Annotated in this window: 54 protein-coding genes and 2 tRNA genes (1 of these 56 running past the window's edge); 30 read left to right on the top strand and 26 right to left on the bottom strand. The window is 70.7% G+C overall.

Features of this window, described 5'->3' with window-relative positions; all coding sequences use genetic code 11:
* Both MFF04_RS05210 and MFF04_RS05205 read left to right on the top strand, forming a co-directional pair.
* On the top strand, positions 1–557 hold the final stretch of the coding sequence (locus MFF04_RS05210; RefSeq protein WP_238274385.1) for a sarcosine oxidase subunit alpha family protein. Its footprint begins 2,479 nt before the window's first position; only the last 557 of its 3,036 coding nucleotides appear in the window; the start codon falls outside the window, past its left edge; the stop codon is at positions 555–557.
* Positions 550–1,170, top strand: coding sequence for a sarcosine oxidase subunit gamma (locus MFF04_RS05205; protein ID WP_238274384.1), 621 nt, complete (start codon positions 550–552; stop codon positions 1,168–1,170). Before MFF04_RS05210 ends, MFF04_RS05205 begins: the two co-directional genes overlap by 8 nt.
* Positions 1,171–1,201: 31 nt before the next feature.
* Here the strand turns inward: MFF04_RS05205 and MFF04_RS05200 are convergent, their stop codons facing one another.
* The 7 genes from MFF04_RS05200 to MFF04_RS05170 form a co-directional block, all read right to left on the bottom strand.
* The gene (locus MFF04_RS05200; RefSeq protein ID WP_238274383.1) at positions 1,202–1,747 is read right to left on the bottom strand and encodes a PAS domain-containing protein; all 546 of its coding nucleotides are present in this window, start codon (positions 1,745–1,747) and stop codon (positions 1,202–1,204) included.
* A 121-nt stretch (positions 1,748–1,868) separates the two neighbouring features.
* Positions 1,869–2,417, bottom strand: a complete 549-nt coding sequence (locus MFF04_RS05195; protein WP_238274382.1) for a formaldehyde-activating enzyme — start codon at positions 2,415–2,417, stop codon at positions 1,869–1,871.
* Positions 2,418–2,672: 255 nt separating this feature from the next.
* Positions 2,673–3,971: a type III glutamate--ammonia ligase gene (gene glnT / locus MFF04_RS05190; RefSeq protein WP_238274381.1), complete on the bottom strand. Its 1,299-nt coding sequence runs from the start codon at positions 3,969–3,971 to the stop codon at positions 2,673–2,675.
* 88 nt (positions 3,972–4,059) lie between these two features.
* Complete coding sequence (locus tag MFF04_RS05185) at positions 4,060–5,406, bottom strand: FMN-binding glutamate synthase family protein (protein WP_238274380.1); 1,347 nt, start codon at positions 5,404–5,406, stop codon at positions 4,060–4,062.
* Complete coding sequence (locus MFF04_RS05180; RefSeq protein WP_238274379.1) at positions 5,406–6,095, bottom strand: GltB/FmdC/FwdC-like GXGXG domain-containing protein; 690 nt, start codon at positions 6,093–6,095, stop codon at positions 5,406–5,408. Before MFF04_RS05180 ends, MFF04_RS05185 begins: the two co-directional genes overlap by 1 nt.
* Complete coding sequence (locus MFF04_RS05175; RefSeq protein WP_238274378.1) at positions 6,095–7,027, bottom strand: class II glutamine amidotransferase; 933 nt, start codon at positions 7,025–7,027, stop codon at positions 6,095–6,097. Before MFF04_RS05175 ends, MFF04_RS05180 begins: the two co-directional genes overlap by 1 nt.
* Positions 7,028–7,138: 111 nt before the next feature.
* Positions 7,139–7,615 carry a MarR family winged helix-turn-helix transcriptional regulator gene (locus MFF04_RS05170; protein WP_238274377.1) on the bottom strand — a complete coding sequence of 159 codons (477 nt, stop codon included), beginning with the start codon at positions 7,613–7,615 and terminating at the stop codon, positions 7,139–7,141.
* A 180-nt stretch (positions 7,616–7,795) separates the two neighbouring features.
* Here MFF04_RS05170 and MFF04_RS05165 point away from each other — a divergent pair, with 180 nt between their 5' ends.
* A complete protein-coding gene (locus MFF04_RS05165) occupies positions 7,796–8,575 on the top strand; it encodes a DUF1499 domain-containing protein (RefSeq protein ID WP_238274376.1) in 780 nt (259 codons plus the stop codon).
* Between the two features lie 4 nt (positions 8,576–8,579).
* On the opposite strand, the gene MFF04_RS05160 is transcribed toward MFF04_RS05165, so the two are convergent.
* Both MFF04_RS05160 and MFF04_RS05155 read right to left on the bottom strand, forming a co-directional pair.
* A complete protein-coding gene (locus tag MFF04_RS05160; RefSeq protein ID WP_238274375.1) occupies positions 8,580–9,509 on the bottom strand; it encodes an MBL fold metallo-hydrolase in 930 nt (309 codons plus the stop codon).
* An 83-nt stretch (positions 9,510–9,592) separates the two neighbouring features.
* Positions 9,593–9,739, bottom strand: a complete 147-nt coding sequence (locus MFF04_RS05155; protein ID WP_238274374.1) for a hypothetical protein — start codon at positions 9,737–9,739, stop codon at positions 9,593–9,595.
* Positions 9,740–9,996: 257 nt separating this feature from the next.
* On the opposite strand from MFF04_RS05155, the gene MFF04_RS05150 reads away from it, so the two are divergent.
* Positions 9,997–10,170 (top strand): DUF1328 domain-containing protein, encoded by a 174-nt coding sequence (locus MFF04_RS05150; RefSeq protein WP_238274373.1) that lies wholly within the window; start codon positions 9,997–9,999, stop codon positions 10,168–10,170.
* A gap of 114 nt (positions 10,171–10,284) precedes the next feature.
* Here MFF04_RS05150 and MFF04_RS05145 read toward each other — a convergent pair whose 3' ends face one another.
* The gene (locus MFF04_RS05145; protein ID WP_238274372.1) at positions 10,285–10,590 is read right to left on the bottom strand and encodes a NepR family anti-sigma factor; all 306 of its coding nucleotides are present in this window, start codon (positions 10,588–10,590) and stop codon (positions 10,285–10,287) included.
* 113 nt (positions 10,591–10,703) lie between these two features.
* Between MFF04_RS05145 and MFF04_RS05140 the strand changes: the two genes are divergently transcribed.
* Together MFF04_RS05140 and MFF04_RS05135 are read left to right on the top strand one after the other, a co-directional pair.
* Positions 10,704–11,507, top strand: coding sequence for a response regulator (locus tag MFF04_RS05140; RefSeq protein ID WP_238274371.1), 804 nt, complete (start codon positions 10,704–10,706; stop codon positions 11,505–11,507).
* A gap of 265 nt (positions 11,508–11,772) precedes the next feature.
* The gene (locus MFF04_RS05135) at positions 11,773–12,279 is read left to right on the top strand and encodes a hypothetical protein (RefSeq protein ID WP_238274370.1); all 507 of its coding nucleotides are present in this window, start codon (positions 11,773–11,775) and stop codon (positions 12,277–12,279) included.
* A gap of 157 nt (positions 12,280–12,436) precedes the next feature.
* Here the strand turns inward: MFF04_RS05135 and MFF04_RS05130 are convergent, their stop codons facing one another.
* Positions 12,437–12,631, bottom strand: a complete 195-nt coding sequence (locus tag MFF04_RS05130) for a con-10 family general stress protein (RefSeq protein WP_283206347.1) — start codon at positions 12,629–12,631, stop codon at positions 12,437–12,439.
* A 184-nt stretch (positions 12,632–12,815) separates the two neighbouring features.
* Here MFF04_RS05130 and MFF04_RS05125 point away from each other — a divergent pair, with 184 nt between their 5' ends.
* Together MFF04_RS05125 and MFF04_RS05120 are read left to right on the top strand one after the other, a co-directional pair.
* Positions 12,816–13,022, top strand: a complete 207-nt coding sequence (locus MFF04_RS05125) for a hypothetical protein (RefSeq protein WP_238274368.1) — start codon at positions 12,816–12,818, stop codon at positions 13,020–13,022.
* A 120-nt stretch (positions 13,023–13,142) separates the two neighbouring features.
* Positions 13,143–13,586 (top strand): cyclic nucleotide-binding domain-containing protein, encoded by a 444-nt coding sequence (locus MFF04_RS05120; protein WP_238274367.1) that lies wholly within the window; start codon positions 13,143–13,145, stop codon positions 13,584–13,586.
* Positions 13,587–13,602: 16 nt separating this feature from the next.
* Here the strand turns inward: MFF04_RS05120 and MFF04_RS05115 are convergent, their stop codons facing one another.
* Positions 13,603–13,845 carry a hypothetical protein gene (locus tag MFF04_RS05115; RefSeq protein ID WP_238274366.1) on the bottom strand — a complete coding sequence of 81 codons (243 nt, stop codon included), beginning with the start codon at positions 13,843–13,845 and terminating at the stop codon, positions 13,603–13,605.
* A gap of 88 nt (positions 13,846–13,933) precedes the next feature.
* Positions 13,934–14,389: a VOC family protein gene (locus MFF04_RS05110; RefSeq protein ID WP_238274411.1), complete on the bottom strand. Its 456-nt coding sequence runs from the start codon at positions 14,387–14,389 to the stop codon at positions 13,934–13,936.
* Between the two features lie 179 nt (positions 14,390–14,568).
* On the opposite strand from MFF04_RS05110, the gene MFF04_RS05105 reads away from it, so the two are divergent.
* Together MFF04_RS05105 and ppdK are read left to right on the top strand one after the other, a co-directional pair.
* On the top strand, positions 14,569–15,210 hold the full coding sequence (locus MFF04_RS05105) for a L,D-transpeptidase (RefSeq protein WP_238274365.1): 642 nt from the start codon (positions 14,569–14,571) through the stop codon (positions 15,208–15,210).
* Between the two features lie 237 nt (positions 15,211–15,447).
* Positions 15,448–18,144: a pyruvate, phosphate dikinase gene (gene ppdK, locus MFF04_RS05100; RefSeq protein WP_238274364.1), complete on the top strand. Its 2,697-nt coding sequence runs from the start codon at positions 15,448–15,450 to the stop codon at positions 18,142–18,144.
* 170 nt (positions 18,145–18,314) lie between these two features.
* Here the strand turns inward: ppdK and MFF04_RS05095 are convergent, their stop codons facing one another.
* The 3 genes from MFF04_RS05095 to MFF04_RS05085 all read right to left on the bottom strand — a co-directional run bounded on the left by MFF04_RS05095 (position 18,315) and on the right by MFF04_RS05085 (position 23,689).
* A complete protein-coding gene (locus tag MFF04_RS05095) occupies positions 18,315–19,865 on the bottom strand; it encodes a peptidoglycan L,D-endopeptidase MepK (protein ID WP_441338604.1) in 1,551 nt (516 codons plus the stop codon).
* 187 nt (positions 19,866–20,052) lie between these two features.
* Entirely contained in the window at positions 20,053–22,077 is a 2,025-nt protein-coding gene (locus MFF04_RS05090; RefSeq protein WP_238274363.1) for a L,D-transpeptidase family protein, read from the bottom strand.
* 121 nt (positions 22,078–22,198) lie between these two features.
* Positions 22,199–23,689, bottom strand: coding sequence for a sigma-54-dependent transcriptional regulator (locus MFF04_RS05085; RefSeq protein ID WP_238274362.1), 1,491 nt, complete (start codon positions 23,687–23,689; stop codon positions 22,199–22,201).
* A 270-nt stretch (positions 23,690–23,959) separates the two neighbouring features.
* Between MFF04_RS05085 and MFF04_RS05080 the strand changes: the two genes are divergently transcribed.
* The 7 genes from MFF04_RS05080 (at position 23,960) to MFF04_RS05050 (ending at position 31,563) form a co-directional block, all read left to right on the top strand.
* Positions 23,960–25,840 carry a M3 family oligoendopeptidase gene (locus MFF04_RS05080; RefSeq protein ID WP_238274361.1) on the top strand — a complete coding sequence of 627 codons (1,881 nt, stop codon included), beginning with the start codon at positions 23,960–23,962 and terminating at the stop codon, positions 25,838–25,840.
* Between the two features lie 66 nt (positions 25,841–25,906).
* A complete protein-coding gene (locus MFF04_RS05075; protein WP_238274360.1) occupies positions 25,907–27,064 on the top strand; it encodes a hypothetical protein in 1,158 nt (385 codons plus the stop codon).
* 104 nt (positions 27,065–27,168) lie between these two features.
* Positions 27,169–28,530, top strand: coding sequence for an ABC1 kinase family protein (locus MFF04_RS05070; protein ID WP_238274359.1), 1,362 nt, complete (start codon positions 27,169–27,171; stop codon positions 28,528–28,530).
* A gap of 200 nt (positions 28,531–28,730) precedes the next feature.
* Entirely contained in the window at positions 28,731–29,024 is a 294-nt protein-coding gene (locus MFF04_RS05065; protein WP_238274358.1) for an aa3-type cytochrome c oxidase subunit IV, read from the top strand.
* A gap of 301 nt (positions 29,025–29,325) precedes the next feature.
* Entirely contained in the window at positions 29,326–31,188 is a 1,863-nt protein-coding gene (gene recJ, locus MFF04_RS05060) for a single-stranded-DNA-specific exonuclease RecJ (RefSeq protein ID WP_373319958.1), read from the top strand.
* A 142-nt stretch (positions 31,189–31,330) separates the two neighbouring features.
* Positions 31,331–31,414 (top strand) — tRNA-Tyr (locus MFF04_RS05055).
* A 75-nt stretch (positions 31,415–31,489) separates the two neighbouring features.
* Positions 31,490–31,563: transfer RNA gene (locus tag MFF04_RS05050), tRNA-Gly, on the top strand.
* A 462-nt stretch (positions 31,564–32,025) separates the two neighbouring features.
* Here the strand turns inward: MFF04_RS05050 and MFF04_RS05045 are convergent.
* Complete coding sequence (locus MFF04_RS05045; RefSeq protein ID WP_238231244.1) at positions 32,026–32,295, bottom strand: hypothetical protein; 270 nt, start codon at positions 32,293–32,295, stop codon at positions 32,026–32,028.
* A gap of 88 nt (positions 32,296–32,383) precedes the next feature.
* Between MFF04_RS05045 and MFF04_RS05040 the strand changes: the two genes are divergently transcribed.
* Together MFF04_RS05040 and MFF04_RS05035 are read left to right on the top strand one after the other, a co-directional pair.
* Complete coding sequence (locus MFF04_RS05040) at positions 32,384–33,733, top strand: hypothetical protein (RefSeq protein WP_238231242.1); 1,350 nt, start codon at positions 32,384–32,386, stop codon at positions 33,731–33,733.
* 24 nt (positions 33,734–33,757) lie between these two features.
* Positions 33,758–33,991, top strand: coding sequence for a primosomal replication protein (locus tag MFF04_RS05035; protein ID WP_238231241.1), 234 nt, complete (start codon positions 33,758–33,760; stop codon positions 33,989–33,991).
* Positions 33,992–33,993: 2 nt separating this feature from the next.
* On the opposite strand, the gene MFF04_RS05030 is transcribed toward MFF04_RS05035, so the two are convergent.
* Together MFF04_RS05030 and MFF04_RS05025 are read right to left on the bottom strand one after the other, a co-directional pair.
* On the bottom strand, positions 33,994–34,464 hold the full coding sequence (locus MFF04_RS05030) for a hypothetical protein (RefSeq protein ID WP_238274357.1): 471 nt from the start codon (positions 34,462–34,464) through the stop codon (positions 33,994–33,996).
* Between the two features lie 2 nt (positions 34,465–34,466).
* Complete coding sequence (locus MFF04_RS05025; protein ID WP_238231237.1) at positions 34,467–34,865, bottom strand: hypothetical protein; 399 nt, start codon at positions 34,863–34,865, stop codon at positions 34,467–34,469.
* A 448-nt stretch (positions 34,866–35,313) separates the two neighbouring features.
* On the opposite strand from MFF04_RS05025, the gene MFF04_RS05020 reads away from it, so the two are divergent.
* The 7 genes from MFF04_RS05020 (at position 35,314) to MFF04_RS04990 (ending at position 40,512) form a co-directional block, all read left to right on the top strand.
* Positions 35,314–35,847, top strand: a complete 534-nt coding sequence (locus MFF04_RS05020) for a hypothetical protein (RefSeq protein WP_238231236.1) — start codon at positions 35,314–35,316, stop codon at positions 35,845–35,847.
* A gap of 85 nt (positions 35,848–35,932) precedes the next feature.
* Positions 35,933–38,512, top strand: a complete 2,580-nt coding sequence (locus MFF04_RS05015; protein WP_238231234.1) for an AAA family ATPase — start codon at positions 35,933–35,935, stop codon at positions 38,510–38,512.
* 13 nt (positions 38,513–38,525) lie between these two features.
* Positions 38,526–38,768: a hypothetical protein gene (locus tag MFF04_RS05010; RefSeq protein ID WP_238231232.1), complete on the top strand. Its 243-nt coding sequence runs from the start codon at positions 38,526–38,528 to the stop codon at positions 38,766–38,768.
* A 30-nt stretch (positions 38,769–38,798) separates the two neighbouring features.
* Positions 38,799–39,173: a hypothetical protein gene (locus MFF04_RS05005; protein ID WP_238231230.1), complete on the top strand. Its 375-nt coding sequence runs from the start codon at positions 38,799–38,801 to the stop codon at positions 39,171–39,173.
* A gap of 138 nt (positions 39,174–39,311) precedes the next feature.
* Positions 39,312–39,686 carry a L5-gp82 domain-containing phage-derived protein gene (locus MFF04_RS05000; protein ID WP_441338609.1) on the top strand — a complete coding sequence of 125 codons (375 nt, stop codon included), beginning with the start codon at positions 39,312–39,314 and terminating at the stop codon, positions 39,684–39,686.
* Entirely contained in the window at positions 39,683–40,126 is a 444-nt protein-coding gene (locus MFF04_RS04995) for a hypothetical protein (RefSeq protein WP_238231227.1), read from the top strand. Before MFF04_RS05000 ends, MFF04_RS04995 begins: the two co-directional genes overlap by 4 nt.
* A 38-nt stretch (positions 40,127–40,164) precedes the next feature.
* A complete protein-coding gene (locus tag MFF04_RS04990) occupies positions 40,165–40,512 on the top strand; it encodes a helix-turn-helix domain-containing protein (RefSeq protein WP_238231225.1) in 348 nt (115 codons plus the stop codon).
* Here the strand turns inward: MFF04_RS04990 and MFF04_RS22025 are convergent.
* From MFF04_RS22025 to MFF04_RS04965, 5 genes are all read right to left on the bottom strand, one after another.
* Entirely contained in the window at positions 40,430–41,176 is a 747-nt protein-coding gene (locus tag MFF04_RS22025; RefSeq protein ID WP_353744879.1) for a nucleoside/nucleotide kinase family protein, read from the bottom strand. The two genes, MFF04_RS04990 and MFF04_RS22025, sit on opposite strands and share 83 nt — an antisense overlap.
* 239 nt (positions 41,177–41,415) lie before the next feature.
* Positions 41,416–41,631, bottom strand: a complete 216-nt coding sequence (locus MFF04_RS04980) for a DUF7220 family protein (protein WP_238231222.1) — start codon at positions 41,629–41,631, stop codon at positions 41,416–41,418.
* Positions 41,632–41,870: 239 nt separating this feature from the next.
* A protein-coding gene (locus tag MFF04_RS04975) for an IS3 family transposase (protein ID WP_238231220.1) occupies positions 41,871–43,084 on the bottom strand; the annotation gives its coding sequence in 2 pieces (ribosomal slippage) (positions 41,871–42,805 and positions 42,805–43,084; 1,215 coding nt in all).
* 386 nt (positions 43,085–43,470) lie between these two features.
* Complete coding sequence (locus MFF04_RS04970) at positions 43,471–43,791, bottom strand: hypothetical protein (RefSeq protein ID WP_238231218.1); 321 nt, start codon at positions 43,789–43,791, stop codon at positions 43,471–43,473.
* A 75-nt stretch (positions 43,792–43,866) separates the two neighbouring features.
* On the bottom strand, positions 43,867–44,082 hold the full coding sequence (locus tag MFF04_RS04965; RefSeq protein ID WP_238231217.1) for a hypothetical protein: 216 nt from the start codon (positions 44,080–44,082) through the stop codon (positions 43,867–43,869).
* A gap of 460 nt (positions 44,083–44,542) precedes the next feature.
* On the opposite strand from MFF04_RS04965, the gene MFF04_RS04960 reads away from it, so the two are divergent.
* The 3 genes from MFF04_RS04960 to MFF04_RS04950 all read left to right on the top strand — a co-directional run bounded on the left by MFF04_RS04960 (position 44,543) and on the right by MFF04_RS04950 (position 50,557).
* Positions 44,543–45,715: a TRM11 family methyltransferase gene (locus MFF04_RS04960; RefSeq protein WP_238231215.1), complete on the top strand. Its 1,173-nt coding sequence runs from the start codon at positions 44,543–44,545 to the stop codon at positions 45,713–45,715.
* Positions 45,716–45,792: 77 nt separating this feature from the next.
* Positions 45,793–48,372, top strand: a complete 2,580-nt coding sequence (locus MFF04_RS04955) for a sensor histidine kinase (RefSeq protein ID WP_238274355.1) — start codon at positions 45,793–45,795, stop codon at positions 48,370–48,372.
* A 16-nt stretch (positions 48,373–48,388) separates the two neighbouring features.
* Positions 48,389–50,557 (top strand): hypothetical protein, encoded by a 2,169-nt coding sequence (locus tag MFF04_RS04950; protein ID WP_238274354.1) that lies wholly within the window; start codon positions 48,389–48,391, stop codon positions 50,555–50,557.
* A 578-nt stretch (positions 50,558–51,135) separates the two neighbouring features.
* Here MFF04_RS04950 and MFF04_RS04945 read toward each other — a convergent pair.
* Positions 51,136–51,633 carry a hypothetical protein gene (locus MFF04_RS04945; RefSeq protein WP_238231209.1) on the bottom strand — a complete coding sequence of 166 codons (498 nt, stop codon included), beginning with the start codon at positions 51,631–51,633 and terminating at the stop codon, positions 51,136–51,138.
* Positions 51,630–53,402 carry a hypothetical protein gene (locus MFF04_RS04940; RefSeq protein WP_238231208.1) on the bottom strand — a complete coding sequence of 591 codons (1,773 nt, stop codon included), beginning with the start codon at positions 53,400–53,402 and terminating at the stop codon, positions 51,630–51,632. Before MFF04_RS04940 ends, MFF04_RS04945 begins: the two co-directional genes overlap by 4 nt.
* 501 nt (positions 53,403–53,903) lie before the next feature.
* Between MFF04_RS04940 and MFF04_RS04935 the strand changes: the two genes are divergently transcribed.
* Positions 53,904–54,341, top strand: coding sequence for a hypothetical protein (locus MFF04_RS04935; RefSeq protein WP_238231205.1), 438 nt, complete (start codon positions 53,904–53,906; stop codon positions 54,339–54,341).
* Positions 54,342–54,722 lie beyond the last annotated feature (381 nt).

Below are 54,722 nucleotides of genomic sequence, written 5' to 3'. Positions count from 1 at the left end.
AGCTCGCCTACGAGATCGCGGTGCCGGCCGCCTACGGCGACGCCGCCTGGCGGGCGATCATGGCGGCGGGCACGCCCTACGGCATCACCGCCTACGGCTCCGAGGCGCTCTCGGTGATGCGCATCGAGAAGGGCCACGCCGCCGGCGCCGAGATCAACGGCCAGACCACCGCCCGAGACATCGGCCTCGGCGGGATGCTCGCCAAGAAGAAGGACTATGTCGGCCGCCTGATGAAGGAGCGCGCCGCGCTAACCGACCCACAGCGGCCGATCCTCGTCGGCTTCAAGCCCGTGGATGCGAGCCAGCGCCTGCGGGCGGGCTCGCACTTCCTCGGAGTCGGCGAGACGCCGAGCCTGGCCGCCGACCAGGGCTACCTGACCTCGGTCGCCTACTCGCCGAGCCTCAAGTCCTGGATCGGCATCGGCCTGATCCGCGGCGGCACCGAGCGCCACGGGGAGCGGGTGCGCGCCTACGACCCCGTGCGCGGGGGCGATGTCGAGGTCGAGATCTGCTCGCCCGTGTTCGTGGACCCGAAGGAGGAGAAGCTGCGTGTCTGAGATCGCGACGACATCCTCCTGGCGGCCCCGCAGCGCCTGGGCCGGCTTCGCCAAGCCCGGCCGGCAGGGCCGGGCCGGGGCTGAGCCCGGCGTCATCCTGGACCTGCGCGAGGGGATCGGGCTCGCCACGATCATCCTGGCCGACGGGCAGGACGAGGCGCTTGCCCGCGCGCTCTCCGAACGCTTCGGCTTCGCGCCGCCGGCGCCGGGAGCCGCCGCCTTCGCGAGCGGGCGCGGGCTCGTCTGGGCGGGCCCCGGCCAGTGGCTCGCCGTAGCACCCTCGCGGGCGGACCTCGCGGGCTTCGGCGAGGCGCTGGCGGGGCTCGCCGCCGTCACCGACCAGAGTGATTCCCGCGCCGTGGTCCGCGTCTCGGGGCCTCAGGCCCGCACGGCCCTCTCGAAGGGCGTCGGCGTCGACCTGCACCCGCGGGCCTTCCGCGCCGGCAGCGCCGCCGGCACCGGCATCAGCCACATCGTCGCGCAGATCTGGCAGCTCGACGATGCGCCCACCTACGAGCTCGCGGTGCCGCGGAGCTTCGCCGGCAGCTTCTGGGGCTGGCTCACGGAATCCGCCGCCGAGTACGGCTGCGAGGTGCGGGGCCTGCCGCGGTAGCTTTCCGGCCGCGCCGGGCACGTCGGCCGGATCAGTGCGGCGGCGGCATCGTCCGCATCCTCGCGGCGAGCGCGAAGCCGACCTCGGCGAGAGCCTGCTTCAGCGCCGGCAGCGCCGACCGGACCCCGTCCGTGTCGATGAGCGAGTGCGCGATGATGAGATGATCGGCGATCCGGTCGAGCTTGTCGTCCGCCGACGCGGAGCGATGGGTCGGCGGCGGCACGAACCGGCGGACGTTGGCATAGGCCTCGAGGCCCGGCGCCGCCGTCTCGGTCAGCTCGGTGAGCGATCCGAGATAGCCGATGAAGGCATTGTCCGGCGGACCGTGGGAGGGGATTCCCCCGGCGACCACCCAGAGCTCCCGCCCGTCCGGCCGCAGGACGCGGAAGCGGATGCTGAACTCGGAGGCTGTCGAGAAGGCGCGCGCCAGGGCGTCCATGACGATCCGGCGGTCGTCCGCGTGGACGCGGTCGAGCCAGCCCCGGCCGAGCGAGTCAGGGATGCTCTGCCCGGTCAGGGCCGTCCATTCGCCGCTGGCGTAGATGCGGTGGCACGCGGCGTCCGTCACGAAGATCATGTCGCCCTCGTCCTGGGGACATGCACAAGCCTAGGGCGGCGGCCAAGTCTGGCAATGGACCGCCTCGACAGGCCTCGGGACGATGCGCGAGCGGGCGGGGCCGCGGACGCGGCGACGGTGCCTAGATCTTCCCGTCGAGACCCATCTGGTAGTACTTGTGGGTGATCTTGTCCTGGTTCTCGAGGAGCCAGTCGATCGAGGGCTCGTTGGTCATCGCCTTGCGGATCGCTTCCGTCATGCCCCGGCGCTGGATGTCGAACAGCGCCTTGTGGTCGATGCTCTCGGCCTCGATCACCCCGGGGCTTAGCCAGACCGAGCAGATGATGCCGAGATCGTTGGCCTTGTCCTTCGGGATGTAGCCCGCCCGCACCGCGTCGAGTACGCCGTTGGCGATGGCGAACTGCACCGTCCCCATCAGGATCGAGGTGTAGCGGCTCTCCGTCACGCTGACCTTCGAGACGCACAGCGTCACCGGCCGCACCATGATGTCGGTGTTGAGCAGCGCGAAGACGCGGGAATGCCCGACGACCTGGTCGCCCGTCAGCGTCGCCAGCGCCGTGCCCACCGGGCCGTCGAGCTCCCCGATAATCACCTCGGGCTCGGAGGCCGTGTTCGGCGGCCCTCCCGCCACCAAAGCCTCGCCCGCACGAAGGATGATGCGATCGCTCATGATGTTTCCGGCCTGTTCGAGGATGCGGTTCGACGCCCGTCGCGCAGGGCGAGGGCGTCGCGCAGGGTAGGGCAGGACAGGGGGGCCTGCGCAAGCCGGCCGGCGGACGCTCGGCAGTTCAGAGGCGCCGGCCAGGGGTAGAGGACGAGGAGGCCCGGCCCGGCGACGGTCCCGTAGGTGGCGCCGCAGGCCGGGCATCGGCCGGAGGAGAAGCGCAGGTCCATCTCCACCGGCCTTTTCCCGGCGTCGCGGGGCTCAGCAGTCGAGGGTGGTGTCCCGCTCCCACTGGGTGAGGTGGCGGCAGTAGTCGTTCCACTCCTGGGTCTTGAGCTTGAGATAGCTCGGCACGAAGCCGCCCAGCGCCTCGTGGAGGACGCTCGACTGCTCCAGCGCGCGCAGCGCATCGAGCATGTTGAGCGGCAGCCGCTTCACGCCCTCGACCGTGTGGCCGTCGGTGTACATGTTGATGTCGAGGCGCTTGCCCGGATCGCGGCGGTTGCGGATGCCGTCGAGGCCCGCCGCCAGGATCGCGGCCTGGAGCAGGTAGGGGTTGGCCGCGCCGTCCGCGAGGCGGAACTCAAAGCGGCCGCCGTCCGGCACCCGGATCATGTGGGTGCGGTTGTTGCCGGTGTAGGTGACGGTGTTGGGCGCCCAGGTCGCCCCCGAGGTGGTGCGCGGCGCGTTGATGCGCTTGTAGGAGTTCACCGTCGGGTTGGTCAGCGCGGCCAGCGCGTCGGCCGAGTGGATGAGGCCGCCGATGAAGTGGTAGCCGGTCTGGGAGAGGCCGATCTCGTCCGAGCCGTCGGCGAAGACGTTGCGCCCGTCCTGCCAGAGGGAGACGTGGGCGTGGCAGCCCGAGCCCGTCAGGTCCATGAAGGGCTTGGGCATGAAGGTCGCCCGCAGCCCGTGCTTCTCGGCGATCGAGCGGGTCATGTACTTGAAGAAGGCGTGCCGGTCGGCGGTGACCAGCGCGTCGTCGTAGTCCCAGTTCATCTCGAACTGGCCGTTCGCGTCCTCGTGGTCGTTCTGGTAGGGCTTCCAGCCGAGCTGCAGCATGCCGTCGCAGATCTCGGTGATGACCTCGTAGCGGCGCATCAGGGCCGACTGGTCGTAGCAGGGCTTCGTCTGCTTGTCGGCGGTGTCGGCCGGCTCCGAGCCGCAGGGCGTGATCAGGAAGAACTCGCACTCGACGCCGGTCTTCATCTGGAGACCCTCGCGGGCGGCCTCCGCGATCAGGCGCTTGAGGATGTTGCGCGGGCCCTGGTCGACGGCCTTGCCGTTCATGACGAGGTCGGCGGGCAGCCAGCCGACCTCGGGCTTCCAGGGGAGCTGGATGAGGCCGTCGGCGTCGGGCATGGCGAGGAGGTCGGCATCGGCCGGGCTCATGTCGAGCCAGGTCGCGAAGCCGGCGAAGCCCGCGCCGTTCTTGCAGGTCGAGCGGATCGCGGCGGCCGGCACGAGCTTGGCGCGCTGGTTGCCGAACAGGTCCGTGTAGGACACGAGAAAGTACTTGATGCCGCGCTCCTTGGCGGCGGCTTCGAGATCGAGCGTCATCACAAAACCTCCCGTGGGGCCGGTTCGGCCTGCTCATTCAAGAAAAGGGCCGCCTCGCCCCGTCGGCGAGACGGCCCTGGAAGCTGCCTCAGAACTTGGCCCCCTGGCCGGGGATCCAGCCGGTGCCGGCCAGCGGCACCTGCGCCATGGCCGCGGCCTCGATGGTCAGCGCCACGAGGTCCTCGGGCTCGAGGTTGTGCAGGTGGCTCTTGCCGCAGGCGCGGGCGATGGTCTGAGCCTCCAGCGTCATCACGGCGAGGTAGTTGGCCAGCCGCCGTCCCGCGAGCTCGGGGTCGAGACGCTTGGCGAGCTCCGGGTCCTGCGTGGTGATGCCGGCCGGATCCTTGCCCTCGTGCCAGTCGTCGTAGGCGCCGGCCACGGTGCCGAGCTTCTCGTACTCGGCCTCCCAGCGGGGATCGTTGTCGCCGAGCGCGATCAGCGCGGCGGTGCCGATCGCCACCGCGTCGGCGCCGAGCGCGAGCGCCTTGGCCATGTCGGCGCCGGAGCGGATGCCGCCGGAGACGATGAGCTGCACCTTGCGGTGCATGCCGAGATCCTGGAGCGCCTGCACGGCGGGACGGATCGCGGCGAGCGTCGGGATGCCGACATGCTCGATGAACACGTCCTGCGTCGCCGCGGTGCCGCCCTGCATGCCGTCGAGCACCACCACGTCGGCGCCCGACTTCACCGCCAGCGCGGTGTCGTAGTAGGGCCGCGAGGCGCCGACCTTCACGTAGATCGGCTTCTCGCCGTCGGTGATCTCGCGCAGCTCCTCGATCTTGATCTCGAGGTCGTCCGGGCCGGTCCAGTCCGGATGGCGGCAGGCGGAGCGCTGGTCGACGCCGGGCGGCAGGCAGCGCATGCCGGCGACCCGCTCGGTGATCTTCTGGCCGAGCAGCATGCCGCCGCCGCCGGGCTTGGCGCCCTGGCCGATGACGATCTCGATGGCGTCGGCCTTGCGCAGGTCGTCGGGGTTCATGCCGTAGCGGGAGGGCAGGTACTGGTAGACGAGGGTCTTCGAGTGCCCGCGCTCCTCCTGCGTCATGCCGCCGTCGCCGGTGGTGGTGGAGGTGCCCGCCATGCTGGCGCCGCGGCCGAGCGCCTCCTTGGCGTTGGCCGAGAGCGAGCCGAAGCTCATGCCGGCGATGGTCACCGGGGTCTTGAGGTGGATCGGCTTCGAGGCGAAGCGGGAGCCGAGCACCACCTCGGTGCCGCAGCGCTCGCGGTAGCCCTCGAGCGGGTAGCGGCTGATCGAGGCACCGAGGAAGAGCAGGTCGTCGAAGTGGGGCAGGGCCCGCTTCGCGCCGGCGCCGCGGATGTCGTAGATGCCGGTCGCCGCCGCACGGCGGATCTCGCTCATCACGTCGGGGGTGAAGGTCGCCGAGAAGCGGGGCTTGGTGCGCGGCGCCTGCGGCTTTCCGTTCTGATCGGCCATCAGTAGGCTCCAGCGTTGTCGACGTGGAAGTGGTAGAGCCGGCGGGCCGACCCGTAGCGCTTGAACTCGGCGGGATCGACCTCGCCCGCGAGGCCGGCGGCCTTGAGCTTCGCGTAGAGCAGCTCCCGGTGCTCGTCGCGCATCTCCTTCTCGATGCAGTCGGCCCCGAGGCTCTTGACCGAGCCGCGGATGAAGAGGCGGGCTTCGTAGAGGGAGTCGCCCAGCGCCTCGCCGGCATCGCCGAGCACGGTGAGGGTGCCGGCCTGGGCCATGAAGGCCGACATGTGGCCGATCGAGCCCTTCACGACGATGTCGACGCCCTTCATCGAGATGCCGCAGCGGGCGCCCGCGTTGCCGTCGACGACGAGGAGGCCGCCATGGGCGGTGGCGCCGGCCGACTGGCTGGCGTCGCCCCGGACGTGCACGAAGCCCGAGATCATGTTCTCGGCGACGCCCACCCCGGCATTGCCGTTGATGAGCACGCTCGCCTGCTTGTTCATGCCGGCGCAGTAGTAGCCGACGTTGCCCTCGATCTCGACGGTGACCGGTGCGTCGAGCCCGGCGGCGATGGCGTGCTGCCCCTCCGGGTTCGAGACCGTCCACTGGGTCTCGTTGGTGTCCTGGCGAAGGGCGTGGAGCGCCCGGTTGAGCTCGCGGCGGGGCGAGCGGCTGAGATCGAAGCTCGGCATCACGGGCGCTCCGCAGTCTGGCTGGTCCCGGCGTTACGCTCCCAGGCGTAGACGCGGGCGGGCTCGGGCTCGAACACCCGCGCCTTGTCGATCCCCGGAAGCCCGACGAGGGCGCGGTACTCGGAGCCGAAGGCGACGTAGTCGTCGGTCTCGGCCATCACCGCCGGCTTGCAGGCGATCGGGTCGCGCACCACGGCGAAGCCCGACTCGGTGCCGACGACGAAGGTGAAGAAGCCGTCGAGGTCGGTGAGGCTCGATTCCAGCGCCTCCTTGAGCGACGCGCCCTCGCGCATCCGCCAGCTCAGGTAGCCGGCGGCGACCTCGGTATCGTTCTTGGTGGCGAAGCTCAGGCCCTCGCGCTCCAGGCGGCGGCGCATGTCGTTGTGGTTCGACAGCGAGCCGTTATGGACGAGGCACTCGTCGGCGCCCGTGGAGAAGGGGTGGGCGCCGTTCGTGGTCACGGCGCTCTCGGTGGCCATGCGGGTGTGGCCGATGCCGTGGCTGCCGGTCATGCCGGCGAGGTCGAAGCGCTCGGCGACGGAGGCGGGCAGGCCGACCTCCTTGTAGATCTCCATACGGCGGCCGGCGCTGACCACGTCGACCCGCGGCGCGTTGGCGGTGAGCCAGGCGCGCACCCGCTGCTCGTCCTTGGCCGGCACCGCGACGACGCTGTGCGTGTCGCGGGCGAGCGCCGAGAGCGACAGGCCGAGATCGCTCTCGAGGCCCGAGACGGCCTTCGAGAGGGTCCCGGCGTCGGGGCCGCGCAAGGTGAGCTTGACGCTCCCGTCCTCGGCGTCGCCGGCACCGTAGATCGCGAAGCCCGCGCTGTCGGGCCCGCGCCCGGTCATGGTCTCCAGCATGCCCGACAGCAGCGTGCCGAGTTGCGGCTCCAGCGCCGGATTCTTCAAGAACAGCCCGACAATCCCGCACATCGCGATCGCTCCTCCCTGGCGGCCTCGCGATACTGCTCGCACGGCGTCCCGGGTTCGTCAACCGATGGGCACTAAAATTTCTTCATAGGAAATAGCGAGGGTGAAGCCGGCTCAGCCTTCGGTCGCTTGCTCGCGGGCGGCGTCGCGCCAGATCAGCACCAGCCGCTCGAACTCGGCGAGGTCGGCAGGAGGCAGGCTGCCGAGAGTGCGGCCGACATAGGCGGTCTGCGCAGCGATGCCGGCGCGGGCGAGGCGCGTGCCCTCGGACGTCAGGTGAAGCGCGTGCGAGCGCCGGTCGCCGGGGATGGGATGCCGCTCGACGAGCCCGGCCTCCACGAGCCGGTCGATGAGGCCGGAGACGTTGCCCTTGGTCACGTAGAGCCGCGCGGCCAATTCTTGCTGCGTCAGCCCCTCCCGCTCGGTCAGGGTCGAGAGCACGTCGAACTGCGGGATCGAGAGGCCGAGCCGTCGCAGCTCGGCCCCGACCGCCGCAGAGACGCGCCGGTGCAGGCGAACGAAGCGGAACCAGACCCGCAAGGGATCGATGGCCGCGGCAGTCTCGGCGTCGGACGGGGAGGGGGACTTCATCGTTGCCGACGGTATAGCAGGGTCGGGCGCCCGGCGGCAGGGCGCGTCCACAGGGAAGGACCGGGCCCGCCGATCCGGCCGGGGATGCGGGGCTTGCGGCTGGCGCGACCGGCCAGGGGCCGGTAAACCGGGGCCGTCCCGCCGCCCTCGCCGGCGGCCTTCCGAGATCAGCCCGACCCCATGCGCCGCCTGCTCGCCGAGGAGCCCGTCACCCGCGCCGGCCCGCTCTCGCGACGGGTCGCGCTGTTCGCCCTGGCGGCCACGCTGATCGCGCTGCTGCTGGTGCGCGACCAGCGGGCCGACGGCCCGGCCGCGCTCGCCGCCCTCGGGGCGGGGCTCGCCGCAGCGCTGCTCGCCGCCCTGCTCGCGCTGTTCGCCTTCGTCCGGATCTGGCGGGAGGGCGCGCGCGGCCTCGGCGGGGCGCTCGCAGGCCTGTTCGTGGCCGGCCTCGTCCTCGCCTATCCGGCCTACGCCTCGCTCCGGGGCCTTCGCCTGCCGGCCATCGCCGACGTCAGCACCGACACCGAGAACCCGCCGGCCTTCTCGCGCTCCCGCGCCGCCTTCGCCGCCCGCGACGGGCGCTACCCGCCTGACCCCGGCCCGGCGGCCCGCGAGGCGCAGCGCAAGGCCTACCCGCAGGTCGCCTCCCTCAGCCTCGACATCGACGCGGACATGGCGTTCGAGCTGGCCCGCAAGGCCGCCGTCAACCGGCGCTGGCAGATCGTGGAGGCGATCCGCCCCGGCGGCCGGGTCGGCAACGGCCGCATCGAGGCGGTGGCGCGCGGCCTCATCCTGAACCGTCCCGACGACGTGACCGTGCGGGTCCGCCCCCGCGCCGACGGCACCCGCATCGACGTGCGCTCCGCCTCGCGGATCGGCGCCCGCGACCTCGGCGCCAACGCCGACCGGGTGCGGGCCTATCTCGACGAGGTCGCCAACCTGGCGCTGGCGGTGAAGTGAGCGGTCAGCCGGCCGGCCGGTAGCGCCCGTCGATCAGCACCGGCCCCTCCGCCGCCGCGAGGCCCCGCTCCACGAGATCCTCGAGATGGGCGAAGACCGAGAGCGCCGCCGCCCCGCGCAGGCGCGGATCGAGCCCCTGGTAGATGGACGCGACGATCGTGCCGATGTCGCGGTCGCCGGCCGACAGCCGCGCCCGGATCGCCGATTCCCGCTGGCGGCGATGCGCCGCGAGCGCCCGCACGAAGCGGCCCGGATCGCGCACGGGCCCGCCATGGCCCGGCCAGTAGATCGTCTCGTCCCGCTCGCGCAGACGGTCGAGGGAGGCGAGATAGGCCCGCATCGAGCCGTCCGGCGGCGCCACCACGCTCGTCGCCCAGGCCATGACGTGATCGCCGGAGAACAGCGTGCCCGCCTCGGGGAGGCTGAAGGCGAGATGGTTCATGGTGTGGCCCGGCGTCTCGACGGCCCGCAGCGTCCAGCCGGGACCGGAGACCTCGTCGCCCTCGGACATCTCCCGGTCGGGCCGGTGCGCGCGGTCGGCGCTGGCATCGAGCAGGGGCAGTTCCCCCGGCAGCCGGTGGCGGGCGGCCCGGTGCGGACCGCAGCCGAGGATCGGCGCCCCGGTCCGCGCCTTCAGAAGCCGGGCGCCCGGGGAGTGGTCCTTGTGGGTATGCGTGACGAGGATGGCGGCGATGGTCTCGCCGGCGAGATCGCCGAGGAGCGCCTCGATGTGGGCCGCATCCTCTGGGCCCGGGTCGATGACCGCGACGGAGCCGCGGCCGATCACATAGGTGCAGGTGCCGGTGGCGGTGAAGGCGCTCGGGTTGTTCGCGACCCTCCGGCGGATCAGCGGATGCACCGTCTCGCTCGACCCGGTTGCGGCGGACGGGGGTTCGAAGGCCGGGGGGGCCTCGCCGTGACGCTCGCCGCTCATTCCGCCAACCCGTGCCGCTCCCGAGGATGCCGGGCCCTACGCCATCCCGGCGCGGCGGACAAACGGGCGTCCGCGTGGACGTCCTAGCGGCGCCGCTCGTTGCGCACCCGCACGGGCACGGGCTTGGGCTGCGGAGCCGGAGCCACGGTGTCTGCGAGAGCGGCCAGGGCCTCCGCGAGCCGCGCCGATGCCTCGCCGGCCCAGGTCTTCGCTCGGGAAATCACGCTCATCGGCGCTCTCGTCTCCGGTTGCGGCCCGAATCGAGCCTTCGAAGTTTCGGGGTTCGGATGTCCAAACGCCCGGTCCGATCCCATCGTTCCGGTTCCGCCTCCGCCTTGCAAGGGCGCGATCGCACGCCGAGTCACCATGCCGCGCAAGACTTGACCGAGCGCAGCGAGGACTGAGGAACCGGGGCGAAAACTTGACGTTATCAGCTCAGAAGGCGCCGGCCGAGGCCGCGCAGCCGTATCGTTGAAGGACTACTCACATGCTCGGTTGGGCCGTCACCTTCCTTGTCGTCGCCCTGGTCGCCGCTCTGCTCGGCTTCGGCGGCATCGCCGGCACCGCCATGGAGGCCGCGAAGCTGGTCTTCTTCGTGGCGATCGTGCTCTTCGCCATCTCGGCCGTCATGGGCCTGATGCGAGGCCGTTCGACCCTCTAGGGCCGAAATGAAGAAGGTCCGCGACACCCGTCGCGGACCTTCTTGTTCTGAGCAGGATCTTGGCGGCAGCGGCATCCAGGGTCGAAGAAGAAGCGGGCCCGTGCCGCGGTCCTGTCAGCCTTTCGTCTCGTCGAGCCGCTCGATGAGCGCGCGAAACTTCTCCGGCACCGGCTGGCTCATCATGGACTCGTACATCGATCGGAGATGCGCGCCGATCCTGCGCTGCGCCTGATCGCTCAGCCTGATCTCATGAGCGTCCGAGGCGTCGGATCCCGTGCCGGTCTCGGGGACGGCGGAGGCATTCTGTCTGCCCGACGCGCCGGCTCCGGCTTCGTACTCGTATGGCATACACAAGGTCCCCTCGGCCGCCGTACGGCGCCGCGCATGGCCACGATTGTTTTGCGGCTCGACATGGTCCATGGCTCCCCGGCAACGCAGCCGCTGGGGATCGGTTCCGCTTCCTCCGGAACGGACACGGTTGATCGGCGTTGGGCGGGAGCGACGGAAACGTCCAAGGGGCCGCAGAGGATCGTATGTCCACATCACAGCTCGTTGTTCAGCACCTGCCCTACCTGCGCCGCTACGCACGCGCGCTCACGGGCAGCCAAGTGGCGGGCGACGCCTACGTGGCCGCGACCCTCGAGACGCTCGTCAACGAGCCCGACACCCTGGGCCGCAGCCAGAACGTCAAGGCCGACCTCTTCCGGGTCTTTACCCGCATCTGGAACTCGCTCTCGGTGAACGGCCAGAGCGATCAGGTTCAGCGCGACCTGCCCGCGGAGGTCCGCCTCGGGCAGATCACGCCGCTGCCGCGCCAGGCCTTCCTGCTCTCCTGTCTGGAGGGCTTCTCCGAGGAGGACGCGGCGATCATCCTCGACGTCGACGTCACCGAGGTGCGCGACCTCGTCGACGAGGCCGGCCGCGAGCTCGCGGCCGACATGGCTACCGAGATCCTGATCATCGAGGACGAGCCGCTCATCGCCATGGACCTCGAGGCCCTGGTCGAAGGCCTCGGCCACAACGTCATCGGCGTCGCCCGCACCCGCACCGAGGCGCTCAAGCTCGCGGGCGACGACGGCCGCCGGCCGGGCCTGATCCTCGCCGACATCCAGCTCGCCGACGGCTCGTCGGGCCTCGACGCCGTCAACGACCTCCTGAAGACCTTCGAGGTGCCGGTGATCTTCATCACCGCCTATCCGGAGCGCTTCCTGACCGGCGAGCGGCCGGAGCCGGCCTTCCTCATCGCGAAGCCGTTCCAGCCCGCCAACGTGTCGGCGGTCATCAGCCAGGCGCTGTTCTTCCAGCAGACCGCCCGCCGCCGCGAAGCGCGAAGCTGAACCTCCGCACCGTTCGGACGACCGGAAAGGCCCCGCGGCGACGCGGGGCCTTTTTCGTGGGCGGCAACGACCGGGAGACGAGAAAAAACGGGCCGGACTTCGCGTCCGACCCGTCGGGAAGGTTCCGGCCGATGCACAAGGGGAATGCGGGGAGGACCAGTTGGCCGGGTGATCCGGTAACGGGGCGGGCGAGGGGAGGTTCCGCCGGAGAGCGAATTTCGCATCTCGTGCTTTTTCTGCCACATCCGGCCCTGTGGACGGCTGCGTGCAAAACCGCACCGACGCGTCGGGAAGAGAGCGCGAATACTCGGCGATATCGAAACGGGACAGTCTTCGGAACCAACCTTCGCAGGAGGCGTTCTCAAGACAACCTGTCAAGCTCTCGCTGGAGATCACGTCGATGCTTCGGTCTCGCTCCTTCCTCGGCGTCAGCGGGCTTGCAGCCGTTCTCTCGATCGCGATCCTGCCGCTGGCGCGCCAGACCGCCGACGCGCTGACCGGGCCGTCCTTGCCGGTGGCCATCTCGACGCCCGCCGTCCTGCCGGCGCCGCTGCCGGGTATGCGCCCCGTCTCGCTGGCGATCAGCCCGACCCATGTCGCCGATCTCGGCAACGGTCCGGCCCGCACTCCTCACCTGAACCGCGACGGCGAGGAGAAGGCTCAGCTCGCTCCGAAGCCTCGTCGCCTCGTCAAGGAAGGTTGCGAGACGCCGGTAAGCGGCCTCGCTGGCCCCGAAGCGAGGCGGATGGTCCCCGGCCGCTGCCTCACCTGATCGACCGCAGCCACAGCGCCTGCGCACCGAAGCCGCCTTCCAGAGATGGACAGGCGGCTTTTTCCTGCGCGTTCACGTGATCGCGCCCGATCGACACCGCCAAAGAAAAACCCCCGGCGGAGCGCCGAGGGCCTTTCTGAACGCAACCAGGGGAAAGCTACTCCGCGCCGCCCCGACCCGTGCCGGTGGACTGGCCGCCCTTGCGTCCGGCGGACGAAGCAAGCTCGCGATCCTGCGAGAAGGACCGCTTCTCGGCCGGCACGCTGCGGCCGCCCTTGCTCGCTATTTCCCGCTGCTTCTCCAGATTCATGGAAGCGAACCCTCGCTTCGAGGTCGAGTTTCCGGATGCCATAAGCGCCTCCTCGGTGATCGTTTGCAGAAGGACAACCTTCGCCGCTCGGCGATGGTTCCTGTGTCAAACCCGCATCAGGCAAGTGGAAACTGACACGATCGGGCAGCGTTTTCCATGAGATTCCACACATGATGAAACCTCGCGGACGCACGCGCAGGTTTCATCGAAGCGTACGGAGACGGACGTGACGAACGCCAACATGGTCTCGCCCAAGGCCTCGGGATTGCCCACGGAGCCCAACCGCACGCCCCAGCCGTCGGTGCCCGCTCCCGAGGACAGCCCGGTGCCCGCCACGACGGAAGACCCCATCGACTCGCCGCAGCCCAACGAGAGCGGCCAGCGCGCGGCGCCGGACGAACGCCATTCGGGCCTCTCCACGGATCGGCGCTAGAAGGCTCCTCGCCGAAGAGGAGGCCGGTTCGACGAAGCGCACCGCTGGACAGCGGCGCGCGAAACGGCAAGTTGCGACGGCAGCGCCCGAGCCCTGGCGCGGCGCCGCGGGAGCCCATGCATGACCCTCGATACCGAGGTCCTGTCGCTGAAGCAGGTCCCGCTCTTCCGGGAGGTCGAGCCGTCCCGGCTCAAGCTCCTCGCCTTCACCAGCGAGCGCGTCCATTTCGAGCCGGGCCAGCGGCTGTTCGCGCAAGGGGACGCGGCGGACGCCGCCTACCTGATCCTCGAAGGGGGCGCGGAGGTCTCGATCACCGGGCCGACCGGCCCGTTTCGCCTCGCCACGCTCGGCGCCAACGCCCTGGTCGGCGAGATGGGCATCCTCGCCGACCAGCCGCGCTCCGCCACGGTGACGGCGGAGGGGCAGACCCTGGCGCTGCGCATCGACCGGGACGTGTTTCTCGAGCTTCTCGCCCAGTTCCCCCGTCTCGGCCTCGCCGTGATGCGCGAGCTGGCGCTGCGCCTCGAGCAGACGAATCAGGCGCTCGCGCGCAGCGGCGCCTGATCCGACCTCGCCCGGGTCAGCGGGCCTTCCAGCCCCACTCGCCGTAGATCGGGTAGCCCCGGCGATAGGCCTCGTACTCGGCGCCCGGGTCGTTCGGCCGGTAGCCGTTGCGATAGGCGTAGGGGCTCGGTTCGATGTAGCTCGGGTTCTGGAGCTGCTGGCGCAGCCAGCCGTCCCCCTCGCCGGAGGAGCCGCCGCGCGCCTGGGCGGCCGTGGCGGCAAGGATCAAGGCACCGGCGGTCATCGCGACGCGAAGCATGGTCGTCTCCCTGATGGATCGATGGACATGCCGGACAACGGCGAGGGTGCAGATCGAGTTGCTCGGTCTGGACGCTGTGCACGACGGCTCAGGACGCGTCCGCGGCCGCCTCGTAACTGATGAACTCCATCAGCGAGCCGTCCGGGTCGCGGAAGTAGACGCTGCGGCCCTCGCCGGCCGCGCCGTTGCGGGCCACGGGCCCGAGCTCGACGGGCACGCCCTGCGCCGCGAGATGGGCGAGCGCCTCCTCGATCGGGCCCGACCAGCGGAAGCAGAGGTCGCTGTTGCCCGGCATCACCGGTTCGGCCGCCCTGGGCTCGCCGACCTGACCGGGGCCGTGGACGTTGAGCTGGACGCCGCCGAAGCGGAACACGTAGCCACGCTTGAACGGGATCACCTCCGCGCCGAGCACGTCCCCGTAGAACCGCGCCGCGCGCTTCCAGTCGGAGACGTGGATGACGCAGTGGTCGAGATGGATCGCCGGCCGCAGCAGGGTCGGATCGGCGACGCCCTCGACCTCCGCCTCCAGTTCGGTCTCGGCCATCGCCGCCACTCCGCGCGTCCCCGTCTTGGCGAGATAGGGCACGGCCGCGCGCCGGGCCATGGCAGGCGACGGGCCGGAAGAGGCCGACCTGCGGCCCAAAGGTGACACCCCCGGAAGCCGCCCGGGGGTAGTGATGAGGCTTCGCCCCTGCACGAGACGACCTGCACGAAGGGAAGCCCATGACGGCCCGCCGGATCCTCCTCGCCGCGCTGCTGATCGCGCCGCTCGCCGCCTGCCAACAGCGCGGCCCGGTCAACGTGGCCGCCGACGACGACTCCGCCTGGTACATCGGCACGATGCCCGACAAGCCCTACGACGTGCCGCTGGTCGACAAGTCCCGCCTCGATCCGAAGTACCGCCGCCAGGTCGTCAGCTACACCGGTCCCGAGCGGCCGGGCACCATCGTCGTCGACATCGACAAGCGTCAGCTCGCCCTCGTCCAGGCGGACGGCACCGCCGTCCAGTACGGCGTCGGCGTGGGCAAGCTCGGCTTCTCCTGGAAGGGCGAGGCGCGGGTCGGCCGCAAGGGCGTCTGGCCGGACTGGAGCCCGACCACGACCATGGTCTCCCTCAACCCGGACCTGCCGCGCACCCGCAAGGGCGGCGTCGACAACCCGCTCGGCGCCCGCGCCCTCTACCTTTACCAAGGTAACCGCGACATCCTCTTCCGCATCCACGGCACCAACGAGCCCTGGAGCATCGGCGAGCAGATGTCGTCGGGCTGCGTGCGCATGCTCAACGAGGACATCGTCGACCTCTACGAGCGCGTGCCGGTGGGCGCCACCGTGCTCGTGAAGCGCAACGGCAAGTATCGGGTCTGAGGAACGGCCTCGCCCGGCGGCGAGACATCCGTCCCACGGTGCCACGGGCCCGTCGCCGCGAGTGACTGGCTGCGGGCACCTCCGCGCCCTATCGTGAGCCTGGAACGGCGGCGTTACAACGGACCGGCTCCGTCATAGGACGGAGCGCGGCCGGCGCAGCCGTTCATCTTGCGTTGCAGCATCAGATGGTTCACCCCGCCGCGTGGGCGTGTCCCGTCGGCAAAGGAAAAGAGCGACATGGCGAGCGAGAGCGGCACCAAGTGGGTCTATTCCTTCGGCGACGGGAAGGCCGAGGGCAAGGCGTCGATGCGCAACCTGCTCGGCGGCAAGGGCGCCAACCTCGCCGAGATGTGCAATCTCGGCCTGCCGGTGCCCCCCGGCTTCACCATCACCACCGAGGTCTGCACGGCCTACTATGCCGGCGGCAAGCGCTACCCGGAGGCGCTTCGCGAGCAGGTCGACGCAGCGCTCGCCCAGGTCGGCGCGCTGACTGGGAAGCGCTTCGGCGACGCGGAGCACCCGCTCCTCGTCTCCGTGCGCTCCGGCGCCCGCGCCTCGATGCCGGGCATGATGGACACGGTGCTCAACCTCGGCCTCAACGACGAGACCGTCGAGGCGCTCGCCCGCAACGCCGGCGACCCGCGCTTCGCCTACGATTCCTACCGCCGCTTCATCACCATGTACGCCAACGTCGTGCTCGGCGTGGAGCACCACGCCTTCGAGGAGGCGCTGGAGCACTACAAGGAGAGCAAGGGGGCGAGCCTCGACACAGACCTCGGCGCCGAGGACTGGAAGACCCTCGTCTCGACCTACAAGCGCATCGTGCGCGACGAGCACGGCGCCGAGTTCCCGCAGTCGCCCCAGGACCAGCTCTGGGGCGCGATCGGCGCGGTGTTCGACTCCTGGATGATCCCGCGGGCGAAGAAGTACCGCGAGCTGAACGCCATCCCCGAGAGCTGGGGCACGGCGGTGAACGTCCAGGCCATGGTCTTCGGCAACATGGGCGACACCTCGGCCACCGGCGTCGCCTTCACCCGCAACCCCTCCACCGGCGAGAAGGCGCTCTACGGCGAGTTCCTCATCAACGCCCAGGGCGAGGACGTGGTGGCGGGCATCCGCACGCCCCAGGACATCACCGAGAAGGCGCGGCAAGAAGCCGGCAGCGAGAAGCCCTCGATGGAGCGGGCGATGCCGGAGAGCTTCAGTGAGCTGACCCGCATCTACGGGCTCCTCGAGAAGCACTACCGCGACATGCAGGACATGGAGTTCACCATCGAGAGCGGGAAGCTCTGGATGCTCCAGACCCGCAACGGCAAGCGCACGGCGAAGGCCGCGCTGCGCATCGCCGTCGAGCTCGCCGGCGAGGGGCTCATCAGCCGCGAGGAGGCGGTGGGCCGCGTCGAGCCCGGCGCCCTCGACCAGCTTCTCCACCCGACCATCGACCCGAAGGCCGAGCGCAAGGTCATCGCCTCGGGTCTCCCGGCCTCGCCGGGCGCGGCGAGCGGCGAGATCGTGTTCTCCTCCGAGGCCGCCGAGGCCGCGCGGAAGGCCGGGCGCCCCTGCATCCTCGTGCGCATCGAGACCTCGCCGGAGGACATCCACGGCATGCACGCGGCCGAGGGCATCCTCACCACCCGCGGCGGCATGACGAGCCACGCGGCGGTCGTCGCCCGCGGCATGGGCAAGCCCTGCGTTTCCGGCGTCGGCGCGATCCGCATCGACTACAAGGCCGGCACCCTCGCGGTCGGGCCCGTCACCCTGAAGGCCGGCGACAAGCTCACCATCGACGGCTCCACGGGCCAAGTGATCCAGGGCGAGGTCGCGATGGTCGCCCCCGAACTGTCCGGCGACTTCGCGACCCTGATGGGCTGGGCCGACGAGGTCCGCACCATGGGCATCCGCGCCAACGCCGACACGCCGACCGACGCCCGCACCGCCCGCGAGTTCGGCGCCGAGGGCATCGGCCTGTGCCGGACGGAGCACATGTTCTTCGAGGGCGACCGCATCGTCGCGGTGCGCGAGATGATCCTCTCCGACGACGTCGAGGGCCGCCGCGCCGCGCTCGCCAAGATCCTCCCCTACCAGCGCCAGGACTTCCTGGCGCTGTTCACGATCATGCAGGGCCTGCCCGTCACGATCCGCCTCCTCGACCCGCCGCTGCACGAGTTCCTGCCCCACACCGACGCCGAGGTGGCCGAGGTCGCCGCCGGCACCGGCGTCTCCGAGGACAAGCTGCGCCACCGCATGCGCGAGCTCTCCGAGTTCAACCCGATGCTCGGCTTCCGCGGCTGCCGGCTGGCCATCGCCTTCCCCGAGATCGCGGAGATGCAGGCCCGTGCCATCTTCGAGGCCGCCGTCGAGGCTGCCCGCAAGACCGGCGCCCCGGTGACGCCGGAGGTGATGGTGCCCCTGGTCTTCACCCGCGCCGAGTTCGACATCGTCAAGGCCCGCATCGACGCCATGGCCAAGGCCGTCGCCGAGGAGACCGGCGAGAGCGTCGAGTATCAGGTCGGCACCATGATCGAGCTGCCGCGCGCCTGCCTGCGCGCGAAGGAGATCGCCGAGACGGCGGAGTTCTTCTCCTTCGGCACCAACGACCTCACCCAGACGGGGCTCGGCATCTCGCGCGACGACGCCGGCACCTTCCTCGGCGCCTACACCCAGAAGGGCATCCTCGAGGCCGACCCCTTCGTGACGATCGACCAGGAAGGCGTCGGCGAGCTGGTGCGGATCGGCGTCGAGCGCGGCCGTCAGTCGCGCCCCGACATCAAGCTCGGCATCTGCGGCGAGCATGGCGGCGACCCGGCCTCGATCCATTTCTGCCAGGAGGTCGGGCTCGACTACGTGTCCTGCTCGCCCTTCCGCGTGCCGATCGCCCGCCTCGCCGCTGCCCAGGCCGCGCTGAAGGGCGAGAGCAGCGTCAAGGGTGAGTAAGACAACGAAGGCCGAGCGCTTCAGCCCGACTTGAAATGAAAGCGGCCCCGCGAGCGATAGCTTACGGGGCCGTTCTCGTCTCGAAACCGTGCAGGCTCCATCCCGGACTTATCCGCCGAGCGACGCCGAGACGCCCGCGCCGCCGGGCGGGGAGAGATGCCCGCGTTCGATCAGCGGGCGCCGGGCACGGCGCGGGTGGCGGAGCCGGTGAAACGGGAAGTGGCGAGCTCGTCACCGGGGCTGCCGGCGGCGAAGCGGGTGGTCACGCGCGGGCCCGCGCCGGTCACGAGAGCACCCGGCGCCGCGTCGAAGCGGGGGCGGGCGACGGCGACGCGCACCGGGGTCGCGGGGCCGGCCGGGCGGGCCTCGGCGGAGGCCGCCTCGAACAGGGCACGCAGCTGCGTGCGGGAATCCGCGTCCGCGGCGACGAGGGGCGCCCTGCGTCGGGACGCGGGGTCGATCGCCGTGCCCGCCAGGGTGCTCGCCATCCCGGTTACGGCGGCGGGCAGGGGGGTCGGGCCGAGGGTCGCGAACTGGGCCGGCCGGGCGGGGGGCAGCGGCATGGTCAGGGCGGCCATCACCGCGGCGAACTCCGCCGGGCGGCGCGGGGGCAGGGGCGCGGCAGGGGCGGCGGCGAGCGCATCGACGTTCGGCGTCTCGACGGCGATGCGGGCGGCGGCCTCCGCCGGCCGCTCGGCGGTCAGCAGCGCCCTGGCGTCGCGCTTCGTCGGGTCGGCGGGGGCGAAGGCGAGCGCCTGGGGCGCACCGATGCCGGCCTCGGGATCGGCGCTCGCCACGACCACCGCCGGCGCCTTGCGCCGCGGCGCGGGTGCGGCCTCGGCCGGGGGCGTCTCGCTGCGGCCGCCGAACAGGCCGGCGAAGAAGCCGCGGATGCTCGGGCCGTCCTCCTCCTCGGCGGAGGCGACCTGCGTCACGCCGGAGACGGTGCCGCCGCGGGAGAGCACCTCGGCGCGGGCCTCCTCGTAGCGGGCGAGCGGCCGGTTGTCGGTGGGCAGGTGGACGGTCTTTCCGTCGGGGAAGAGCCGGGCGAGCTGGTCGTGGGTCATGCGCGGCCAGGAGCGCACCGAGCCGACGTCGAGATGCACGAAGGGCGAGCCGGAGCGCGGATACCAGCCGACGCCGCCGCGCTGGAGCTTCATGCCCATGGCGCGGATCTGGTCGATCGACACGTCGGGCAGGTAGAAGTCCATGGCCTTGCCGAGCATGTGCTGGCTGAACTCGGCCACCGCCTTGGAGCGGCGGCGCAGCATCGCGTTGGTGCCGGGCGCCCGGTAGGCGGAGACGATGTGAATCGCCTCCGAGGATCCGACCTGCCGGTAGACCTCCCAGACCGTGTCGAACAGGCGCGGGTCCATCCGCGTCGACTCGTCCGTGCGCCAGTCGCGCAGGAGATGGTTGAGCTGATCGAGGCCGGCGCGGTCGTAGCGCCCGTCCCGCCGGAAGGTAATGGTCGCGCTCTCCTTGGAGTGCGTGTGGAAGATGGTCAGCGTGCGGGTGTCGCCGTTGGCCACCGCGTCCTGCGTGCCCCGCGCCGCGCCGAGCCAGGCGGTGAGGGCGAGACCGCCGAGGGCGAGGATCTTCAGCCCGGCGCGCAGGCGTCCGGCCGTCTCCGATCCCCTGCGCCGATCCGGTCCGTCCGCGAGAGCCGCAGTCACGATGGTCCACCCTCGTCCGGATCGCGCGGGAGGCGCGCGGGTCATGGTGAACGCAAGGTTGCCGAAAACCGTGAAGAGCCGGTTAGCGGGTCCTTCGCCGGACACCCATCGAGGCGGAATGGCTAAGGCGCAACCGTGGCCGAATTCAGCCCGCAAGTGCGCCCGCGCACGGGCGAACCGGCACGCGGGACACGATTTCCAGAGGCGTGACGGCTCGGTCGCGCGGGCGCGACTACCACCAGCCGAAGCTGCGGCGGGGTGATTCGGGCACCGGGGTCATCAGGCCCGGCTCGCCGTACTCCGGCGCGGCCCGCGTCGGACGCTGCGCGACCTTCTTCGGCGGAGCCGCGGGCTTCACGGCCGGTTTCATCGCAGGCATCGTCGAAACCACGCGGGCGGGCTCGGCGGGGGCGCGCACCATCGCCGGGGCGCCACCCGGCAGGCCCAGCGCCGTGCGCATGCGGGCGTCGTAGCCGTAGAGGTCGGGGAGCGTCCGATAGCGGCCGGCATCGTCCACATAGGCGGTGAAGTAGGCGAGATGCACCGGCAGCTTGGTGCCGAGCTGGACCGTGCGCTCGCCCTTGCCGATCAGCTTCTTCAGCCGCTCGCTGGTCCAGGCCGCGGGCAGCACGGAATCGGCGAAGCGGAACGGGTCGTCGACGCGCACGCAGCCGTGGCTGAGCGCCCGCTCGGAGCGGGCGAAGAGCGAGCGGTTCGGCGTGTCGTGCAGGTAGACCGCATGGTTGTTCGGGAACATGAACTTGATGAACCCGAGGGCGTTTCGCTCCCCCGGCGGCTGCCGCACCGAGATGGAGTTGCCCCGCCGCACGACCTCGTAGCCGCGCCGCGCCGCGTAGGACGGATCGCGGGCGAGCCCCGGCAGGAACTCGTTCTTGAGGATCGAGGGCGGCACGTGCCACGAGGGGTTCACGACCGCGTACTCCATCATCCCCGAGAAGATGGGCGTCGGCGATTCGGTCTTGCCGACGATCACCCGGGTCTCGTCCCGCAGGCGCCCATCGCGAAAGACCCGCAGGCGGTACTCGGGCACGTTGACCATCACGTAGTCGGGCCCGAGATCGGCGGGCAGCCAGCGCCAGCGCTCCATGTTGACGAGAAGCGACGCTTCCTCGCCGCCGCCGAGCCGGCCGGCGGGGCTCGCGAGCGCCACGACGGTCTGGGCGTTGAGCGCGCCGGTGGCCGCCAGGCCGCGCTCCCGCTGGAAGGCGGAGACGGCGGCGGCGGCGGCGGCATCGTAGGTCTCGGGATCGCCGGGCGCCGCGTCGAGGGTGCCGGCGGTGCGGGTCTCGAGACCGAAGCGGGCGCGCAGCTGCGGCACCCTCGGGTCGCGCATGCCGACCCGCAGGATCGGGCCGGGCGGCAGCTTCAGGGCCGGCGCCTCGGCGACGGCCGGGCCGCGCAGGCTCGCGAGCCGCGACTTGAGGGCGAGATAGCCCGCCTCGTGCGGGTTGTAGGCCTGGAGGAGGTCGCCCGCGTTCGTGCCCGCGGCGGCGATCCGGCCGACCACGGCGTCGGGCGACGGCAGATCGAGGACCGGCGTCACCAGCCGCGACAGGCTCGTGGGGTTGATGCGCCCGCCCCGCGCGTCGCGGGCGTAGAGCGCCACCGCCGCCGAGAGCCGCAGGTCGGCGTCGGCGATCTCGGCCTCGGTCGGCGCGCGGCCGGTCACCGCGAGCACGGGCACCGGGTAGGCGGCCGGGTCGAGACCGTCCTCTCCGGCGCGGGCGAGGCGGGCAGCGGCGGCGGTCGCGGCCGGGGTGAAGCGGCCGTCGACGATCCAGACCGGCTTGAAGGCGCCGAGCGCATAGACCGCCTGGAGCGACTCCCGGTCGCGGGCGCCGAAGCGCGGCAGCAGCGGCGCGCCGCTCGACAGACGGGCGGTGACCGCCGCCGACAACGGATCGGCAGGCACGGGGGGAGGGGCCTCGGCGGCCTTCTCCGGCGCGCTCGCGGCATTCGGCACCGGCGCGGGATCGGCCTGCGGGCTCACGGCGCCGGTCATCTCGGCCGGGCGCGGCTCCGGGGACGGGCCGGGCGCGACGGCGACCGGCGCGGCGTCGCTTCCGGGTGCGGGTTCTTCCGGAGCGGGCGCGGCCGGCTCGACGGCGGCGGAGCGCGTCACCGGCGCATCGGGAACCGTGGCGGCGGCTTCCTGCGCCCGCGCGAGGCTGGCGGCGCAGACCGACCCGGCAAGGAGCACGGCGAGGGCGGCTTTGGCGGAACGCGGGGCGCCCATGTCCTGTCTCCCGGAGAGGCGGCCACGGGCGGCCGACCGGATCCTGACAATATCGGTTCGAGCGGGGCCTTAGGCAATCGAGGTCCCGGCGACGGTGCGGATCGGCACCGGCCGGGGCCGCTCAGGCCGCGGCGTCGTCCGCCTTGTCCTCTCCTTCGAGGCCAAGGTCCTTGAGCTTGCGGTAGAGGGTCGAGCGGCCGATCCCGAGGCGGCGGGAGACCTCCGACATGCGCCCCCGGTAGAACTGGAGGGCAAAGCGGATCACCTCGGCTTCCAGCGTCTCCATGGTCTTCATCTCGCCGGTGTCCTCGACGAGCAGCGACATGGCGTGGGGGTCGCGGACCTCGACGCGGACGATCTCGCGCACGGGCTCGGGCACGTCCGCGGCCGGCGGCCGGCTCGGGGCCGGCGGGATGCGCACGTCGAAGCCCTCGACCTGGGCGGCGATCTGCGGGAACTCGGCCACGGTGAGCTCGTCCCCGTCGGCGAGCACCACGGCCCGGAACAGGGCGTTCTCGAGCTGTCGGACGTTGCCGGGCCAGCCGTAGCGGCTGATCAGCCCCATGGCCTCGCCGGTGATGCCGCGGACCCGCTTGCCCTCCTCCGCCGCGAAGCGCGCGCAGAAGGAGCGGGCGAGGTCCGGGATGTCCTCCCGGCGGGCCCGCAGGGGCGGCAGGGTCATCGGGAAGACGTTGAGGCGGTAGTAGAGGTCCTCGCGGAACTTGCCCTGCTTGACGAGATCGAGGAGCGAGCGGTTCGTCGCCGAGACGAGGCGGATATCGACCCGCACGGAGCGCTTGCCGCCGACGGGATCGACCTCGCCCTCCTGAAGGGCCCGCAGCAGCTTCACCTGCGCGTCGAGGGGCAGCTCGCCGATCTCGTCCAGGAAGAGCGTGCCGCCCGACGCCTCGACGAACTTGCCGACATGCCGCTCGGTGGCGCCGGTGAAGGCCCCCTTCTCGTGGCCGAACAGGGTCGACTCCACGAGGTTCTCGGGGATCGCGCCGCAGTTGACGGTGACGAACGGCTTGCCGCGGCGCTCGCCCGAGCCCTGGATGGCGCGGGCCAGCACCTCCTTGCCGACGCCGGACTCGCCCTCGATCAGCACGGGGATGTTCGATTTGGCGGCACGCTCGGCGAGCCGGATCACCCGCTCCATGTCCGGGCTGCGGGAGGCGAGGTCCTTGAAGGTCAGCGCGCCGCTGGCGCGCCGGCGCATCCGGCGGACCTCCTCTTCCAGCTGGTCGACGCGGAGCGCGTTCTTGATCGAGACCTGGAGGCGCTCGGCGCCGGCGGGCTTCACGACGAAGTCGACGGCGCCCGCGCGCATCGCGTTGACCACGGCGTCGATGGAGCCGTTCGAGGTCTGCACGATGACGGGCGTGTCGAGGCCGGCCTTGCGCATCTCGGCCATGACGCCGATCCCGTCGAGGCCGCCGGGCATGACGAGATCGAGCAGCACCACGTCGATGTCGCCGCCCGCCCGCAGGGTGGCGAGACCGTCCACGCCGTTCTCCGCGAGCCGCACCTCGAAGCCGAAGCGGCGCACCATCGCCTCGGTGAGGCGGCGCTGCACGGGATCGTCGTCGACGATGAGAACGGTGGTCGTCATGAACGGCGCCACTTCCGGATGTGCGGGCGCGAGCGGCGGGCACCGGGCGCGAGGCCGCGGCGCCGGCGCGGCCGGCCCTGTTTCGATTCGAGATGCAGGGTCGCCCAAGAGCGTAAAGCCTCGCTTAACGACGTTCGCGGGGCGGCGCGGGCCGGCATTGCGGGGATGCGGTCGCCATCGCGACGCGGACCGGTTGATCGGGGCCGGGGGCGCTCGATATCTCAGCCCGAACGCGGCGCTTCAGCCGGCCGCGCAAGGACACAAGCCCCGATGCCGATCCGTGCCGACGCGCCCCTCGACCTGCCGCAGCGCGCCTGGACGCCGGAGGGCGCCGCCGCAGCGCGGGCCGCGGCCCGCGCCGTCGACCTCGGGCCCCTGCCGGAATGGGACCTGCGCGACCTCTACGCAGGCCTCGACGATCCGGCCTTCGCCGACGACCTCGCCCGCGCCGAGGCCGAGTGCCTGGGCTTCCACGAGCGCTACGCCGGCCGCATCGGCGCGCTCGTCGAGGGGGAGGGCGCCTCGCGGGCGCTGGCCGAGGCGGTGGTCGCCTACGAGGGGATCGAGGAGCTTCTCGGCAAGCTGATGTCCTATGCCGGGCTCGTCTACTCGGGCGACACCACCGACGAGCGGCGGGCCAAGTTCTACGGCGACACCCGCGAGCGCCTCACCGCCGCCTCCGGCAACCTGCTGTTCTTCGCCCTGGAGCTGAACCGGGCGGACGACGCCACCATGGACCGGGCCATGGCCGCCGGCCCGCTCGCCCGCTACGCGCCCTGGATCGAGGACCTGCGCCGGGAGAAGCCCTTCCAGCTCGAGGACCGCATCGAGAAGCTCTTCCTCGACAAGTCCGTGACCTCGAACGCCGCCTGGGACCGGCTCTTCAACGAGACCATCGCGGCGCTGCGCTTCCCCGTCGACGGCGAGAGCCTGCCGCTGGAGCCGACCCTCAACAAGCTCCAGGACCCGGACGGGGCCGTCCGCCGGGAGGCGGCCGGCGCGCTCAGCGAGGTGTTCCGGGCGAACCTGCGGGTCTTCGCCCTCATCACCAACACGCTCGCCAAGGACAAGGAGATCTCCGACCGCTGGCGGGGCTTCAAGGACGTGGCCGACGCCCGCCACCTCGCCAACCGCGTCGAGCCGGAGGTGGTGGCCGCCCTCGTCGAGGCGGTGCGCGCCGCCTACCCGCGGCTCTCGCACCGCTACTACCGGCTCAAGGCGAAGTGGTTCGGCGTCGAGGCGCTGCCCTACTGGGACCGCAACGCGCCGCTCCCGAAGGTCGAGCAGCGGGTGATCCCCTGGACCGAGGCCCGCGACACGGTGCTCGACGCCTACGGCGCCTTCTCGCCGCGGATGGCGGGCATCGCCCGTGACTTCTTCGACCGCAACTGGATCGACGCGCCGACCCGGCCCGGCAAGGCGCCCGGCGCCTTCGCGCATCCGACCGTGCCCTCCGTGCACCCCTACGTGCTCGTGAACTACCAGGGGAAGCCGCGGGACGTGATGACGCTGGCCCACGAGCTCGGCCACGGCGTCCACCAGGTGCTCGCCGGCCCCAACGGCGCGCTGATGGCGCCGACGCCCCTGACGCTCGCCGAGACCGCAAGCGTGTTCGGCGAGATGCTGACGTTCCGCCGCCTTCTCGCAGCCACCACCGACACGACCCAGCGGCGCGCCATGCTCGCCGCCAAGGTCGAGGACATGATCAACACGGTGGTGCGGCAGATCGCCTTCTACTCCTTCGAGCGGAAGGTCCATCTCGCCCGCGCCAAGGGCGAGCTGACGGCGGAGGAGATCAACGCCCTCTGGATGTCGGTGCAGGCCGAGTCGCTGGGGCCGGCGATCACGTTGGATCCGGGCTACGAGCCCTTCTGGGCCTACATCCCGCACTTCATCCACTCGCCGTTCTACGTCTACGCCTACGCCTTCGGCGACTGCCTCGTGAACTCCCTCTACGGGGTCTACGCCAAGGCCGAGGAGGGCTTCGTGGAACGCTACTTCGCCCTGCTCTCGGCGGGCGGCTCGAAGCCCTACGGCGAGCTTCTGAAGCCCTTCGGCCTGGATGCCGGCGACCCGTCCTTCTGGCAGATCGGGCTCGGCATGATCGAGGGCATGATCGCCGAGCTGGAGGCGATGGAGGCGCAGGGTTGAGCCTCCATCACGCTTGAAGGACTCCGGCCGATGAGGCTACGCGCCCTCGGGAATCGGGGGCGGCGGATGGGTGCGGGGTTCGGAGGATGGGCGAGAGCGGCTTGGCTCGGCCTCGCTGCGGCGCTTGCGGTCGTGCCGGCCGGCGCGGGCGAGCGCGTCGATCCCCGGCTGCTGCCGGCGCGACCGGCCTATGCCCGCAACCCCGCCTGCGCGCCGGTGCGCATTCCGATGCCGCCGAGCACCCACGCTCTGCCGGGAAACGTCGGGCTCTCGCCGAAACCCGCCGAGATCCCGGTGGGGCAGGGCGACAGCGCCATCTGCTACGCCTACGCCACCGCCGACATGATCTCGCAGCGGGTCGGGGTCGCGGTCTCGCCGCTCGACGTCGCCACGCGCTTTTACTTCGCCGATCCCGGCCGCTTGGCGGATCACCCCGACCCGCGGGTACGGGCCCATCTCCGGGCGCATCCCTCCTACCGGGAGGACATCGCCTGGAGCCGCAACGCCGTCGACATCTCGATCGACGGTAACAGGCGGCGCGAACCCTATTTCGACAAGCTCGAGGGCGGCGAGGAGGACGCGGCGGCGCTCCTCTACAATCTCGACGGGCTCTGCACGGAGCGCGACCTTCCCTCGCACGAAGGATACGCGCATTTCACCAAGCCCTTCGCCAAGCTGCGCTTCTCCGCCTCCGTGCGGGCGCCGAACCAGTGCTTCCGCCGCACCGGCGCCACCGTCGAGCGGCTGCGCAGCCGGCGGGCCGACGCCTTCAACGACGCCTGGCTTCGGCTGACGGAGGCGCGCTGCCGGCGCCGCCCCCTGCCGGTGCCGCTGCTGCCGATCTCCTACCGGGTCGCCGCGAACCAGCTCGAGTTCATGGACATGCTGGAGGCGGGGACCCCGCCGACGCCGCGCCAGATCGAGCGGATGCTGGCCATGGTCGACTACGCCCTCGACAACGGCCGCGCGCCCACCGTCGGCTACTCCTGGTACATCCTCCAGGACCGCGACCCGAAGGACCCGGACCTCGCCGCGGATCATTCGAGCACCGTGATCGCGCGGCGGCGGCAGGGCGGCGCCTGCCGCTACCTCGTGCAGGACAATACCGGCGAGTACTGCTCGCGCATGAGGCCGGGGGTCCGCGAGCGCTGCGAGAACGGCCGCGTCTGGCTGAACGAGGGCGAGCTGCGCCGCACGCTCTACAGCGTCATCTACCTGCGCTGAGCCCCGCGGCGCCTCGGACATAACCGCGGCCTGCCGCCCCATGGCCCTGGCGGAGCGGGGCAGGGCGCTTATCTCGAAGGCTCCCCGAGCGACAGCCAGGCCCGATGTCCGAGACCGATCCGGAAGCCAACCGATTCTCCGCCCGCGCCGGGCGCTACGCCCGCGTCGGCGCCAATGTCGGCGGGGTCGCGGCGCGCATGGCCGGCGCCCGGCTGTTCGGCCGGGAGGGCACCACCAACGCCGCCGCCCTGGCGCAGGCGCTGGGCGGCCTCAAAGGTCCGATCATGAAGGTGGCGCAGCTGCTGGCCACCGTGCCCGACCTGCTGCCGCCGGAATACGCCGCCGAGCTGCAGAAGCTCCAGGCCGACGCGCCGCCCATGGGCGCGGCCTTCGTCAAGCGCCGCATGATGGCCGAGCTCGGGGCGGACTGGCAGTCCCGCTTCGAGAGCTTCGACCTGAAGCCCGCCGCCGCTGCCTCCCTCGGACAGGTCCACCGCGCCGTGTCGCGGGAGGGGGAGGCGCTCGCCTGCAAGCTCCAGTACCCAGATATGCAATCCGCCGTGGAGGCCGACCTCAAGCAGCTCGAAGTCGCCTTCGCCCTCCACCGCCGCATGAGCTCCTGGCTCGACACCCGCGAGATCGCGAAGGAAATCGGCGCCCGCGTCCGCGAGGAGCTGGATTACACCCGCGAGGCCCGGCACGCCGCCCTCTACGGAGACGTGCTGCGCGACGTCGAGGCCGTGCGCGTGCCCGCCGTGCACACGGACCTGTCGACCCGCCGGCTCCTCACCCTCGGCTGGCTCGAGGGCGAGCGCATCCTCGGCTTCGCCGACAGCCCGGTGGAGATCCGCAACCGCATCGCGCAGGCGATGTTCAAGGCCTGGTGGCACCCGTTCGGCCGCGCCGCGGTGATCCACGGCGATCCCCATCTCGGCAACTACACGGTCTTCACCGAGGGGGCCGAGCCTGGCGGCATCAACCTCCTCGACTACGGCTGCATCCGCATCTTCCATCCGCGCTTCGTCGGCGGCGTGGTCGATCTCTACCGGGGCTTGCTGGAAGGTGACGAAGCCCGCACCGTCCACGCCTACGAGGTCTGGGGCTTCCGAGACCTCAACCGCGACCTCATCGACATCCTCAACGTCTGGGCGCGCTTCATCTACGGGCCGCTCCTGGAGGACCGGGTCCGCACCGTCGCCGACGGCGTCAAGCCCGGCGATTACGGCCGCCGGCAGGCCTTCGAGGTGCATCAGGCGCTCAAGGAGAAGGGCCCGGTGACGGTGCCGCAGGAGTTCGTGTTCATGGACAGGGCCGCGGTCGGGCTCGGCGCCGTGTTCCTGCACCTGCGCTCCGAGCTGAACTACCACCGGCTGTTCGAGGCCGAGATCGAGCGCTTCTCCCTCGACGATCTCGCCACCCGTCAGAGCGCGGCGCTCGCGGCCGTCGGCCTGCCGCAGCCGGCCTGAACCCATCGCGCACGCTTGATCCGCGATCCGGGCCGCGTTGCCCACAGCAACGCTTGAAACCCTCTAGACAGTCCATCTGGTATACCAGATGGACTGTCGACAACGGCCCCGAATGGTCCAGCGCCGGCCGATTGCGGCAAAGGTACGGTTGCGCTAATTCGCGCGGGCTTGAAACACTGCGCGCAAGGGACGGAATCGACATGGCCGATACCAGGAGCATCTCCGAGCTTGGCTACAGCTCGGCCATGGATGCCGGCACTCACGAGCAGACCTACAAGGGCTTCGTCCGCTTCGTCGAGATCTCGACGGGCGTGGTGATCTGCTGGGTCCTCGCCCTCGCGGTCGGAGGCATCCACGAGGCTTGGCTCCTGGCCATCGCCGGCGTCATCGCCTCGAGCGCTGCCGGCGCGATCGCCGCCTTCGCCCCCGCGATCGGCTGGAAGGCCCCCGCCTTCGTCGCGCTTCTCCTCGCCCTCTACCTCTTCTTCGGTTGAGGCCGTCCGGCTCCGCTCCGGCGGAGCCGGTTAAAATCGCCACGCTTCCACCAGACCAACCAGACAGCTCGCCCCGCCCCACCGACGGATCTGGCGCATTCGTCGCCTGCGATCCCAAAGCACCTTCTGAATGCGCATCGCCGTGATGTCCGAAGAAGGTCGTTGACTCGATCGTCAAGAACCTCCGATCCCGCCTGCCGGGCGCGACGCCCGGCATCGGGGCGGGACGAAACGCAGGGCGGCCTCCGAAAGGGGCCTCCCTGTCGCTTTCCGGCGGCTGCCCGCGGGCCCCGCCGCCGCTATCATCGCCTCCGTGACCCGCTCCTCCCTCGACCTGCCGCCGGGCGCGACGCCGCGCCCGTTCCTCGGTGTTTCCCGCTCGCTCCTCGGCCGCGCCTGGCACGAGCGTTGCGCCGATCCGCGCGCCCAGGCCGAGGCCGCGATGATGGTCCAGGCTCACGCCCTGCCCGACATGCTCGCCCGCGTGCTCGCCGGGCGCGGGGTGCGGCCGGCGGAAGCCGCCGCCTATCTCGCCCCGCGCCTGCGCGACCTGATGCCGGACCCTGCCTGCCTCCTCGACATGGAGGCCGCCGCCGAAAGGCTGGCCCGCGCCGTCCGTGCGGGCGAGAGCGTCGCGGTGTTCGGCGACTACGACGTCGACGGGGCGGCGAGCGCGGCGCTGCTCGCCGGCTACCTGCGCCAGCTCGGCGTGCCGGTCCGCATCCACATCCCCGACCGCCTGACCGAGGGCTACGGCCCCAACAGCGAGGCGGTGGCGCGGCTCGCCGGGGAGGGGGCGAGCCTCCTCGTCACCGTCGATTGCGGAACCTCGGGTCACGAGCCGCTCGCGCAGGCCGCCGCCCTCGGGCTCGACACGATCGTGCTCGACCATCACGCGGCCACCGAGATCCTTCCCGAGACACGGGCGCTGGTGAACCCGAACCGCCTCGACGACCTCTCCGGCCTCGGCCATCTCTGCGCGGCGGGGATCGTGTTCCTCACCCTCGTCGCCCTCAACCGGGCGCTGCGCCGGAGCGGATCCTTCGACGCCCGGCCGGAGCCCGACCTCAAGGGCCGGCTCGACCTCGTGGCGCTCGCCACCGTCGCCGACGTGGTGCCCCTCGTCGGGCTGAACCGCGCCTTCGTCGTGCAGGGGCTGAGCGTGATGCGTACCAGGGCCCGGCGCGGGCTCGCGGCGCTGCTCGATGCCGCCTCCCTCGACGAGGCGCCCCAGTCCTGGCACCTCGGCTACGTGGTCGGGCCGCGCATCAACGCCGGCGGCCGCATCGGCGAGGCGGGCCTCGGCGCCCGGCTGCTCCTCACCGACGATCCGGCGGAGGCCGCCCGGATCGCTGCCGAGCTCGACCGCCTCAACCGGGAGCGGCAGGCGATCGAGGCCCGGGCCGTCGCCGAGGCCGAGGCGCAGATGGATTTCGCCCTCGACAAGGACCCGGACCGGCCGGTCCTCGTCGCGGCCTCCGCGGAGTGGCACCCCGGCGTCGTCGGGCTGGTGGCCGCGCGGCTCAAGGAGCGCTTCGGCCGGCCGGCGCTGGCGGTGGCGCTCCGCCCGGACGGCTCCGGCACCGCCTCCGGCCGCTCCGTGGCGGGGGTCGATCTCGGCGCGGCCGTGCGCGGTGCGGTCGCGGCGGGGCTCGCCAGCAAGGGCGGTGGGCACGCCATGGCCGCCGGCCTCAGCCTCGCGCCGGAGATCCTCGCCCGCGACGGCCTCGCGCGCCTCGACACCCATCTGCGCGAGGCTCTCGGGGCATCCATCGCCGAGGCGCGGGCGTCCGAGGCGCTGCTCGTGGACGCCTCCCTGAGCGCGGGCGGCGCCACCGCCGAGCTGGTGCGCCTCGTGGAGCGGGCCGGGCCCTTCGGACAGGGCGCGCCGGAGCCGGTCTTCGCCCTCGCCCGGCACCGGATCATCGATGCCGGCCTCGTCGGCGAGAGCCACGTGCGCGCCCGCTTCCGCAGCCGCGACGGGCAGATCCTCGGCGGCATCGTCTTCCGGGCGGCGCAGACGCCCCTCGGGCAGGCGCTGCTCGCCGGCATCGGCCGGGAGATGCACGTCGCCGGGTCGCTGGCCTGCGACCGCTGGAAAGGCACCGAGCGGGCGCAGCTTCGCATCCGCGACCTCGCGGAGAGCGAGCCGGAGCAGGACTGAGCCGCGGAAGCCCGATCGTCGGTCCTGACAGAGAACCGGTCACCCCTTCTCCTGGACCGACGCCAAGCCGGCGCGAGAGCCGTTGACACCCGCCTCCCCCCTCACCATAAGGGCGGCCACGCGGCCCGGCGGGCCGTCGTTTGGGGGAATGTCCCGAGCGGCAAAGGGGGCGGACTGTAAATCCGCTGCGTAAGCTTCGTAGGTTCGAGTCCTACTTCCCCCACCAAGCGACCCACGCCCGCAGATGCTTTTCGGGAATGCCTTCACAAGGCATCCGGCCCCGTGCTATCCGGCGCGCCGCGCGGGTGTAGCTCAATGGTAGAGCAGCAGCCTTCCAAGCTGAATACCCGGGTTCGATTCCCGGTACCCGCTCCACTCCTCTCATCGCCGTTTCCTGAAGCCTGGACAGTCGCTTAGGCACTGTCCCTGCACAGCTTCGGCTTGGGCCCGACCCCCCCCCCGATACAACATCGATACAACGCGCAGCCCAGGCTTCTGCGCGCTCACGATTCGTGGGGATAGCGCGTCGGACGCCGGCGCCATCGCCCCTTGCGGCGCGCCGATTCGAGGTCGATCCTGGCTTCCGGCAGGTGCGGGCGCAGGCGAGAGCCGAGGCCCCTAGCGAACGCCGAAAGGCTTGCCGGGACCGCCTACGCCCACGGGCTAGGGCACCCGGCATAAGACACAGGCCACCCAGACCGCCGGACCCCGGGCGTGGGAGAGCCGGCGCCATCGGGCCTACGGGCACGGTCCCCCTTCAGGGGTCAGGGTATCCCCCGAGAGCTTCGCCCCGAGGCCGATCCCGGCCGGACGGCCCCCGAAAGGGGCGCTCTCGTTTCAGGGGTTCGCCGCGGCCAGTTCCGCCTCCATCTCCCGGAAGCGCGCCAGGGCCCGCGCGGCCTCGGCCTCGTCGACCGGAGGGCACGGCGGCTCCGGGTATGCGGCCGCCCGTAGCTCCATGAGGACGATCTCGCACCAGTGGTCGAGGAGGTCCTCGCGCAGGCTCGGGTAGGCCTGGACGAGGCGCACCAAAGTGGCGTTCCGGTCGGCCTCGCCCTCGGCGAGGTGGAGCTCGAAGATGATGTCGCTGCGGTTGGCTTCGGTCATGGCATGTCTCCTTGTCCCTGCAATCGAAGCGAAGCCCCGGGACCGGAAACGGCAATCGGCATTCAGGACAGGATGTCGCAGGAAGCGATTGCCGAAGCCTGACCGCGACAACGTCAGCCGGGTCATCCGCCCAGACGAGGCTGCCGCCCGACGCCAGCGCATCGTAGGATTGACCGAACGCCCAGGGTTTGCATCCATCCCTATCGTGCGGATTGCGTCGGCTCGCCTCGCACGGGCACGCAAGGGGGATATGATGGGACGTCTGATGCTGGTGGCGTTGGTGGCCACGGTCGCCGCTACGGAGGCGAGGGCCGAGCCAGACTACGTCGCGCAGGCGTCGCAGCTATCCTGCTCCGCCCTCACCAGAAGAACGGTCGATTCACGAGCTTGGCGTCAGGGGGGAACGCCGGACGGCTCTCCCGACGCTCCGTTCGGCGTTCCAGTCTATGCGTGGACGAAGGATGTCTGGAGAGCGTTCCAAAACCGTGCCGTCGAATGCAACAAGGACAAGCAGGCCATCGAGGGAAGCGTGATCACCGCCCTCATCTCGTCTTCGTATAGGGAAAACGGTGCTCTCGCAGAGCAGGCGGCGGAAGGACGTGACGGGCTGCGATCCTGGAAGCTTTCAATCCTTAATGGAGCGAGAAACGCCATTGACGCAGGTGGCACGACCGAGGAGCTATCGGCGAAGCTCGACGGGCTGCGCCGGCTAGCGGCTGCTCCTCCGTCAACGGCATCCGCCAAGCGCGGCGGTGTCCGAGGCACCAATGCCGGGGGCACACCCATTGCGCAGGCGGACATCGACGAGGTCAACGCGGCGCTACTCAAGCTGGAGGACAAGATCCGCTCGTCCCGCCTTGCCGAGGCCGAGGCATGGGAGAAGGGCAAGTCCGACCGAGATGCGAAGGCTGAGGCGGATAGGGCTGACGCAGCCCGACGCGCGGCGGATGACGCACGCATCCAACGGTTCATGAGGGAGAAGGCCGAGGCGGAGGCCACACAGCGCGCCGAGGTCGAGGCTAAGCTTCGTCGTGAAGAGCGTGACAAAGCCGAGGCCAAGAGGGCTGAGGACGAACGCCTCAAGGTCGAGCGCGAAGCGCGACTTGCTGCCGAGAAGGCCGAGGAAACCAAGCTGGCGAACGAGCGGATGGCCAAGGCATGCCCGTCCTTGCAGGCCAAGAACGCCTACTACGACGGCCGGATGAAGCGGTCGATGGAGCTTGGAGAGAAGCTCAAGAACGCTCCCGAAATCTCCCTCAACGGCCCAGGCCCTGCGTGCCCCTTCCTGAACGACCAGATTTCGATCTACCGTGAAATGCATGATGATCTCTATGCCTGCCTTGGCTCTGGGGAGCCCCAAGTGAAGCAGGCGGTCGAGAACATGACGGGAATGGTCATGCTGTTTACTCAACAGAAACAGGGCATCGGTTGCCCGTAACCCTGATTGAGGGGAGCAAGGTCTATGGCCACGACACCTAAGCCGTTGACGGACGACCAGATCGAGGCACTGAAGCGCGCCCTGGCCACCGCCAGGGTCCACCACAAGAACCAGGCGCCGATCATCGACAGCCATACCGACGACCCGACGATCCTCGATCCCCTCCATGCCGAACGCGCCAAAGAGCAGCGGGGCTGGGAGGAGCTTCAGGAGATGCTGGACGATGCTGAAGGTGTCGTCATCCACCCTCGGGAGTAATCCTAGACGTGGGACTCCCGCCTCTCGGCATCCGCGTTCTGCCGCAGCCGGATGCGCCGGGCGGCGTCCATGCAGCCGTTGTCGTGCATGCACGCGTCCCGGGGCGAGCACGGCTCCGTCAGGTGCCAGCCCCGCGGGCGGCCGTCGCCCCAGCCCGACGGCGGCCCGTAGGACGCCCCGACGCATGCGGACACCGCTGCGTCGAAGGCAGCGGATATCGCCGCTTCCCTCCGGGCGTGCTCGCGGTCGAGATCTTCGGTCGCCCGGTTGAGTTCCTCCCAGGCGAGCTCCAACGCCTCGTCGGCCTCCTTACGGAGGGTCCGCTCTCGGTCGAGCGCAGCGGCGGCTTCCTCAATCATGGGCTTGCACGACTTCACGCCCACGTAGCGGCTGCCCCGGTCGCCGAGGCAATCGTCGTTCGCGGAGACCTGCAGGCGCAGGTCGAACCGGTCGCGCAGGGTCTGCCCGTCCATGGTCAGATGCGCTCCATCATGAGGAGGCGCTCGATGGCGCGGTCCCTGCCTTGCTGGAACTCGGCCTCCCCGTCGTCCGGGTACCGCCTGAGGGCATCGTTCCAGCCGGCCCGGTACAGGGCCTTGAGACCGTCGCCGCGCACGAAGCCCGCGTCACGGAGGACCTGCAGGGCCTTGTCGATGGGGTGCACGTCGGCGGCGAGAACCTGCCCAACATCCAATGCCGCCTCGAAGGCGTCGAAGTCCGACATCGCCCGCAGCGCGGCGATGCGCTCCACCTCGGCCTCGGCCCGGCGTCGATGCCGGAGCTCCAGGACCGCCCCGTCGAGCCGCCCGGCATCCTCGTCCCCGAGCCCGGCGACGGCGCGCGCGAGCTCGTCCAGTTCGGTGTCCGTCAGCATGTCCCGGTCCCTTCCCATCAGGGAGGGTACGGGGATCCCCGGATTCGTACAGGGACGCGCCCGGGCGGTTAACGAGGTCTCCGAAAGCCGCGCCGGGACGTCCTACGGGGGAGACGTTCGATCCCGCCCTCGCTCAGGGGGCGTCCCCTGCAGGAGACGTTTCCGGACCGGGACTGGTTAACGCCGGGGTCCGCGGGCGGCCGGCGATTGACGCGTATATCAGTCACCGATTTTCGGCGGCAGAGCGGCCCAAAAATCGGTGACTCGTATATAACGCAATCGGGCTGGGCATTTAAGCGACCCCGTTAACCGCGTCCGCTCAAATGCCTGGCCTCGCCCTGCGGGCCATACCGATGTCGGTATGCGGGCTCTCCTATACCGACATGGGTATAGGAACGGACACGCCAGGCCGGTGGCGCGCCGCCGGGGCCGTGCTATCCGGAGGGACATGGAGATCGTGCTCGACTACATGCCGGCCGACCTGTGGCCGTGCCCCGCCGGATGGACCGTCGTCGGGCGCGTCGGCCACCAGGCGCTCGCCTACGACCCGGAGCGTCAGCCGTTCCTCCTCGGGGACGGCGGTCCTGAGCCGCTCGACCCCGCCGAGGTCAACGCGGCCCTCGTCGACGCCGTCGCGGCCGCGGCCATGAAGGTCTGGCCGGGGGGATGGACGAACGCGCTGCCGCTGGCCTTCGGCCTGAACCGGCGCACGACCCAGCCGGACAAGATCGCCAAGAAGGGGCTGAACCCGGTCGTGCTGCGGTCCCTGGCCTTCGCGGCGAACGAATACGATGCGCCCGGCATGGGCGCCCTGCTGTCGGCCCTGGCCCTCTACGCCGACCGCTACGCGGAGGGCGGCGACAATCCCTTCGAGACCCTGGGCAACACGAAGCGCGCCGTCGCCAACGCGTTCGACCTGCTCCTCGACGTCCGGAAGGGAAAAACGTTCAAGCGCAACGCAGACGAAGGATCGGACTCATAATCCTTTAACGGATGGGCTGCTAAGAGGGGGGCTCCTCAGCCTAGGTGACGATCCTGTCGCGCCAAGGCCAACACGGTGTCTTCCGATGAAGCAGCCCCCCTCGAAGGGTGCGGCGCCGCTTGAGCACGTCCTGGCCGGGCAGGCCGGACTGCACCGCGGCCGCATCCCCAGCGACCTCTCAGCCCGCATCCTCGCCATCGCGCCCTCGACGGCGCGCCGCAACCGCGCGGCCGTCCTGCGCGAATGCGGCGGCGACGCGTTTATCGCCGCCCTTTGCCTGTCCCTGCACGCGTCCGGCCTGGACACGCTTGCCTCGCCTGCCGGGACCGGCGACGAGGCCATGTTGGAGCCCCTGTCCCTCGCCTGGGGCTCGCTCCGGCGCACCGAGGCCACGTGGCGTACGATGGGGCTCTGGACGCCGGAGATCCCCGGCGTGAACGCCCCGGCGCGCGCCGTCCTGCATGACGCCCTGACGCTGTATCTGCACATGCTCGGCTACGCCGCGGCGACGCCGGTCCTCGTCGACACGCTGTGGGCCTACGCCCGGAGCGGGAGCGAGCACGCCCCCGCCTTCGTCCTGCGCGCGTCCGGAACGGCGCTGCTCGACGAGGGGGGCGACGACGCGTTGCCGGAGATCGTCCCCTTCTACGACCCGACTGACCCGCTGGGCATCGCCGAGGTCCACGCCAAGACGTTCCTGAGGTCGACGAACGCGGCGGCCCTGCCGGCGCGCCCGACGCACGCCGAGGAGATGGACGACGACCGTGCGGGCGTGAACCGAGAGGAGGCTCCGGACGCGGCCGACGAGGCACTCTCCCCCGTCGAACTCGCCGTCCTCCGCCAGCTCGCCCGCACGCTCGACGCGGTCCCGGGGCTGCGGCAGGCGCTCGCGGAACGGGACGTCGTCGTCACAGTCGACGTCCCGGAGGCCTTGTCGATCCTCGCCCTGGACGGCAGGTCGAGCATCGCGCTCGGCCTGCCGCTTGGACTGCGGAAGCACCTCGTCAAGGACGCGCCCAAGGGGAGCGACCGGGACCGGCGGGCGTGCGAGTTCCTGGCCCTGCTTAGGCATCCAGGCGCGATCCTGTGCCTTTCGCCTGACGCGGCGTCCCATCTGCCGGCTGCGGCGCTGCTGGCGGCGGAGCACCGCCTGACGCTGGCCCCCATCGACACGTCCGACGTCGCCGCCGCGATCCGCTCGACGACGGGCGCCGCCTGCTCCCCCCAGGACCGGCGCGCGCTCGACGGGCTGCGCATCTCCGCGGAGCACCTGGCGGTGTCCATCCGGCCCGGGCGGGCGCCGGCGGACTGCGTCGCGCATCTCGTCCGCCTGGCGGCCCCGCCGGCGCCGACGGGCCGCGGGCGGGACATCACGCTGGACGAGCTCCACGGCTGCCGCGAGGTCGTGGCGTACGGCCGCGAGGTCATCCGCGACCTCCAGGCGTGGAGGGACGGTGCGCCCTGGTCTTCGGTCGCAAGCGGCGCGCTTCTGTCCGGGCCACCCGGGACGGGCAAGACCCTGGGCGCCCAGGCCATCGCCGCCAGCGCGGGGATTCCCCTCCTGGCCGCGTCGCTGGCGCAGTGGCAGTCCGAGGACCAGGCGCATCTCGGGACGACGCTGCGGGCGATGAGGCGCTTCTTCGCCGAGGCCAAGGCGCTGGCGGCCGGGAAGCGCGGATGCCTGGTCCTTGTCGACGAGTGCGACGTTTTCGTCGACCGTCGTACCGTCAGGCACGCGCACGCCGACTACGTCCTGGAGATCATCAACGCGTTCCTCGAATGCCTGGACGGCGTGGGCGGCCGGGAAGGCGTCATCGTCGTCGGGACGACCAACGACGCCAACCGCATCGACCCGGCCATCCGTCGCCCGGGACGGCTTGGGCGCCACATCGAGATCGGGCTGCCGGACGCCGGGGAGCGCGTCGAGATGCTGCGCGTGCGCCTCGGCGACGACCTGCCCGGCGCCGACCTGATGCCGGTCGCGTACCGGACCGAGCGCTACACCGGGGCCATGATCGAGGCCCTCGTCGAGGACGCCCGCCGCCGGGCAAGGCATGCCGGGCGCCCGCTGGCCCTCGACGACCTGCTCGCGGTGGCGGGCACGGGCGACGAGGCGACCCCGGCCGCCGTCCTCGACCGGATCGCCGTCCACGAGGCCGGTCACGCCCTGCTGGCTTACCTGGAGGAGCCCGGACGGGAGATGGTCCTGGCCCTGCAGACGCGCGGCGAAGAGCGCGGATGGATGGCGGCCAAGGACCCGCACCAGGGCATCTGGACGCGCGCCGCCGTCGAGGAGCACGTCCGGATCATGCTGGGCGGGCGGGCGGCCGAGGAGACGCTCCTCGACAGCGCGAGCTCCGGGGCGCGCCAGGACCTCCTGACGGCGACCCGCATGGCCGTCGGCCTGATCGGCGAGTGGGGGATGGGCGGCCGCGGCCTCGTCGCGGTCGAGCAGGAGCCGTCGATGGCGCTGGCGACGGACCCCCTCCTGCGGCGGGACGTGCAGGAGCTCCTCGACCGGCTCTACGGCGAGACCCTGGCCACGGTCCGCCGGCACGCCGGCGCGGTCCGCCGCGTCGCCGACGCCCTGGTCGAGCGGCGCAGGCTCGACGGCGACGAGGTGGCCCGGCTCGTCGCCGAGCCCGCCGCGGCCCTGGTCCGCTAGGGGGGCCATCGTCGTGACGCTCCTCCAGCCTCCCAGCGACGCGGGCCAGCTCCGCGTCAGCAGCCTGCTACTCGTCTCGGCGCTCTCCCGCGCCGGCGAAGACGCCCTCCTCGCCGACGGCGTCCGCGTCGTCGCCGACATGATGGCCCGCGTGGCCTCCGGCGAGCTCGACGCAAAGGCGGCCGCCGCCGACGCGGGCCGCCTCGCCCGCTCCCTGCTGCGGACCGGATCGCGCCGCGACCCGGCCTGCCACTGACCCCCCGTCCCACCCGAAGGAGAGACCACGATGTCAGAACCAGCCAGCACCGACGTCCACCCGTCTAACCGGGCCGATGCCCGCGAGGTCCTGCGGGCGGTCTTCGCCGCCCACTCCGGCGTCGTGCTCCGCATCGAGGCCGCCGCGGAGGCCGGCGAGATCTGCGAGCTCCTGGCAGACGCCTACTGCCAACGTGCGGATCGCGCGGCCCAGCGGGCCATCCGCGGGCAGATGTCGCCAGAGGAAGCCTCGCTAGTCATCGCGCGGGCCGAGTTCGAGGCGTTCGCCACGGCCCCGCTGCAGGCCGAGGACCGCAGCATCGATCCTGTCGTGCGCTGGTTCGACGTCGTCCGGAAGCCTCGGTCCGAGCCCGTGGACGCGCCCGGAGGCTCCGATGCCGCCTGACGCCATAGCCACCCCGGCCGCGCGAATACCGCGGCCCACCCCGCGGGCGCCCATCGGCGCCCGAGCCGGCCAGACCGGCATGCCCGTCCCCGGCGCGTCCCCCCGCGCCGCCGTCCCCCTTCGTGCGGAGCGCCCCCCATGACCCCAGATCAAGCCCCCGTACGCATCCACTGGAACTTGCATTCATTGTCGTGGAGCATCCTCCGCAAGCGCCGCGTCATCGGACACGCGCCCTCCCTAGTCCTCGCCGAGTGCGTCATGCGCGCCAGCGAGGCAGGCAGGCTCCGGTGCCAGGCCGCGGCGCGCCGCGAGGTCGTGGCGACCATCGAGGGCATCATCGCCGACGGCGCCCGGCCCGACGACGCCATCCGCATCGGGTACCGACCGACCGAGCCCGGCTTCCGCCGCCGCGACACGAACGAGGTCGTCACCGCCGCCAGCCGCGTCTGGTTCGAGCCGGACGGCACCGCCTGGGCGGCCAACCCCACCCCCTCCCTGGAGACCTGCCAATGACCGTCGCCCGCTTCCTCGCCCTCGCCGCCGTCCTGCTCGCAGCCACCGTCCCGGTCGAGGCGGCCCGCCAGGCCCAGCCCGTGCCGGAGCCGCCGCCCTTCCCGCAGCCGGGCGACCGCTTCTACCTATCCGTGCGCGGGCCGGCCGCCGGCGGTCGCGCGGGATTCGCCCGGGTCTACGCCGACCCGGTGGGCGACGCCTGGGCCGTCCAAATCACGTGCGGGACCGTCGACACGAAGACCGGCAAGGAGCGCATCGAGCTCCAGGCCATCGGCGAGGGCGGCCGGGACCGCTGGGGCAACCTGGCTTGGACCTGGACGCCCGTCGGCGGGGGCGTCACGGGCGGTGGCGGTCTCCTGCGCGAGAACGGCCTGACGCCCGACGTCCACATGGCGCCGCCGTGCCCGTCGGGCGTCGGCGAGCTGAGTTCTGGTGACTAGCCAGCGCGGGGCGTAGCCTCAACCGAAGGAGACCGACGATGCGCGCGCACTGGGAAGACCCGACTACGGACGGCCCCGAGCCGTCGGCCGAGGAACACGCTGTCGCCGAGGCCGCCCGGCGCCGGCGCGACGTCGGCGAGGCGGTGCGCGGCGTCCGGCTCGCGCGGCGCATGCCCCTCAGGCGCCTAGCCGTCGTCACCGGCATCCCCGAGCGCGTCATCGATGACCTGGAGGCGGGGCGGCCGGTCGACGTCGGCGTGGCCATCCTGGTGGCGGAAGCGGTCGGCCTCAATGTCGTGTCGGTCATGTCACGCCTCGCCCGAAACCCGACCGAGACCGTTCCGCAGGCCGACGAGGATGCCCGCCTACCGTCCCCGCTGGACTAGCGCCCCGGCCGAGTTCCGCGATCATCCCCGGCGGAGGACCTCGCCATGGACCGGACGTGCGCGACGACATGGGCCCTGTGCGCCATCGGCCTGGCGGTCGCGGGATGGGCCGCCGTGGGCACGCCGCGGCCCCTGGTGAGCACCGCTGAGCATCACGGCGGCATCCCGCGTGTGCGGGGGGAAACCCACAACAGCGAAATCGCACCGACAGTGACATTCGTCGTCGGCCGGCCTGCGACAACTTCGCCGTAGCCCCCAACGATTTCACCAACAGGGCGTGGGCGAAGGCGTTGTTGAAATGGCGTCCGCCGTTGGGGGTTCGCCAAGCGGCGATGCCGGCCGTGTGCCGGGCGAAGACGAAGGCCGAGGTCAACGCCGTCTCCAGGTCGATCAGGTCGCCCTCGTTTCGGACGGTCCAATGGGCCACGATCCGGGCCTGTTCCTGCTCGGACGGGTGCGACCCGGCGACGAGCCCGGGGCGGTCGACGCGGATGAGGAACCCGCCCATCGCCTCGATGGCGTCGGCCTCGTTCAGGAACCGGACGTCGTCGACGACCACGCGCTTGCCCTCGCCCCAGGCCCGCTCGACCTGGGCCCGGGCGAGCCGGAGCCAGACGTCGCCGCCGACGCACTTGCGGCCCCACTCGGTCCCGATGGTCTGCATGACGTGCCGGGTGGTGCAGCCGAAGCCGGGGATCTCCTCCTCCTTCCGGCCGCCGTCGACGCGGTCGAGGACCTCCGCCTCGGGCAGGCCGGCCGAGCGCAGGAACGCCGCCGTCATGCCCTTGAGGGGCGCGGCGAGGCGTTGGCGCTCGTAGCCGTGCTCGCGCTGCAGGATGCCGGCGAGGGTGCTCTTCCCGGCGCCGGCCAGGCCGACGACGCCGATCAGGCGGGGCAGGAACATCAGGACCTCCGGAAGCGCTCGAAGGCGCGGCGCCAGGCGTAGCCCCGGGCCACGCTGACGACGGTGAAGATCGCGGTCAGGGCGAGGGCCTGGCCGGCGCCGACGGGGAAGCCGAAGGCGGGGTAGACGACGAGGCCGATCAGCCACGAGATCAGCATCCCGCTGCCCGTGTTCGCGACGGTCTCGGCCAGCGACATGCGGCGGGACTGGCTCACGCGACCGGCTCCCTCGCCGGGATGAGCCACGCCCACCAGACCGGGGAAACCCACGCCGCCAAGCTCCGCCCCCGACGGGCCAACAACCGCACCTTCGAGGCAGCCGTCCGAAAGGGTCGAGGTCGCGGCTTGGGACGTGCCGGCGCCGAGATCCACGCCGGCAGCCAAGGCATCCTGCGCATGCCGGCTTAGGCACGCCGACGCCCCGCGCACTGGGATTGCCCCGGTTCGGTGGACGGTTAGGGGGCTTGCTTGATCAAGGTCGGGCTGGACGTGGCTTTTTTGGTTTCCTGCTCGAACGCAATGGGTGAGCAATAGCCGAGCGCCGAGTGGTGGCGCAGCGGATTGTAGAAGCCTTCGATGTAGCTGAACACCGCCATCCGGGCCTCGGCCTGAGAGCGGAAGCGGCGGCGAGCGAGCAACTCGCATTCGAGGGTCGAGAAGAAGCTCTCGGCCATGGCGTTGTCATAGGCGTCGCCGACCGAGCCCATCGAGGGGCGCACCCCCGCCTCCCGGCAGCGGTTGCCGAAGGCCAGCGAGGTGTATTGCGACCCCTGGTCCGAGTGGTGGATCACCTCGTGCGGTCGTCGCTGCGTGACGGCCATCTCCAAGGCATCCAGTACCAGCTCCGAGCGGAGGTGATGGGCCATGGCCCACCCGACGATCCGGCGGCTGAAGGCGTCGAGCACCACGGCGAGGTAGAGGAAACCAGAAGCCGTCGGCACATAGGTGATATCAGCTACCCAGAGCCGGTTCGGCGCCTCGGCCGAGAACATGCGGTCGACGAGATCGGGGGCGGGCCTCACCTCCCGATCCCGCCGCGTCGTGACGGGGCCGCCGCGCCGGTGGCATGCCCCGACGAGGCCGGCTTCCCGCATCAACCGAGCGATCCGTTTGCGGGAGTGCCGCTCACCTTGCATCCGAAGATCGGCTTGGACGCGCGGCGCGCCATAGGTCTCATGCGAGCCGAGGTGCACGGTGCGGATCCGCTTCAGCAGCGCGGCATCGGCCACCTTCCGCATCGAGGTGGGCCGACCGATCCAAGCATAGTATCCGGCCTTCGATACGCCGAGCGTGCGGGCCATGACGGCGATGGGGAAGTCGGCCCGGTTGGCGCTCATGAACCGGAAGACCCCGATGGCAGAACCCCGGTCTCCCGCGCAAACCAGGCCGTCGCGCGAGAGAGGATATCGCGCTCAAGCTTCAACTGCCGGACCTCCCGCCGGAGCCGGGCGAGCTCGTCACGCTCGGTCGCTGTCAGGCCAGGATCGGCGGGTGGCGGCTTGGCCTCCCGTCGACCTTCACTGCGATCAGCTTCAGCGACCCAGTTCTGAATGGTCTGGCGTGCGGGCTCGAACTCGCGAGCGAGGTCGGTGGGATCGCGGCCGGCACGGACCAGATCGACCATCTGCCGGCGGAACTCGGCGGGGTATGCGGGACGGGTCTTGGGCATCGGGAAAACACCTCACGCGAAAGCGTTCTCAGTGTCCACCGAACCGGGGCAATCCCAATCCCACATCATGGACGACAGTGTGACGCCCAAAACTCCCGAGGAGTTCAGGCAGCAGGGTTGGCGTCAGCTTTCAAGAGAGGAGGTCGCAAACCTCCTTGATTGCTTTCACACCTTGGCCGCTGCCCCGGATTGAGCCTTGGCGTCCAATGACGGGAAGCAATGGTCGGTGGACGTTTATGTCTGCAAATGCGTCGACCGCGAGGTCTCGTGCTGGACAAAAGATTAGGGACTCCACCAAGCCGGCTTCCGCCATGGGTTCGGCAGCTTCGGCGCGCGGCCGGCCTCGGCCCATTTGGATAGACGGGACCGACCCACGCGAGCATTGCCTACGCCCAGCGCTCGAAGCGGCCGGGCCTGTTGCCCTTGTTGCTGCAGACGAACATGCGGCCGGTGGAACTGGTCAGGAAGACACCACTGATCCGGGGCTGGAGAACGGAGCGGATGATGTCCTTGAACTCGTCCCAGGTGATGGATAGCGGACGCCGGATGAACAGGGTGGTCAGGTGAGGCGGCTTGCGGACGGAGAGGCCGGCTTTCTCCAACTTGCGCATGACGCCCCGGATATTGTCGCCGACGGCCCTGTTGAACTCAGCGCCGTAATCCCGGAATTCTTCCTTGGGCTTCGCTTTCTTGACTGCCTTGGCCATGTGCCCTCCATTTAAGGCTTCGCTGCTGCCGGAAAATCGGTCGTTCCACGTCGAAGGCGGCTCGACGCCCGCCCGTCACTCCTCCTCTTCGTCACCCACGGTTTCGAGTTGGTCCAGCAAAGCCCGCAGGCGCCCGGGCGGTCCTTCGAGAATTTCTTTGAAGGTCTCAACCGACTTCGGGAAGTCCTCCGTCAGCATGCCCCCCGCCTCCAGAAGGGTGAGCAGGGTCAACAGCCGACGGGCCGTGCTCGACAGCCGGCGATGGTTCCCCTCGTCATCGACCCCGGCCATCTAGGCCCGCGCCGTCTTGACCGGCACTCCCATCGCACGCGCCAGCGCGGCGGGTGCGCCCCGCTCTCGGCCGCCGTTCAAGCGGGCCGCAAGGATGCCGACCATCTCCGGTGTCATCAAATTTCTTACACATGAAGGACAAAGGCCACACGCGCGGCCCTCATCGGGGAGCGGCCAACGAGGTGAACGTAGAAAAGTTCCCGCCGTGGGTGAACAGCAGGGAAAGGCTGCGAAACCACCTGGTGTTTTTCCACCTTGACCGTACAATGCGCTCCAGGGCGGATGCTTGGCATTCCCGCCCTGGGGCAGCGTGGAAAGACACCGAATCGTGGCGGCAACGTTGGGGGATCGCCTCCGGACCATGGAGGACAATCAGCCGGCGGCGTGGGCCGCGGTCGGCGGCAGTGCCCGTCCCAACCTTCACGGCATGTTGCGCTATCCCGCGATGATGGTCCCGTGCATGCAAGGTGACATCATCGACGCCATCCTCGACGAGGTCGGCACCGGCGGCTCCCGGGTCGTGGACCCCTTCGTGGGCTCCGGGACCATCATGACCGAGGCCCTCCTGCGCGGGCTCGACTTCACCGGCGTCGACATCAACCCTCTCGCCGTCCTCACCTGCGAGGCTAAGGCCGCCATCGACGCCGGCGCCAACGTCGAGCGCGCGGCCGTCACTACGATCCAGGCGCTGCGCAGCGACATCGTCGAGACCGTCGACGTCGACTTCCCATGGCTCTCGAAGTGGTTCGACGAGCCGGCGGCCCGGTGCCTCTCGCGCCTGCGCCGCTCGATCCTCGCGGTTCCCGACCAGCCGGCGCGCAAGGTAATGTGGACGGTCTTCGCGGAGACCATCAGGGTCTCCTCGAATAGCCGGACGAGCACCTACAAGCTGCACATGCGGCCCGAGGGCGACCGGGTCGACCCGGAGCGCATCGTCGCGAACTTCGAGGGCGCGCTCCGGCAAACCTTGCAACGAGTGCGCGACTATCAGGCCCTCATCGCCGGCCGCCCCGAGAGCGACCCGGATATCCGTATCCTGTGCGACGACGTACGCCGGGCCGACATCGGCACGAAGGACGACCGTCACCGTATCCTTGTCACCTCGCCGCCCTACGGCGACAACCAGACGACGATTCCCTACGGGCAGTTCTCCTACCTCGCGGTCCGTTGGATACCGGCCGAGGACCTCAAGGGAAGCGACACCCTTCGGAGCAACACATTCGCGCTCGACACCGCGAGCCTCGGCGGATCCCTCAAGACCGCCAAGGCCAACGGCGAGCGCATCGTCGGCATCTCGCCCACCCTCGACCGCCTCGTCGCCAGCGCCCATTCCGCTGGGAAGGGCCGCGGCCTGCGCAAGGTCTCGAATTTTGTCGCCGACCTCTTCGACGCCTTCGCGCAGGTTCGTGCGACCACTCCCGGCGCCGCCCATTGGGTGATCACCACCGGGAACCGCACCGCCCACGGAATGCCCGTCGCGCTGGACGAGATCTGCCGGGACATCATGTGCTATCTCGGGGGCAAGCCCGTCGCCGGCCTGCGGCGTCGCCTGCCCGGGAAACGGATGCCGACCCGCAACAGTATGGGAAGCCTGATTAACACGGAGACGACGCTGGTCGTGGAGTTCGCGTGAGCGACCAGATGGTACCGGGCAGTTCCGGCGAGGTCGCGCACCCCGTAGGCGGGGCCCAGCTCCGAGTCGGCGCGCACGTGCTGATCCAATTGGGCAGCGAGCTGGTAACGGACGTCGAGCAGGCGATCCTGGAATGCGTCAAGAACGCGTACGACGCCGACGCGAAGGGCTGCGGCATCGAGGTGGCGACGCAGGAAACTGGTACGCTGGTCGAGGTCGGGCCCGTTTCCAGGCTGGCTCGCTTCGATGCGGCGGCGGAAAGCGTCCAGGTCGAGATCGTACCCTTGCCGCCAGCCGACGAACGCGACGGGGACGAGGAGCCCGAGGACGAGACGCCCGAGCCGATGTGCGAGCGCCGCCTGTCCTACACTGGGCGCATGACCATCACCGACCGCGGCGAGGGCATGACGCAGGACCAGCTCCGGTCTTCCTGGCTGGTCGTCAGCGGGTCGGTCAAGCGAGGCCTGCCGGGCCAGCCCAAGCGGAAGACGACCCTCCAGAACCGTACGCCGCTCGGTGACAAGGGGCTCGGGCGCCTCGGCACCATGAAGATCGGCGACATCCTTCTCGTGGAGACCGCCAAGTCTACGGGCGACGACATCGCCGTCGCCCGGTTCCGCTGGGCCGATTGCGAGCGGTCCGTCACGGTCGACCAGATCCCCGTCCAGTTCGGCAGCAGGCCGAACGCCGAGGGTTTCAAGGGGACGAAGGTCACCGTCCTCGGGCTGAAGGACCTGCCCGAATGGCGCCGTCCGCGGCGGATCGACGAGATCACGGCGAGCCTTGCGAAGCTCGTCTCGCCGTTCGAGGTCACGTCGACGTTCCCGGTGTCGATCCAGCTCGACGGCCGCGACCGCTCCCTGGTCTCGGTGACGAACGAGATCCTCGACAGGGCCATCGCGAAGTTCGACTTCCGGTGGGAGGCGGACGGGCAGGGCGACATGGAGCTCGTTGCCACCGCCTACATGCGCAAGCGCCTGATCGCCGGCGAGCGCTCGAAACAGCAACGGGAGAAGACTGCGCTAGTCTTCGGCCGCGACGGCGGCAAAGGATTCCGCGACCTCCTGCTCTCGCCGAAGAAGCTCAAGGGCTATACGCGCAAGGACGTCTCGGACACCGGCCCCTGGTATGTGGAGCTCGAACGGCGCTTCCCCTGGTCCGCCATGCTGATGGACAACGAGGGCAAGATCGAGGACCCTGGCCCATTCACCGGCTCGTTCTACTACTTCCATCTCCAGCGTCAGGACGAGGCGGACAAGTCGGCCGCGGCCGGCATCGGCATCTCCTCCGACCTGATCAAGGGATTGACCGGCATCGCCGTGCTTCGCGACGGGTTCCGCGTCCGCTCGCCGGGCGATTGGCTCGGCCTGTCTGCGGAAATGACCTCCGGCAGCACCTACGGGCTCAGAACGGACAACACCATCGGCTATTTCGCGCTGAGCGGCGAGTTCAACGCGGGGTTGACCGAGAAGTCCGACCGCGAGGGCTTCGTCGAGGACGCGCCCTACCGCGGGTTCCTCCAGATCGCCCGCCAATGCCGCAAGTTCTCCAGCGACGCGATGGACAACGTGCGGCGCTCGCTCGACGAATACGCCCGCAAGCTCCAGGAAACCGGGCGCGAGGAACTCGCACGGCCCGGCAACCCGATGCGCATCGTCGAGCGCAGCATGCAGACCGCACGCGACGCTAGGTCCCTGGCCGACAAGACGGTCACGGACCTGCGGAGCGACATCGAGGCGCTCGAACGGGAGGTCATCGACAGCGGTGACGCCGGCCGGACCGCCTGGCGGGCCGTCGAACTGGCCAAGACCGCACGCGACGCGGTTGACGCGGTCCGGAGCAAGCTCGACCCGCAGGTCGAACCCGCCGACGCCGTGGACTTCCTGCGCCGCGAGATCTCCGACAAGGACGCCCAGGTCACGGCTCTATACGAGAGCGCCGCCGTCGGGTTGAGCGCGCGCGGTCTCGCGCATGAGCTCCGGACGCACTTGGCGGAGATCCAGCAACGGTCCAAGGCCATCCAGGACGCCGCCCGGAAATCCGGCAACGAGGCCGCCATGCTCCCGCACCTGCGGTCCATCCGCGGCTCGTGCGGGGCCATCGCCAATGCGGCCTCCCTGATCGACCCCATGCTGCCCCGCTCCCGGACGCTTCGGGAAACCTTCGCCGTCGCGGATTTCGTTCGGGAGTACGTGGAGAACCGGGCGATATCCTTCGAGCACGCCGGGATCGTCGCCGTCGTGGACGAGATGCCCGGGGCCGCAATTGTGCGCGCCAACCGGTCCCGCCTCCTGCAGGTGCTCGATAATCTCGTGCGCAACAGCGTTTACTGGTTGAGGCGCGGGGGCATCACGGGCGAGGGTCTGCCCGCCAAGGAGGTCCGCATCGACGTCACCGACGGGGGGTTCATCGTGTCAGATACGGGACCGGGGGTCGATCCCGCCGTCGAGGAGCGTCTGTTCGAGATCTTCGTATCCGGGCGACCCGCCGCGCCGGAGGGGCAATCGCCCGGCGGCCAGGGCATCGGGCTTTTCATCGTCCGCCAGCTCCTCGCCCTCGACGGGTGCACCGTCGACCTGCTGGACGACCTCAACCACCTCGGACGCCGGTACCGGTTCGAGGTGGACCTGACCGCCGTACTCGCCCAGCCGCAATGAGCCCGCGTAGCGACCGATGAAGCTTGAAGCAGCACTCCATTGCCTCGGCGGCACCCGCGTCATCTGGATCGATGACCATTTCAACGACACGCCGGCGCAGCTCGCGACGATGTTCATCGCCAACCTTGAGAAGGTTAAGGTCTCCGGCGTCCCGGAATTCGCTGACCTGCTCGAACGGGACGAGTTTGAGCCCGAGGCGACCGAGGGGCGCTTGGTGCAGGCGCTGACGGACATGCGCGAAGACCGCCGGGACGAGGTGAAGGCCATCTTCTTCGACGTCGAGAAGGCGGTCGAGGGATTCCCGGTCGACGAGCTCTCGACCGCAGCCGTGGAACGCGCCTGCTCCCTCCTAGCCATCGCCGACAAGGACCGGTGGACCTTCGACGGCGTCGAGCAAAAGATCCGGGACATCGTCAGAGAAGGCGACGGGAACGTCAGCTATATCGTCGACCTCAAGGAAAGCCGGGGCACGCGCTCGCTCGTCACGCGCGGCATGGACATCCTCAAGGTCCTGGCCACCGAGGGCTCCCGGGGCACGGCGTTCATCCTCACGCACGAGACCGTCATCGCCAACGAGGGCAAGACCGAGGTCGAGCTGAGGATGGGGCTGGAGCCCGACGAGGACATCCCCCTGTGCGTGATCTCCAAGCAGCGGCTCGCGGGCAGGGATCCAGACACGGAGGTCATGGAGGAGGCGTTCCGGGTCGCCATCAAGCGGGCGGGCCTGCGTCGCGGCGTCCACGAGGTCCTGACGAAGGCCGCACCGCAGGTGCCGAGATGGTTCGAGGACGCCCGCGGCAGGTTGCTCCGCATCCCTCCGGAAAGGCTCGACGCTCACGTCGTCGAGCGGGGATACGAGGAAGGCGTCTCCGAGCTTCACGTGCTTGAGAGAACCCTCACGGCCCACATGGCCCAGAAGATGCGCAGCATGTTCGCGACCGACGAGACTGTCCGCGCGAGCAGCGAACGCCTGCGCGCGCTGCGCGGCATCAAGCTCGCTCCCGTAGAGGCTCCCCCCGACGAAGACCTGGTCGCATTCCGCAACGCCGAGACGTGGGAGGAGGCCGATCTCATCAATGCCTCCTTCGCGCCCATCGCGTCGGGCGACGTCTTCGAGCTCGATCTCTCCGAGTTCTCCAACAAGCAAATGGCCAGGAAGCGCTTCGTGCTGATCGGGCAGGCCTGCGAGATCGGGCTGCGTCCGAACGGGAAGCGCGGAGCGCGCACCGGCATCCTGCTGCCGCTGAAGGCACCGCCCAAGCCGGGCGAGGAGAAGACCGGCGCCAAGCAATACGTCCTGCAGTGCACCCTGGACGGGGTCACTCCGGTCGTCGACCTGCGTAACCCGGCGACCGTGGACCTCTCGATCATGGATCTCGCCTCCTTCCGCAGCGACGGCGCGGTTCGCTTCGACAAGGGGCAGGCCTGCCCGGCCGGGCTCCTTCCGGGGCAGGTCCGCATCTACGGGGAGCGGACCGGCTGGCTGTCGGACTACGTCGCGGCCTGCGAGGACAAGGCGGCCCGGGCGGCGGCCGCGGTCGCCGCGGCGAAGGCTGCGGCACGCCCCAGGCCAGTCGCCGCGCCCGTGCCCGAGGCCGCCTTCGCGGTTCTCGCCGCGAACGCCGGGGATGCCGTTCCGGGCGCTCCCGCCGCCCCGCCGGTGGAACCGCCGCCCGCGACGCCGGACGCGGCGTCCGCCCTTGACGGGCCCGCTTCGGTCGAGGCGTCCCCCGCCGAGCCGCCGGCGGACCTGCGCGCCGAAATGGAAGCCGCCATCGAACGGCTTCGCGATGCCTATAAGGACCAGGCATCCACGCACGGCGCCGTCGCGCGGCGCCTGCTACTTGCCGTCGCGTCCCCGGACGATTTCAAGAACGTCGCCGTCGGCGGCTTCGAGCCTGCCAAGGCCGCGAAGGGACGGCCGCCGCACGTTCCCGCGCGGGTCACGTGGCGCCTGATCCGCTGTGGCCGCATCCGCGAGCCCTTCGCGGCCGACATCCTCTCGAACTACCTGGCATCCGTCGGGCGCAACGCGTTCGAGATCGATTTCGTCCTGACGGGCGGTGGGGCCGCGCCCGCCGCGGCGGCCAAGCCAGCGGGTCCGACGGCGGTGGCGTTGCCGGCACTAAGCCCAGCCCCAGCCCCAGCCGCCAGCAGCGGGGGCGAGGCCCCCGCTGAGGTTTAGGAACCGCCGAACTCGGCAGCCTACAGGCACCCGGCGCGGCCACTCCGGGCTGGAGGGGATGCGTCCCCCGCCCCGGACTAGGTTCGGGCGGCGCGACTCCGGCCGTCCAGCCTTGGGGAGGATGAGGCCCTGCATGGCGAGGCTCGGGTCCTGCCCGAGGCAGTCGCAGAACCAGAACAGGCACTCGAAGCCCAACCGGCGCAGGCGGTCCGGGCAGCGGCTCTTGATGTCGCTGAGGTCCCGGCGGAGCTGTGGCCGACATTGCCCATGCTGCCGCCGAGGGTCACGCGGATCTGCTCGGTGGTCATGCGCTAGACGATGGCGATGACATTCGCCATCGCGGCTCACGCGCTCAGGCTCGACGGCGAGCGGCGCTTGCGCGGGTCGTCCAGACTGAGGTCCAAACTAACGCCCAGGGCGGCGGTTTGTTCCATGCAGTAACGCTGCGCGCGCGATCCGGAGTCGCATAGGGGAGCGCAACAGGATCGTGCACGTCCGCGTCGCTTTGCGCGGTCGAAACCATGCAGACGTCGAGAGGACGGGACCGCCTAACCTTGGTAGCCCGTCCCCGGGGCGCGTCAGCCCCAGTAGCGGGCCGCGGCCTCCCACGACCATGGCGCGGGCGCCGGCAGGGCCAGCAGCCGCTCGCGCGCCCCGTCAAGGTCCTTGCCGGGCGGCCCGAGCGCAAGGATCACGAGGCTGTCCGCCCGCTCCCGGGCGTCGTCGTCCGGCTCGCCAGCGAGCAGTTGCCCGGCCGAGACGAGGGCGCGACGCGAGGCGCCACCCCGTTCGTCGTCCCAGGCCCCCAGGGCGGCGTACTCGCCGTCGCCGCGCCACCCTTTCAAGATCGCGCGAAGGGCAGCCTGGCCGGCGGCCGCAGCCGGCGGGGCCGGGAGCGGCGCGTGGTTCTCCGTCAGGTAGACCACGCGCCCGTAGCGGTACGGACGGCGACCGTGCGGGTTCACGGGACGGGCGCCGCCGTACCAGGCCTCAAGGGCTCGCTTGCGTGCAGCCTGGAGGGCGCGATGGCGAAGGAGGTCGTCGCTGACGTAGTTGATGACGAGGGCGCGGGTCATGCCGACACCTTCTCGGGAACAGAAACGCCCGCCGGGCCATAAGGCGCGCAGCGGGCGTTGTCGGGGAGGTAGGTGCCCTTCACCGTGACGCCACCAGTATAGACCTCCGCCTCGGGCGCCACAAGCGCGACGGTCGCCTCGCCGGAGGTATTTCCGCCCCTCACGCGTGAAGTACCCCGTGACGAACCATGTGAACGGCGCGGCTTGACCGGCTTGTCTGGGGCCGTGACCGTGCCGATGGCCTCGACGGCCTTGGCGTCACGCAGGGCGGTGTCGAGGTAGCGAGTGGTGACGCCGAGCCGGGCGGCGATGGCGGGGCGGTCAAGCCCCTCGTCGCGGCGAAGGCGTAGGGCCTCGGCCCCGACGGCGAGCCGGGCGCCCTGCTGGTCCGTGCGGGACCTGGCCCCCCGGGATCGGCGCAGGGTGGCTTGGCGGTCAGCGACGACGTCCCGCTTCCGCTCGGCGGTGACCAGAATGCGCAGGTCGGCGGCGCCCATCTCGGCCGGCTGGATCTTGAGGAGCTCGATCAGACGCTTCGGCCCCGGCCGGTAGCGGGGGTCGATCTCCTTCCCCAGCCAGAACTTGCGCTCGCCGTTTGCAGCGTCCCGGGCGGCCTTGCGGACGCCGCTGGTGCAGGCCAGGGCCTGCTCCTCGTCGAGCCCCCAGGCATGCGCCTGGTCGCGGACCCAACCGTCGAGGTCGCACGCCGGCATGACCCAGGCCTGCACCATCGTCGCCGCATAGGCCATCGTGGACCGGCCCGTGTCCTCGACCATCCGCTTCCCGTCGAACCGGTGGACACGCAGGCGCTCGACGTCGGCGGCAATGGCCCCCCAGTACGAGCGGCCGGTCAGGTGGCCGCCCACCCGCTCTCGCTTCTTGCGTGCCGGCGCGGCAGGGGCGGTCGTCGGGGCCACCTCCTCCTCCCGCCGGGCCCGGTCACGCCCGGCCTGCTTAGCGGCCCGCTTGGCGATGCCGTCGAGCTTCTCGACGACGAACAACTTCGCCTTGCGGCGCGAGATCGGCATGACGGCGGCGGCGAGCTCGTCGAACGTCCCCCGGCGGACGTCGGCGGTGTAGTACGGCCACATCATAAAGGCCGGGGCCTTGGCATTGGGATTGTAGCTGCCCGAGTACCGATAGAGGTGCGTCGGCGACATCCCGGTGGCGTCGTGACCGAGGTCCGCGAACGCGCGGTTCAGGGTGCGCTGGACGGCGCGCCACCGGGGCAGGACCTCGCGGGGCGCCACCTCGTAGAGCCACACGATGAGCATGCCCCTTCCGGACGACATGACGTAGCTCGGAGCCGGCCAGCCCTTCTCCTCGCAGCGGCGTAGGACGATGTCGAGCACGTCGTCCTTGGACAGCCCCGCGAGGCCCTGGACGCCGTAGTAGTCGAGGTCGATCCAGTTGGCGCAGATCGAGGTGACGTTGGCGTCCGACGCTTCTGGGACGGCCCCGCCCGGCTTCGGGTAGGGGAACGTGCAGAAGGTATGGAAGCTGAGCGCCTTGAGGGCGCTCACGACCGAGGCGTGCCCGTCGCGGATGCGCTTCACGCTGAACCGGCGCTCGCGGAACACGTACTTCGCCTTCCGGCCGATGCCGATGTTCACCCGGGCAGCGATGCGGATGACGCCGTGGCTACCGACGGAATGGATGAAGCGGAGGTAGTCGAGGGCAGTGAAGTCGCGGGTCTCGGATGGCATGGCGCGGGCGGGCCATGCCTCCGGGGGCACGGCATGGCCCCGGATCTCGTTAAGAGTGGTCACGGTGGTCTCCGGTTGGGGGACCTCGTCGGGGGCACCTCTGCACCGACAAGGACCGGGTTTAGGGGATGTTCAGGAGCGACAGCCCGACTACGGGCACGACAAGGATTGACCTCGACTACGAGAAGGTCAACGGCCCTCGAACGTCCATGATTAACGCCAGGACCGGAATTTAATACTTGCCCGTAGGTGGCGCGGAAACGGGGTCTACGCGTTGCCTCGATTAGCGCCCGTGTCCCACAGGGGATAAGCGAACACCCTGGCCAGGCGGGCTTCGCTGTGCCTTTCAGGCCCATATCGGGTTTTGCCACCAACCCGGGGCTGATCGATTGCGACCTCCCTCTATGGCCCCTGCGGGGCCGGGGGGGGCGTTGTCCGTTACGAATTGTGTGAAATGGGCGCGTTTCCCTCTGCGAACCGTGTGGACCGGTTGCGCGCGGGAAAGGCCGTCCGATCCTCGAACCACCCCTGGCGGCTTGCTGGCCGGACTGGCACGCTTCCGCCATGACCGACATCGTCCGTTCCCGTGAGACGTCCGCCGCCCGCCGTCGCGTCGCCGCCGCCGACCGTTCACGTGAATGGCGCGAGCGCCAGCGTGAGACCGAGGCTGCCCGTGTCGCAGAGCTCAACACCCTGAAGGCCGAGGTCGCCTCCCTACGGGCCGAGCGCGACCGGCTGCTGGCGGCCCTCGGGCACGCTAGTGGCGTCTCAGGAATTGACGAGGACCTGGCGCGGGCCGTCGTCAAGATGGCTGGGCTGCGCCGGTCCGCTGCCGGCCCGCTCTCTATCGCCCATGCTCAGGTCGCCACCGCCGACATCATCGCCGTCGCCGCATACATCCGCTGCGGCGGCCGGTCCGCGGGGCAGGTAGCCTACGACGCAGCCCGGCGCCGCGTCCTAGAGCGCCTCCAGCAGTTCCTCCCGCCCCCAGGCGAGGCGTAAAGACATCGCCAATGGAGGGTGGCGCATGATGCTCGGGTTCCTGAAGGAGCCGCCGCCGTTTTTCGGCGCCGTCGTCCTGCCGAGGTCGGCCATCATCGGCCGGCCGCGTCGTTCGTCGGGATGCCGGGAAGCGGACAGTGCGGCATTCGGGGCGGATGTTCGCATGCCGCCTGGTCGGCTATGCGCCGATTTTGTTGAAAAACTCGGCTGTTGCAGCGGCATATCTGAGGTGATTCACTGCCGTTGTGAGGCGGGGATCGACGCAGATGATGGGACCTCGGCAAGTCGAGCAGGGCGCTCTGTTCTACGAGTTCTCGCTCGACACCCACGTTCCCGCCGACCATCTCTTGCGCTCCATCGACCGCTTCGTCGATCTCAGCG

Source organism: Methylobacterium jeotgali, assembly GCF_022179345.1.
GTDB classification, from domain to species: domain Bacteria; phylum Pseudomonadota; class Alphaproteobacteria; order Rhizobiales; family Beijerinckiaceae; genus Methylobacterium; species Methylobacterium jeotgali.
This window is presented reverse-complemented; position numbering and strand designations above follow the sequence as displayed.

Bases quoted from the DNA above. Each gene is read 5' to 3' on its own strand.
- MFF04_RS05200 (WP_238274383.1), bottom strand. From the start codon at position 1,747: ATGATCTTCGTGACGGACGCCGCGTGCCACCGCATCTACGCCAGCGGC.
- MFF04_RS05195 (WP_238274382.1), bottom strand. From the start codon at position 2,417: ATGAGCGATCGCATCATCCTTCGTGCGGGCGAGGCTTTGGTGGCGGGA.
- glnT (WP_238274381.1), bottom strand. From the start codon at position 3,971: ATGACGCTCGATCTCGAAGCCGCCGCCAAGGAGCGCGGCATCAAGTAC.
- MFF04_RS05185 (WP_238274380.1), bottom strand. From the start codon at position 5,406: ATGGCCGATCAGAACGGAAAGCCGCAGGCGCCGCGCACCAAGCCCCGC.
- MFF04_RS05180 (WP_238274379.1), bottom strand. From the start codon at position 6,095: ATGCCGAGCTTCGATCTCAGCCGCTCGCCCCGCCGCGAGCTCAACCGG.
- MFF04_RS05175 (WP_238274378.1), bottom strand. From the start codon at position 7,027: ATGTGCGGGATTGTCGGGCTGTTCTTGAAGAATCCGGCGCTGGAGCCG.
- MFF04_RS05170 (WP_238274377.1), bottom strand. From the start codon at position 7,615: ATGAAGTCCCCCTCCCCGTCCGACGCCGAGACTGCCGCGGCCATCGAT.
- MFF04_RS05165 (WP_238274376.1), top strand. From the start codon at position 7,796: ATGCGCCGCCTGCTCGCCGAGGAGCCCGTCACCCGCGCCGGCCCGCTC.
- MFF04_RS05160 (WP_238274375.1), bottom strand. From the start codon at position 9,509: ATGAGCGGCGAGCGTCACGGCGAGGCCCCCCCGGCCTTCGAACCCCCG.
- MFF04_RS05155 (WP_238274374.1), bottom strand. From the start codon at position 9,739: ATGAGCGTGATTTCCCGAGCGAAGACCTGGGCCGGCGAGGCATCGGCG.
- MFF04_RS05150 (WP_238274373.1), top strand. From the start codon at position 9,997: ATGCTCGGTTGGGCCGTCACCTTCCTTGTCGTCGCCCTGGTCGCCGCT.
- MFF04_RS05145 (WP_238274372.1), bottom strand. From the start codon at position 10,590: ATGGACCATGTCGAGCCGCAAAACAATCGTGGCCATGCGCGGCGCCGT.
- MFF04_RS05140 (WP_238274371.1), top strand. From the start codon at position 10,704: ATGTCCACATCACAGCTCGTTGTTCAGCACCTGCCCTACCTGCGCCGC.
- MFF04_RS05130 (WP_283206347.1), bottom strand. From the start codon at position 12,631: ATGGCATCCGGAAACTCGACCTCGAAGCGAGGGTTCGCTTCCATGAAT.
- MFF04_RS05120 (WP_238274367.1), top strand. From the start codon at position 13,143: ATGACCCTCGATACCGAGGTCCTGTCGCTGAAGCAGGTCCCGCTCTTC.
- MFF04_RS05115 (WP_238274366.1), bottom strand. From the start codon at position 13,845: ATGCTTCGCGTCGCGATGACCGCCGGTGCCTTGATCCTTGCCGCCACG.
- MFF04_RS05110 (WP_238274411.1), bottom strand. From the start codon at position 14,389: ATGGCCGAGACCGAACTGGAGGCGGAGGTCGAGGGCGTCGCCGATCCG.
- MFF04_RS05105 (WP_238274365.1), top strand. From the start codon at position 14,569: ATGACGGCCCGCCGGATCCTCCTCGCCGCGCTGCTGATCGCGCCGCTC.
- ppdK (WP_238274364.1), top strand. From the start codon at position 15,448: ATGGCGAGCGAGAGCGGCACCAAGTGGGTCTATTCCTTCGGCGACGGG.
- MFF04_RS05095 (WP_441338604.1), bottom strand. From the start codon at position 19,865: ATGACCCGCGCGCCTCCCGCGCGATCCGGACGAGGGTGGACCATCGTG.
- MFF04_RS05090 (WP_238274363.1), bottom strand. From the start codon at position 22,077: ATGGGCGCCCCGCGTTCCGCCAAAGCCGCCCTCGCCGTGCTCCTTGCC.
- MFF04_RS05085 (WP_238274362.1), bottom strand. From the start codon at position 23,689: ATGACGACCACCGTTCTCATCGTCGACGACGATCCCGTGCAGCGCCGC.
- MFF04_RS05080 (WP_238274361.1), top strand. From the start codon at position 23,960: ATGCCGATCCGTGCCGACGCGCCCCTCGACCTGCCGCAGCGCGCCTGG.
- MFF04_RS05075 (WP_238274360.1), top strand. From the start codon at position 25,907: ATGGGTGCGGGGTTCGGAGGATGGGCGAGAGCGGCTTGGCTCGGCCTC.
- MFF04_RS05070 (WP_238274359.1), top strand. From the start codon at position 27,169: ATGTCCGAGACCGATCCGGAAGCCAACCGATTCTCCGCCCGCGCCGGG.
- MFF04_RS05065 (WP_238274358.1), top strand. From the start codon at position 28,731: ATGGCCGATACCAGGAGCATCTCCGAGCTTGGCTACAGCTCGGCCATG.
- MFF04_RS05045 (WP_238231244.1), bottom strand. From the start codon at position 32,295: ATGACCGAAGCCAACCGCAGCGACATCATCTTCGAGCTCCACCTCGCC.
- MFF04_RS05035 (WP_238231241.1), top strand. From the start codon at position 33,758: ATGGCCACGACACCTAAGCCGTTGACGGACGACCAGATCGAGGCACTG.
- MFF04_RS05030 (WP_238274357.1), bottom strand. From the start codon at position 34,464: ATGGACGGGCAGACCCTGCGCGACCGGTTCGACCTGCGCCTGCAGGTC.
- MFF04_RS05025 (WP_238231237.1), bottom strand. From the start codon at position 34,865: ATGCTGACGGACACCGAACTGGACGAGCTCGCGCGCGCCGTCGCCGGG.
- MFF04_RS05020 (WP_238231236.1), top strand. From the start codon at position 35,314: ATGGAGATCGTGCTCGACTACATGCCGGCCGACCTGTGGCCGTGCCCC.
- MFF04_RS05015 (WP_238231234.1), top strand. From the start codon at position 35,933: ATGAAGCAGCCCCCCTCGAAGGGTGCGGCGCCGCTTGAGCACGTCCTG.
- MFF04_RS05005 (WP_238231230.1), top strand. From the start codon at position 38,799: ATGTCAGAACCAGCCAGCACCGACGTCCACCCGTCTAACCGGGCCGAT.
- MFF04_RS05000 (WP_441338609.1), top strand. From the start codon at position 39,312: ATGACCCCAGATCAAGCCCCCGTACGCATCCACTGGAACTTGCATTCA.
- MFF04_RS04995 (WP_238231227.1), top strand. From the start codon at position 39,683: ATGACCGTCGCCCGCTTCCTCGCCCTCGCCGCCGTCCTGCTCGCAGCC.
- MFF04_RS04990 (WP_238231225.1), top strand. From the start codon at position 40,165: ATGCGCGCGCACTGGGAAGACCCGACTACGGACGGCCCCGAGCCGTCG.
- MFF04_RS22025 (WP_353744879.1), bottom strand. From the start codon at position 41,176: ATGCAGACCATCGGGACCGAGTGGGGCCGCAAGTGCGTCGGCGGCGAC.
- MFF04_RS04970 (WP_238231218.1), bottom strand. From the start codon at position 43,791: ATGGCCAAGGCAGTCAAGAAAGCGAAGCCCAAGGAAGAATTCCGGGAT.
- MFF04_RS04965 (WP_238231217.1), bottom strand. From the start codon at position 44,082: ATGGCCGGGGTCGATGACGAGGGGAACCATCGCCGGCTGTCGAGCACG.
- MFF04_RS04960 (WP_238231215.1), top strand. From the start codon at position 44,543: ATGCAAGGTGACATCATCGACGCCATCCTCGACGAGGTCGGCACCGGC.
- MFF04_RS04950 (WP_238274354.1), top strand. From the start codon at position 48,389: ATGAAGCTTGAAGCAGCACTCCATTGCCTCGGCGGCACCCGCGTCATC.
- MFF04_RS04945 (WP_238231209.1), bottom strand. From the start codon at position 51,633: ATGACCCGCGCCCTCGTCATCAACTACGTCAGCGACGACCTCCTTCGC.
- MFF04_RS04935 (WP_238231205.1), top strand. From the start codon at position 53,904: ATGACCGACATCGTCCGTTCCCGTGAGACGTCCGCCGCCCGCCGTCGC.